50 protein-coding genes, 1 pseudogene and 1 riboswitch (1 of these 52 running past the window's edge) are annotated in these 56,807 nt (G+C 67.2%); of the genes and pseudogenes, 18 read left to right on the plus strand and 33 right to left on the minus strand.

Annotation, left to right across the window (positions count from 1 at the left end; translation table 11 throughout):
* Positions 1-416: 416 nt before the first annotated feature.
* Positions 417-1,628 (minus strand): tyrosine--tRNA ligase, encoded by a 1,212-nt coding sequence (tyrS, locus tag AB4059_RS06850; RefSeq protein ID WP_498977905.1) that lies wholly within the window; start codon positions 1,626-1,628, stop codon positions 417-419.
* Between the two features lie 183 nt (positions 1,629-1,811).
* On the opposite strand from tyrS, the gene AB4059_RS06855 reads away from it, so the two are divergent.
* Positions 1,812-3,233 (plus strand): peptidoglycan DD-metalloendopeptidase family protein, encoded by a 1,422-nt coding sequence (locus AB4059_RS06855; protein WP_498977906.1) that lies wholly within the window; start codon positions 1,812-1,814, stop codon positions 3,231-3,233.
* Between the two features lie 7 nt (positions 3,234-3,240).
* On the plus strand, positions 3,241-4,368 hold the full coding sequence (locus tag AB4059_RS06860; protein WP_498977908.1) for an anhydro-N-acetylmuramic acid kinase: 1,128 nt from the start codon (positions 3,241-3,243) through the stop codon (positions 4,366-4,368).
* Between the two features lie 11 nt (positions 4,369-4,379).
* Here AB4059_RS06860 and AB4059_RS06865 read toward each other — a convergent pair whose 3' ends face one another.
* From AB4059_RS06865 to AB4059_RS06875, 3 genes are all read right to left on the minus strand, one after another.
* Positions 4,380-4,676, minus strand: a complete 297-nt coding sequence (locus AB4059_RS06865) for a hypothetical protein (protein ID WP_498959186.1) — start codon at positions 4,674-4,676, stop codon at positions 4,380-4,382.
* A gap of 82 nt (positions 4,677-4,758) precedes the next feature.
* Positions 4,759-6,057, minus strand: coding sequence for an AmpG family muropeptide MFS transporter (locus tag AB4059_RS06870; protein WP_498977910.1), 1,299 nt, complete (start codon positions 6,055-6,057; stop codon positions 4,759-4,761).
* The gene (locus AB4059_RS06875; protein WP_498977912.1) at positions 6,054-6,827 is read right to left on the minus strand and encodes an exodeoxyribonuclease III; all 774 of its coding nucleotides are present in this window, start codon (positions 6,825-6,827) and stop codon (positions 6,054-6,056) included. The genes AB4059_RS06870 and AB4059_RS06875 overlap by 4 nt, the downstream gene beginning before the upstream one ends.
* Positions 6,828-6,945: 118 nt before the next feature.
* On the opposite strand from AB4059_RS06875, the gene pyrE reads away from it, so the two are divergent.
* Together pyrE and AB4059_RS06885 are read left to right on the plus strand one after the other, a co-directional pair.
* Positions 6,946-7,605: an orotate phosphoribosyltransferase gene (pyrE, locus tag AB4059_RS06880; protein ID WP_498977914.1), complete on the plus strand. Its 660-nt coding sequence runs from the start codon at positions 6,946-6,948 to the stop codon at positions 7,603-7,605.
* A 40-nt stretch (positions 7,606-7,645) separates the two neighbouring features.
* Complete coding sequence (locus AB4059_RS06885; protein WP_498977916.1) at positions 7,646-8,368, plus strand: hypothetical protein; 723 nt, start codon at positions 7,646-7,648, stop codon at positions 8,366-8,368.
* Positions 8,369-8,380: 12 nt separating this feature from the next.
* On the opposite strand, the gene AB4059_RS06890 is transcribed toward AB4059_RS06885, so the two are convergent.
* From AB4059_RS06890 to coaBC, 3 genes and pseudogenes are all read right to left on the minus strand, one after another.
* On the minus strand, positions 8,381-10,762 hold the full coding sequence (locus tag AB4059_RS06890; protein ID WP_498977918.1) for a phosphomannomutase/phosphoglucomutase: 2,382 nt from the start codon (positions 10,760-10,762) through the stop codon (positions 8,381-8,383).
* A gap of 17 nt (positions 10,763-10,779) precedes the next feature.
* Complete coding sequence (dut, locus tag AB4059_RS06895) at positions 10,780-11,241, minus strand: dUTP diphosphatase (protein WP_498977920.1); 462 nt, start codon at positions 11,239-11,241, stop codon at positions 10,780-10,782.
* Positions 11,238-12,466, minus strand: a pseudogene (coaBC, locus tag AB4059_RS06900) (bifunctional phosphopantothenoylcysteine decarboxylase/phosphopantothenate--cysteine ligase CoaBC). Before coaBC ends, dut begins: the two are co-directional and overlap by 4 nt.
* Positions 12,467-12,564: 98 nt before the next feature.
* Here coaBC and radC point away from each other — a divergent pair.
* Genes radC through AB4059_RS06920 form a run of 4 tightly spaced genes read left to right on the plus strand, consistent with a single transcriptional unit; the run spans position 12,565 to position 16,509 of the window.
* On the plus strand, positions 12,565-13,251 hold the full coding sequence (gene radC / locus AB4059_RS06905) for a RadC family protein (protein WP_498977922.1): 687 nt from the start codon (positions 12,565-12,567) through the stop codon (positions 13,249-13,251).
* A 36-nt stretch (positions 13,252-13,287) separates the two neighbouring features.
* On the plus strand, positions 13,288-14,976 hold the full coding sequence (gene argS / locus AB4059_RS06910; protein WP_498977924.1) for an arginine--tRNA ligase: 1,689 nt from the start codon (positions 13,288-13,290) through the stop codon (positions 14,974-14,976).
* The gene (locus AB4059_RS06915) at positions 14,976-15,737 is read left to right on the plus strand and encodes an SPOR domain-containing protein (protein ID WP_498977926.1); all 762 of its coding nucleotides are present in this window, start codon (positions 14,976-14,978) and stop codon (positions 15,735-15,737) included. Before argS ends, AB4059_RS06915 begins: the two co-directional genes overlap by 1 nt.
* 13 nt (positions 15,738-15,750) lie before the next feature.
* Positions 15,751-16,509 carry an SDR family NAD(P)-dependent oxidoreductase gene (locus AB4059_RS06920; protein ID WP_498977928.1) on the plus strand — a complete coding sequence of 253 codons (759 nt, stop codon included), beginning with the start codon at positions 15,751-15,753 and terminating at the stop codon, positions 16,507-16,509.
* On the opposite strand, the gene speA is transcribed toward AB4059_RS06920, so the two are convergent.
* The gene (gene speA, locus AB4059_RS06925; protein ID WP_498977930.1) at positions 16,506-18,392 is read right to left on the minus strand and encodes an arginine decarboxylase; all 1,887 of its coding nucleotides are present in this window, start codon (positions 18,390-18,392) and stop codon (positions 16,506-16,508) included. The two genes, AB4059_RS06920 and speA, sit on opposite strands and share 4 nt — an antisense overlap.
* Before the next feature lie 125 nt (positions 18,393-18,517).
* Between speA and speE the strand changes: the two genes are divergently transcribed.
* A complete protein-coding gene (speE, locus tag AB4059_RS06930; protein WP_498977932.1) occupies positions 18,518-19,369 on the plus strand; it encodes a polyamine aminopropyltransferase in 852 nt (283 codons plus the stop codon).
* Here the strand turns inward: speE and AB4059_RS06935 are convergent.
* A complete protein-coding gene (locus tag AB4059_RS06935; protein WP_498959198.1) occupies positions 19,366-19,704 on the minus strand; it encodes a P-II family nitrogen regulator in 339 nt (112 codons plus the stop codon). The two genes, speE and AB4059_RS06935, sit on opposite strands and share 4 nt — an antisense overlap.
* Positions 19,705-19,856: 152 nt before the next feature.
* Between AB4059_RS06935 and ubiK the strand changes: the two genes are divergently transcribed.
* The 3 genes from ubiK to AB4059_RS06950 all read left to right on the plus strand — a co-directional run bounded on the left by ubiK (position 19,857) and on the right by AB4059_RS06950 (position 22,111).
* On the plus strand, positions 19,857-20,120 hold the full coding sequence (ubiK, locus tag AB4059_RS06940) for a ubiquinone biosynthesis accessory factor UbiK (RefSeq protein WP_498979025.1): 264 nt from the start codon (positions 19,857-19,859) through the stop codon (positions 20,118-20,120).
* Between the two features lie 10 nt (positions 20,121-20,130).
* Entirely contained in the window at positions 20,131-21,639 is a 1,509-nt protein-coding gene (locus AB4059_RS06945; RefSeq protein ID WP_498977934.1) for a YifB family Mg chelatase-like AAA ATPase, read from the plus strand.
* A 64-nt stretch (positions 21,640-21,703) separates the two neighbouring features.
* On the plus strand, positions 21,704-22,111 hold the full coding sequence (locus tag AB4059_RS06950; protein ID WP_498977936.1) for a nuclear transport factor 2 family protein: 408 nt from the start codon (positions 21,704-21,706) through the stop codon (positions 22,109-22,111).
* 24 nt (positions 22,112-22,135) lie between these two features.
* On the opposite strand, the gene AB4059_RS06955 is transcribed toward AB4059_RS06950, so the two are convergent.
* From AB4059_RS06955 to AB4059_RS06965, 3 genes are all read right to left on the minus strand, one after another.
* Positions 22,136-23,002 carry a DUF5694 domain-containing protein gene (locus AB4059_RS06955; RefSeq protein WP_498977938.1) on the minus strand — a complete coding sequence of 289 codons (867 nt, stop codon included), beginning with the start codon at positions 23,000-23,002 and terminating at the stop codon, positions 22,136-22,138.
* 92 nt (positions 23,003-23,094) lie between these two features.
* Positions 23,095-24,111 (minus strand): ribonucleotide-diphosphate reductase subunit beta, encoded by a 1,017-nt coding sequence (locus tag AB4059_RS06960; protein WP_498977940.1) that lies wholly within the window; start codon positions 24,109-24,111, stop codon positions 23,095-23,097.
* Positions 24,108-26,510 (minus strand): ribonucleoside-diphosphate reductase subunit alpha, encoded by a 2,403-nt coding sequence (locus AB4059_RS06965; RefSeq protein ID WP_498977943.1) that lies wholly within the window; start codon positions 26,508-26,510, stop codon positions 24,108-24,110. Before AB4059_RS06965 ends, AB4059_RS06960 begins: the two co-directional genes overlap by 4 nt.
* 185 nt (positions 26,511-26,695) lie before the next feature.
* Positions 26,696-26,906, minus strand: a riboswitch (cobalamin riboswitch).
* A gap of 90 nt (positions 26,907-26,996) precedes the next feature.
* Between AB4059_RS06965 and AB4059_RS06970 the strand changes: the two genes are divergently transcribed.
* Entirely contained in the window at positions 26,997-28,736 is a 1,740-nt protein-coding gene (locus tag AB4059_RS06970) for a potassium/proton antiporter (protein ID WP_498977945.1), read from the plus strand.
* Here the strand turns inward: AB4059_RS06970 and AB4059_RS06975 are convergent.
* The gene (locus AB4059_RS06975; RefSeq protein WP_498977948.1) at positions 28,719-29,903 is read right to left on the minus strand and encodes a putative peptide maturation dehydrogenase; all 1,185 of its coding nucleotides are present in this window, start codon (positions 29,901-29,903) and stop codon (positions 28,719-28,721) included. The genes AB4059_RS06970 and AB4059_RS06975 overlap by 18 nt on opposite strands.
* A gap of 109 nt (positions 29,904-30,012) precedes the next feature.
* Here AB4059_RS06975 and AB4059_RS06980 point away from each other — a divergent pair, with 109 nt between their 5' ends.
* Positions 30,013-30,312: an NHLP-related RiPP peptide gene (locus AB4059_RS06980; RefSeq protein WP_498977951.1), complete on the plus strand. Its 300-nt coding sequence runs from the start codon at positions 30,013-30,015 to the stop codon at positions 30,310-30,312.
* Here the strand turns inward: AB4059_RS06980 and AB4059_RS06985 are convergent.
* The 4 genes from AB4059_RS06985 to aceB form a co-directional block, all read right to left on the minus strand.
* Positions 30,301-32,964, minus strand: coding sequence for a putative peptide modification system cyclase (locus AB4059_RS06985; protein WP_498977953.1), 2,664 nt, complete (start codon positions 32,962-32,964; stop codon positions 30,301-30,303). The two genes, AB4059_RS06980 and AB4059_RS06985, sit on opposite strands and share 12 nt — an antisense overlap.
* A 24-nt stretch (positions 32,965-32,988) precedes the next feature.
* Positions 32,989-34,014: a GGDEF domain-containing protein gene (locus tag AB4059_RS06990; RefSeq protein ID WP_498977955.1), complete on the minus strand. Its 1,026-nt coding sequence runs from the start codon at positions 34,012-34,014 to the stop codon at positions 32,989-32,991.
* Positions 34,015-34,162: 148 nt separating this feature from the next.
* On the minus strand, positions 34,163-35,470 hold the full coding sequence (gene aceA, locus AB4059_RS06995) for an isocitrate lyase (RefSeq protein ID WP_498977957.1): 1,308 nt from the start codon (positions 35,468-35,470) through the stop codon (positions 34,163-34,165).
* A gap of 30 nt (positions 35,471-35,500) precedes the next feature.
* A complete protein-coding gene (aceB, locus tag AB4059_RS07000) occupies positions 35,501-37,132 on the minus strand; it encodes a malate synthase A (protein WP_498977958.1) in 1,632 nt (543 codons plus the stop codon).
* Between the two features lie 109 nt (positions 37,133-37,241).
* Here aceB and AB4059_RS07005 point away from each other — a divergent pair, with 109 nt between their 5' ends.
* The gene (locus AB4059_RS07005) at positions 37,242-38,210 is read left to right on the plus strand and encodes a LysR family transcriptional regulator (protein ID WP_498977960.1); all 969 of its coding nucleotides are present in this window, start codon (positions 37,242-37,244) and stop codon (positions 38,208-38,210) included.
* 4 nt (positions 38,211-38,214) lie between these two features.
* On the opposite strand, the gene AB4059_RS07010 is transcribed toward AB4059_RS07005, so the two are convergent.
* The 15 genes from AB4059_RS07010 to AB4059_RS07080 form a co-directional block, all read right to left on the minus strand.
* Positions 38,215-39,621: a hypothetical protein gene (locus tag AB4059_RS07010; protein ID WP_498977962.1), complete on the minus strand. Its 1,407-nt coding sequence runs from the start codon at positions 39,619-39,621 to the stop codon at positions 38,215-38,217.
* Complete coding sequence (locus tag AB4059_RS07015; RefSeq protein ID WP_498977964.1) at positions 39,609-40,988, minus strand: glycosyltransferase; 1,380 nt, start codon at positions 40,986-40,988, stop codon at positions 39,609-39,611. Before AB4059_RS07015 ends, AB4059_RS07010 begins: the two co-directional genes overlap by 13 nt.
* On the minus strand, positions 40,942-41,970 hold the full coding sequence (locus AB4059_RS07020; RefSeq protein WP_498977966.1) for an NAD-dependent epimerase/dehydratase family protein: 1,029 nt from the start codon (positions 41,968-41,970) through the stop codon (positions 40,942-40,944). Before AB4059_RS07020 ends, AB4059_RS07015 begins: the two co-directional genes overlap by 47 nt.
* Before the next feature lie 124 nt (positions 41,971-42,094).
* Entirely contained in the window at positions 42,095-42,709 is a 615-nt protein-coding gene (locus AB4059_RS07025) for a lysophospholipid acyltransferase family protein (RefSeq protein WP_498977968.1), read from the minus strand.
* 17 nt (positions 42,710-42,726) lie between these two features.
* Complete coding sequence (arfB, locus tag AB4059_RS07030; RefSeq protein WP_498977970.1) at positions 42,727-43,152, minus strand: alternative ribosome rescue aminoacyl-tRNA hydrolase ArfB; 426 nt, start codon at positions 43,150-43,152, stop codon at positions 42,727-42,729.
* 12 nt (positions 43,153-43,164) lie between these two features.
* Positions 43,165-43,920 (minus strand): pseudouridine synthase, encoded by a 756-nt coding sequence (locus AB4059_RS07035; protein WP_498977972.1) that lies wholly within the window; start codon positions 43,918-43,920, stop codon positions 43,165-43,167.
* A complete protein-coding gene (locus AB4059_RS07040) occupies positions 43,904-44,158 on the minus strand; it encodes a DUF559 domain-containing protein (RefSeq protein ID WP_498977974.1) in 255 nt (84 codons plus the stop codon). The genes AB4059_RS07035 and AB4059_RS07040 overlap by 17 nt, the downstream gene beginning before the upstream one ends.
* A 114-nt stretch (positions 44,159-44,272) precedes the next feature.
* Positions 44,273-45,943: a ubiquinone biosynthesis regulatory protein kinase UbiB gene (gene ubiB / locus AB4059_RS07045; RefSeq protein ID WP_498977976.1), complete on the minus strand. Its 1,671-nt coding sequence runs from the start codon at positions 45,941-45,943 to the stop codon at positions 44,273-44,275.
* Entirely contained in the window at positions 45,940-46,590 is a 651-nt protein-coding gene (locus tag AB4059_RS07050) for a ubiquinone biosynthesis accessory factor UbiJ (protein ID WP_498977978.1), read from the minus strand. The genes ubiB and AB4059_RS07050 overlap by 4 nt, the downstream gene beginning before the upstream one ends.
* A gap of 9 nt (positions 46,591-46,599) precedes the next feature.
* Entirely contained in the window at positions 46,600-47,598 is a 999-nt protein-coding gene (gene oleD, locus AB4059_RS07055) for a 2-alkyl-3-oxoalkanoate reductase (protein ID WP_498977980.1), read from the minus strand.
* Positions 47,595-49,232 (minus strand): olefin beta-lactone synthetase, encoded by a 1,638-nt coding sequence (gene oleC, locus AB4059_RS07060; protein ID WP_498977982.1) that lies wholly within the window; start codon positions 49,230-49,232, stop codon positions 47,595-47,597. The genes oleD and oleC overlap by 4 nt, the downstream gene beginning before the upstream one ends.
* Positions 49,229-50,134: an alpha/beta fold hydrolase gene (locus AB4059_RS07065; RefSeq protein ID WP_498977984.1), complete on the minus strand. Its 906-nt coding sequence runs from the start codon at positions 50,132-50,134 to the stop codon at positions 49,229-49,231. Before AB4059_RS07065 ends, oleC begins: the two co-directional genes overlap by 4 nt.
* Positions 50,131-51,147: a 3-oxoacyl-ACP synthase III gene (locus AB4059_RS07070; RefSeq protein WP_498977986.1), complete on the minus strand. Its 1,017-nt coding sequence runs from the start codon at positions 51,145-51,147 to the stop codon at positions 50,131-50,133. The genes AB4059_RS07065 and AB4059_RS07070 overlap by 4 nt, the downstream gene beginning before the upstream one ends.
* A gap of 200 nt (positions 51,148-51,347) precedes the next feature.
* Positions 51,348-51,656, minus strand: coding sequence for a DUF4156 domain-containing protein (locus AB4059_RS07075; RefSeq protein ID WP_498977988.1), 309 nt, complete (start codon positions 51,654-51,656; stop codon positions 51,348-51,350).
* On the minus strand, positions 51,656-54,538 hold the full coding sequence (locus AB4059_RS07080; protein ID WP_498977990.1) for a M16 family metallopeptidase: 2,883 nt from the start codon (positions 54,536-54,538) through the stop codon (positions 51,656-51,658). Before AB4059_RS07080 ends, AB4059_RS07075 begins: the two co-directional genes overlap by 1 nt.
* A gap of 105 nt (positions 54,539-54,643) precedes the next feature.
* Here AB4059_RS07080 and AB4059_RS07085 point away from each other — a divergent pair, with 105 nt between their 5' ends.
* The 3 genes from AB4059_RS07085 to trmL all read left to right on the plus strand — a co-directional run bounded on the left by AB4059_RS07085 (position 54,644) and on the right by trmL (position 56,204).
* A complete protein-coding gene (locus tag AB4059_RS07085; RefSeq protein ID WP_498977992.1) occupies positions 54,644-55,351 on the plus strand; it encodes an SDR family oxidoreductase in 708 nt (235 codons plus the stop codon).
* Between the two features lie 135 nt (positions 55,352-55,486).
* Entirely contained in the window at positions 55,487-55,720 is a 234-nt protein-coding gene (locus AB4059_RS07090; protein WP_498977994.1) for a hypothetical protein, read from the plus strand.
* A gap of 19 nt (positions 55,721-55,739) precedes the next feature.
* On the plus strand, positions 55,740-56,204 hold the full coding sequence (gene trmL / locus AB4059_RS07095) for a tRNA (uridine(34)/cytosine(34)/5-carboxymethylaminomethyluridine(34)-2'-O)-methyltransferase TrmL (RefSeq protein WP_498977996.1): 465 nt from the start codon (positions 55,740-55,742) through the stop codon (positions 56,202-56,204).
* On the opposite strand, the gene otsA is transcribed toward trmL, so the two are convergent.
* On the minus strand, positions 56,201-56,807 hold the end of the coding sequence (gene otsA, locus AB4059_RS07100) for an alpha,alpha-trehalose-phosphate synthase (UDP-forming) (protein ID WP_498977998.1). The gene runs 773 nt beyond the window's last position; 607 of the gene's 1,380 nt are visible here — the last part of the coding sequence; its start codon lies off the right edge, out of view; it ends in the stop codon at positions 56,201-56,203. The two genes, trmL and otsA, sit on opposite strands and share 4 nt — an antisense overlap.

Consider the following 56,807-nt stretch of genomic DNA (forward strand, 5'->3'; position numbering starts at 1 on the left):
CTGGCTAAACAATTGCTTGTTTGCCATTTGAATTGACTTGTTGCTCTGTTACGAACGTCTGCAAGATGGACAACGTATCCACCCGCCAGACGCCCGCACAAGTCACCTGCGCACACTGTCAAAGATCGTCGGGAGCGGCCTCAGCGCCTTCTCCCTTCCCCCGCCGCACCGAAGTGCCCAAGGGAGCCGCACATCATACAGGCGATCCGAAGAACGTCAACACCTGATGAAGACAAATTTCGTGGAAGCGGGCGGCGATTCAGTGATGTCGTCGCTTGCGGCGAAACCGCTGCCGCACCCGCTCCCGGCGGGCCGCGCATTATGCCGATTCGGCGGAAAGGAGCAACTGTTTTTTCGATCGGATTTCGACATTCGATCCGATCCGATCAAATGCCGTGCGCGACCTCACCGAAATCTCAAGGCGCCGCGACCAACCTGACGCGCGCGAAATTGCGCTTGCCGATCGCCAGAACGCCTTCGAAACCCGGCCCGAAGGCCAGCGCTGCATCTTCGACGACCGCGCCATCCACGCGCACCGCGCGTTCCTTCAACTTGCGATTGGCTTCCGAATTACTGGGCGCAAGCCCCGCGGCGACGAGCAACTGCGCGATGCGCAAACCCTCCGCCGGCACCTGCACATCCTGCAGCGGCAATGACGCGACATCGCCTTCGCCACGCACCGCGGCATTCCAACCGGCGATCGCGATTTCCGCAGCCGCTTCGCCGTGGAATCGCGCGGTCAGTTCGCGCGCAAGCCGCAGCTTCACATCGCGCGGATTCAACGTTCCCGCCGCGACGTCGGCGTTCAGACGCACCGCCTGGACCGCATCGATCTCGAAACTGAGCAACTCGATCCACCGCCACATCAACGCATCGCCGATCTTCATCGTCTTGGTGACCATGTCGATCGCAGGCTCGTCGATGCCGATGTAGTTGCCCAGCGACTTGCTCATTTTCTGCACGCCATCGAGGCCTTCGAGCAGCGGCATCGTCAACACGATCTGCGGTGCCTGCCCGAAATGCTCCTGCAACCCGCGCCCCATCAGCAGATTGAATTTCTGGTCGGTGCCACCGAGCTCGACATCGGCCTTCAAGGCCACCGAGTCGTAGCCCTGCACGAGCGGATAGAGGAATTCGTGGATCGAGATCGATTGCTGCGCCGCGTAGCGCTTGGCGAAATCGTCGCGCTCCAGCATGCGCGCCACGGTGTGCTGCGCCGCGAGCTTGATCATGTCGGCCGCGCCCATCTGCCCGAACCACTCGCTGTTGAACCGCAGCTCGGTGCGCTCGCGATCCAGCACCTTGAACACCTGGTCGGCATAGGTACGCGCATTGGCTTCGACGTCTTCGCGCGTCAGCGGCTTGCGGGTGACGTTCTTGCCCGTGGGGTCGCCGATCATCCCGGTGAAGTCGCCGATCAGGAAGATCACCTGGTGCCCCAGGTCCTGGAACTGCCGCATCTTGTTGAGCAGGACCGTATGGCCCAGGTGCAAGTCGGGGGCAGTCGGGTCGAAACCGGCCTTGATGCGCAACGGACGGCCGGCCTTCAGCCGGGCCTCCAGCTCGTCGCGCTTGAGGATTTCGTCGGCGCCGCGGCCGATTTGTTCTAGGGCAGCCTGGATCGACACAAAGATGAACTCGATGAGGGTTGTTACGAATCCGTGACCCGGATCGTGAAGGTAGCGTTAAAGCGGGGTTAAAACAAAAACCCCATCCCACTCAAGGGTTTGACGCAGGTTTCTAGCGTGTCTATGGTAGCGCCGTTACGCGCAGCTCACGGCGCGCTAACTGGTTTTCGAAGGGGAAGCACCATGGGCAAATCCGGAATCGACAAGGCACGCCGCGCACGGCTCGACATCCTGCGCGAAGCGGCGCTGCACCGCCATGTCGCCGCGCGCCTGCCGGCCGGCTTCAGCGGCCGCTGGACCCGTCGCCAGTGGGCCCATGTCAGCCTGTTCGCCACGCTGGCCGTGCTGGTCGCCGCCATCGTCCCCGGTTTCTCCGATTCGCGCCACGCCGGCGGCCCGTCGCCGACGCAGGCCCGCACCACCCTCGCCCTGTCGCTGCCGCCGCTGTCCATGGCGCGGTTGCATGGCCAGGCCGGCGACAGCTGGCAGATCGTCCGCGTCGAACGCGGCCAGACCCTCGGCAGCCTGTTCGACGACATGGACGTGCCCGCGTCCACCATGCACCAGTTGCTCGAGCAGCCCGGCGCCAAGCAGGCGCTCACGCGCATGAAGCCGGGCACCGAGCTCGCCTTCGACCTGCCCGTCGGCGGCCAGCTGCGCGCGTTCCGCTACGACCGCGACGAAACCCATCGCGTCGAATACCGCATCGACGGCGACAAGGTCAGCGAGAAAGTCATCGAGCGCCCGACCGAATCGCGTACCGTCGTCATCAGCGGCAACGTCGGCAAGTCCCTGTTCCATTCGGCGCGCAAGCTCGGCCTGTCGGGCAGCGCGATCACCACGCTCACCGACGACATCTTCAAGTACGACATCGACTTCAACGAAGACGTCGCGTCCACCGACCGCTTCAGCGTCGTGGTCGAGCAGGTCTGGCGCGATGGCGAGCTGATCCGCACCGGCCCGGTGCAGGCCGCGACCTTCACCGTCGGCGGCAAGCTGCATTCGGGTTTCCGCTTCGAGCGCAACGGCAAGTCGGAATACTTCACCGCCGACGGCCGCCCGCTGAAGAAGAGCTTCATCCGCATGCCGATTCCGTATGCGCGCCTGACCTCAACCTTCGGTTCGCGGCGCCATCCGGTGCTCGGCACCGTGCGCCAGCACCAGGGCGTCGATTACGGCGCGTCCACCGGCACGCCGATCATGGCCGCGGGCGATGCGCGCGTGCAGTTCGCCGGCTGGAAGGGCGGTTACGGCCGCGCGGTGATCCTCGACCACGGCCGCGGTTACACCACGCTGTACGGCCACATGTCGCGCTTCGGCGACATCAAGGTCGGCCAGCGCATCCCGCAGGGCAAGGTGATCGGCTACGTCGGCATGACCGGCCTGGCCACCGGCCCGCACCTGCATTACGAATTCCGCATCAACGGCGTGCACCGCAATCCGCTCTCGGTGACGATGCCGCCCCCCGAACCGCTCAACGGCGCCGCGCTCGCGCAGTTCCGTGCGCAGACCTCCAATGCGCTGGCGCGCATCCAGAGCGTGGAGAAGGTGATCTACGCCGACGCCGGCGAAACGCCGAAGCCGGTCAAGAACAAGAAGGCCTGACGTTCGCGTGGAAACACGCGACGCACGTCCAACCGACGGTGAACTCCACCTCGGCCTGATCTCGGGAACGAGCGCCGATGGCATCGATGCCGCGCTCGTCCGCTTCGAAGGCGCCCACTGCAACCTGGTCCACGGCGAAACCTTTTCCTGGGATCCGCACTTGCGCGCGCGCCTGGTGGCGCTGGGCCAGGGCGGCGATGCGCGATCGCTCGACGAAATCGGCATGCTCGACGTGCAGGTCGCGCAAGCCTTCGCCGATGCCGCGTTGCGCTTGATCGAAGCTGCGCGCCTGACGCCGGGCGACGTGCGTTCGATCGGTTCGCACGGGCAGACGATCCGCCATCGCCCCGCGGCCGCGCATCCGTTCACCTGGCAAATCGGCGATGGCAATGTCATCGCCGAGCGCACGGGCATCGACACCGTCGCCGACTTCCGCCGCCGCGACCTCGCCGCCGGCGGCCAGGGTGCGCCGCTGGTGCCCGCCTTCCACGCAGCGCTCCTGCACGATGCGAATGAAGCGCGCGCCGTACTCAACCTCGGCGGCATCGCGAACTTCACCTTGCTGCCCGCGAAGGGCGAGGTGCGCGGCTTCGACACCGGTCCCGCCAACGCCTTGATGGACGCGTGGTGCGAACAACACCACGGCACGCCCTTCGATGCGCACGGCGCATTCGCCGCAAGCGGCCGCGTCGACGACGCGCTGCTCCAACGCCTGCTCGCCGAACCGTGGTTCACGCTGCCGCCGCCGAAAAGCAGCGGCCGCGAACACTTCCATCTCGACTGGGTCCGCACGCAACTGCGCGGCGGTGAAGCACCGGAAGACGTGCAGGCCACCTTGCTCGAACTCACCGCGCGCACGGTCGCCGATGCATTGCGCGCGTACCAGCCGGACACGCGTCGCGTGCTCGTCTGCGGCGGCGGCGTGCACAACCCGGTGTTGCTGGCGCGCATCGCCGCGCAGTTGCCGGGCGTGCGCGTGGAATCGACGGCCCTCTACGGGCTCGATCCGGATTTCGTCGAAGCGATGGCCTTCGCATGGCTCGCGCGCGAAACGCTGGCCGGGCGCCCCGGCAACGTGCCGGCGGTGACCGGCGCGCGCGGTCCGCGCGTGCTGGGTGTGCTCTACCCGCGCTGATCAGCCCGACGCTAGAGGTCTTCGACCCAGCGATCGAGGATGTGCGTCGGCGCCGGCGGTTCGGGCGCACGGCCGATCAGCCCGAAGCCCTGGTCGCTCGCCACGCCTTCCATCGCCGCGATCGCCTGTTCCAGCGCGGTCGATTCGCGATCGTTGAAGTGCACGTGCAGGCCTTGCTCGCAGGCCATCAGCCCGCGCTGCAGCAGGTTCTCGAGCGTGACGTGCATGCTCCAGCCGCGCGCATCGGCCAATCGCTTGATGCGATCGGCCATGTTCGGATCGATGTCGCGCAATACCAGGTCGGTCATGCGGCCTCCATCCAACCCCAACGTGAAACCGGGTGGCAACGGGCCGGATCATGCCCCGATGCCGTCACCCGGACAACGGGGCTCAGCGGTCGGTCGGGACGTCGATGTGGCGGAACCGGGGCCAGAGGTAGAGGAACAGCAGCGTGGCGGGCAGGACGGCCAGGGTCGCGATGATGAAGTACGTGCCGTAACTCGTGGCTTCCACGATGCCGCCCGCGAACACACCCAGCACCTTGCCCGGCAGGTTCACCATCGAGCTGAGCAGTGCGTATTGCGTGGCGGTGTGCTGCCTGTTCACCAGGGCCGAGAGGAAGGCGACCGCCGCGGTGCCGAGGAAGCCGAGCGTGATGTTCTCCGCCGAGATCACCAGCGTCAGCGCGGGAATGCTGCCCGGATGCCCGATCAACCACACGTACAACAGGTTGCACGAGGCGCACAGCACGATGGACGCGAGCAGCGGCTTGCGCACGCCCCAGCGCGCGATCGCCATGCCGCCGAGGAACACGCCGATGATCCCCATCCAGATGCCGTAGATCTTCGTGACCGCGCCGATCTGCGTCTTGGTGAACTCCAGCGACAGGTAGAACGGGCTCATGATGCCGCCGACGAGCGCCTGTTCCGGAATCTTGAACAACAGGATGAAGGCCAGCGTCAGCAGCGCGGTCTGCGCGCCGTAGCGGCGGAAGAAATCCACGAAGGGTTCGACGACGCTTTCGCGCATCGCTTCGTTCCAGTCCGCCGGGCGTTTGCGCAACACCTCCGGCTCGCGCGCAATCAGCGTGACCACCACCGGCAGCAACATCAGGGCCGCCAGCAACTGGTACACCGCGCTCCACGGCATGTGGTCGGCCATGAACAACGCGAATGCGCCGGTCACGATCAACGCGATGCGGTAACCGAGCGAATACGTCGCGACCAGCGCGCCCTGCACCGAGGGTTCGCCGATTTCGATGCGGTAGGCATCGACCGCGATGTCCTGCGTCGCGCCGGCGAACGCCACGATCAGCGTGAACACGACGAAGACGCCCAGCGATGCGGGCGTGGCCCATGCCATCCCGAGCAAGCCCGCGATGACGGCCAATTGCGCGAACAGCAACCACCCGCGGCGTTGCCCGAGCCGCACGAACAGCGGCAGGCGCCAATGGTCCAGCAGCGGCGCCCACAGGAATTTCAGCGCGTAGGTCATGCCCGCGCTGGCGATCACCGTGATCTCCTTGAGCACGATGTCGTTTTCCTTGAGCCAGTACGCCAGCGTGCCGGCGACCAGCAGGAACGGCAGGCCCGAGGCGAACCCGAAGAAGAACATCGTCCACGCCGCGGGTTGGGTGAACGCTTTCCAGACGGAGGGCTTCGCGGGCTTCGCGCCGGGCGCGGCACTCACAGTTTGTAATCCACGACGAACGGCGCGTGGTCGGAAAAACGCGGCGTCGGGTGGATCTCGCATCCCTTGAGCTTGTCGCGCAGGGAGGGCGTGCAGAACTGGTAGTCGATGCGCCACCCGACGTTCTTCGCGCGCGCCGCGCCGCGGTTGCTCCACCAGGTGTAGTCCTGGCCTTCGCTGTGCAGCGCGCGGTACGCATCGACCCAACCGGTGTCGTCGGCGCACATGCCGTTGAGCCAGTCGCGCTCGCGCGGCAGGCAGCCGGAGTTCTTCTGGTTCGACTTCCAGTTCTTGATGTCCAGCTCGCTGCGCACGATGTTCCAGTCGCCGCACAGCACGTAGTCGCGGCCGCTGTGCAGCCAGTGGTGGAGGATCGGCCGCAGCCATTCCATCACTTCGAACTTGAAGCCCTGCCGCAATTCGCCCGACGAGCCCGACGGGATGTAGAACGACACCACGCTCAGGTTGCCGAAACGGGCTTCGATGTAGCGGCCTTCGTCGTCGAACGGCGCCCAACCCAGGTTGGTGCGGACCTCGTCGGGTTGGCGCTTGCTGTAGATCGCCACGCCGCTGTAGCCCTTCTTCGTCGTCGCGTCGCGGAACCAGGCCTTGTAGCCCTTCGGCAGGAATTCGGGGCCGGAGACCTGGTGCTCCTGCGCCTTGGTTTCCTGCAGGCAGAGGACGTCGGCGCGCTGGTCGTTGAACCAGTCGAAGAACCCCTTGCCCGCCGCTGAGCGGACGCCGTTGGCGTTGAAGCTGACAATGCGCAAATCGCGAGATCCGTTCTCGGGTGCAGCGCCAAGCCTAGCCCATCCGCGCGCGCCGACGGACCCACCCCGCGCCGGGCCTTATCATTGCCTTCATCCGCCCAACGCCCGACGGCCCCACGTGACCGACCACCGCGCCCGCTTTCTCACACTCGCGCTGCGTGCGCAGGCCCTGCGCTTCGGCGCGTTCACGCTCAAGTCCGGCCGCGAAAGCCCGTACTTCTTCAACGCCGGCCGCTTCGATTCGGGCGCGGCGCTGGCCGAGGTGGCCACGTGCTACGCCGATGCGGTGGACGCCGCCGGCGTGGGGTTCGACGTCCTTTTCGGGCCGGCCTACAAAGGCATCCCGCTGGCGACCGCCCTGGCCTGCGAATACGCCCGCCGCGGCCGCGACCTGCCGCTGTCCTTCAACCGCAAGGAAGCCAAGGCGCATGGCGAGGGCGGCCTGCTGATCGGCGCACCGCTGGCCGGCAAACGCGTACTGATCATCGACGACGTGATCACCGCCGGCACCGCGATCCGCGAGGCGCTCGGCATCATCCGCGATGTCGGCGGCATCCCGGCCGGCATCGTGATCGCGCTCGACCGCCAGGAGCGCGCGAGCGAAGCGCATGCGCAGTCCGCCGCGCAGGCCGTGGCCGATGAACACGCCCTGCCGGTCGTGGCCGTGGCGACGCTGGCCGACCTGCTTGCGTTTGCCGGCGAAAGCGCCGACCTTGTGGACCACCGCGATGCCCTGCTCGCCTACCGCGCGCGTTACGGCATCGCCACCGCGCCGTAAGATGGCGCCCGGGGACGAACGCAGAACAGGGGCTGCGACCATGCCTTCCAGCAAGACGCTCACCACCGCCACGTTGTTGCTCGCGCCGCTGCTTGCGCTCGCGTTGCTGCCCACCGATGCGCACGCGCAACGGCGCGGCGCACCGCCGCCGAAGAACAAAAAACTCTATTGCTGGGAAGAAAACGGCGCGAAGGTCTGCGGCGATGCGCTGCCGGCCGAAGCCGCCGGCGTTCGCCGCACGGAGTTCAATGCTTCCGGCCGCCATACCGGCGATGTCGATCGCGCGATGACGCCCGAAGAACGCGCCGCTTACGAGGCCGGCATCGCCGCCGACAAGGCGCGCGCCGAAACCGAGGAAGCCCGCGCCCGTCGCGAAATGGCGATGGCCGAGTCGTACGAAACCGAAGACGACCTGCGCAAATCTTTCCAGGAGCGCATCGACCTGGTCGAGGAATCCTTGAAGGCCTCGGAGCTGGGCGTCATCGGTTTGCGCCAGAGCCTGGTCGCGCTGCTGCGGCAGGCGGGCGAGAACGAACTCGCCGGCAAGCCGGTCTCGCCGGTCGCGCGCACCAACATCCACACGCAGCATGCCGAACTGCGCCGCCGCGAGCGCCTGTTCGCGCAGCAGCGCGTGCAGCGCGCGAGCCTGGACGAAGAACTCGATTCGGTCCTGACGCGCTATCGCGAAATCAAGCAGGGCCAGCAGGCGAAGAAAGACGCCGCCGCTTCGCCCGCCGCGCAGCCGCCCGCGACGGGCGGCTGATCCGGCCAGGCTTCAGAACGGCAGCACGAGGTCCGGCCGCACCGCGAGCAGCTGTTCGCGGAAAGCGGCCTGGATGCGCGCAAGCGCTTCCTTGTTGTCGCCGTCGAAACGCATCACCAGCACCGGCGTGGTGTTCGACGCACGCACCAGGCCCCAGCCATCCGGCCAATCGGCGCGCAGGCCGTCGATCGACGACAGGCGCCCGCCTTCGAACTTCGCCTTCGCCTTGAACAGGTCGACGAACGAATGCGGATCGTCGTTCGGCGCGGGCACCTTGATCTCGGGCGTCGACACGCCATCGGGCAACGCGTCGAGCACTTCGCTCGGCGAGGTGCTGCGGCTGGCGAGGATCTCGAGCAGGCGCGCGGCGGCGTAGATGCCGTCGTCGAACCCGAACCAGCGTTCCTTGAAGAAGAAGTGGCCGCTCATCTCGCCCGCGAGCTCGGCGTCGGTCTCGCGCATCTTGGCCTTGATCAGCGAATGGCCGGTCTTCCACATCAGCGGGCTGCCGCCATGGCGCAGGATCTGGCCCGGCAGGCGACCGGTGCACTTCACGTCGTAGACGATGACCGCGCCGGGGTTGCGTTCGAGCACGTCGGCCGCGAACAGCATCAGCAGGCGATCGGGGAAGATGTTGTGCCCGTCCTTGGTCACCACGCCGAGGCGGTCACCGTCGCCGTCGAAGGCCACGCCGATGTCGGCGCCCAGGCGCTTGACCATCTTCACGAGGTCTTCGAGGTTGTGCGCCTCGCTCGGATCGGGATGGTGGTTGGGGAAGGTGCCGTCGACTTCGCAGTACAGCGGCGTGACTTCCGCGCCGATGGCGGACAGGACCTGCGGCGCGATCGCGCCGGCGACGCCGTTGCCCGCGTCGACGACCACCTTCAGGCGGCGGTCGAGCTGCACGTCGGCGGAAATGCGGTCGATGTATTCCTTCGAGACGTCGCGCTGCTGCACGTTGCCCGGCGTGGGCGCTTCGTGCAGGCGATCCTCGGCGATGCGCGCGTACAGATCTTCGATCGCCTTGCCCGACAGCGTTTCGCCGCCGACGACGATCTTGAACCCGTTGTAGTCCGGCGGATTGTGGCTGCCGGTGACCGCGACGCAGCACCCGGTGCGCAGTTGGTAGGCCGCGAAATACACGACCGGCGTCGCCGCCAGGCCGATGTCGACCACGTTACGGCCGGTCTTGCGCAGGCCGCGAACGAGACCGTCGATCATGTCGGGGCCCGACAGGCGGCCGTCGCGGCCGACGATGATGTCGTGCAGGCCGCGCTCGGTCATCAGCGAACCGATCGCTTGGCCGATCAATTCGGCGACGCTCGTGTCGAGCGTCTTCCCGACGATGCCGCGGATGTCGTACGCGCGGAAGATCGACTTGTCGATGAGCACGCGGCCGGCGGGCGCCGGCGCGGTGGGTTCGGCGATGCGCGGCGCGATGGCTTCCTCCGGCGCCGTCACCGGGGCGATGACGACCGGCGCGGCCACCGGCGCCGCGGCGGGCGCACCGGACTGCATCTGCGCCAGCGTGGGTGCGTCGGCCTGGTGTTCGTCTTCGACCGCGACCGTGGGCTTGCGAGCGGCACGCAGCGCGAGCCAGCCGAACACCGCGAACAGCAGCGCCGCGATCCAGCACGGCAACGCGCCGAGCCCGAACGGCGCCTTGCCGGCATCCGGCAGGCCGGCGGCGATGCGCCAGCTCGTGCCCTTCACCGGGGTGGCGAGTACTTCGGCGCCGTTGGCGAGTTCCTTGTCGCCGTGCTCGGCGACGCTGTAGCTCCCCTGGCGCAGCGCGAGGTAACTGTCGTCGTCGACGGAAGCGCGCGTGATCGGGCCAGCCGCGCGATCCAGCGGCAGGCGCACATACGCGACGCCGACACGCACCGGCCCGTTGTGCGCGGGCGCGGCGACGGCCAGGCGCGGGCCGCCGCCGTCGCGGACGATCGCGGCGACCGCCTTGTTCTCCGCGATCGCCGTCTCGGCGGCGCCGAGCTTGCCGTAACCCAGCTTGGGCAACGCGCCGTATTGCGATTCGAACCCGTCGGCGAAAATCTCGGCCGACTCCGCGCCCGCCCATCCCTGCTTCAGCGCGGCGGCGGCGCCGGGAAGGTTGCCCTGCGCAAGCGCGGCCTGCACGGCGGGGGTCTTCAGGCGCGTATCGAGTTCGGCCAATTGTTTCGTGACCGACGCGGAAATCTCCCGGGCGGCGAAGTCGCGCGCCTGGGTCAGCGTCGACGCGCGGTTTTCGGCGCGGAATTGCACCCACCCGCTCCACGCCAGCCACAATGCGACCAGGCCGCAAAGCACGGCCACGACCGGCATGAACGGCTTGAGCGCGCCGCCCGGAATGCCGAGTTTGCTCTTCGCCGGTGCGGCGCTGTCTTGTTCCGTCATTCCTGAAAATCCCCCGGTTAACGCACGCCGGTATGGCCGAAGCCACCGCTGCCGCGCGCGCTTTCTTCGAAAGTATCCACTACCTGCAACGTCGCGCGCACGATCGGCAACACCACCAGTTGCGCGATCCGGTCGCCCGGCGAAATCGTGAAGGCCTCGCGGCCCCGGTTCCAGGTGCTGATCATCAGCGGGCCCTGGTAGTCGGCGTCGATCAGGCCGGTGCCGTTGCCCAGCACGATCCCGTGCCGGTGGCCCAGCCCCGAGCGCGGCAGGATCACCGCGCAGAGCGTGGGATCGGCCAGGTGGATCGCCAACCCCGAGGGAATCAGCGCCGTCTCTCCCGCTTCCAGCAGCAACGGGGCCTCCAGCGCCGCGCGCAAATCCAGGCCCGCGCTGTGTTCGGTCGCGTAGGCCGGCATCGGCCATTCGTCGCCGAAGCGTGGGTCCAGCACCTTCACTTCGAGCACCTTGTGCGTCATGCGGGCAATCGCTCCTCCACCAGATCCAGCAGGGCATCGGCGAGCGCAATCTTCGGCGCGGGGCCGAGCGTGCGTTCGCCGAGGGTTCCGTTCGTGTCGCGCCAGTAGATCGACAGCGCATTGTCGTCGCTCTCGAATCCGCTGCCGGCCTGGCCGACGCGGTTGGCGGCGATGAGGTCGATGCGCTTGGCGTCGAGTTTGCCTTGTGCGTATGTGGCGAGCGCGTCTGTTTCGGCGGCGAAGCCGACAACCATGCGCGGGCGGCGCGGATCGCGCGCGACGTCGGCGAGGATGTCGGGGGTGCGCACCAGCCGCAGCGTCAGCACGTCTTCGCCGGGGCGTTTCTTGATTTTCGAAGGCGCCAGGTGTTCGGGCGTGAAATCCGCGACGGCGGCCGCGCCCACGTAGAGATCCGCCGGAAGCGCGTCGAGCACGGCCGCATGCATCTGCGCGGCCGAACGCACGTCGATGCGCGCCACGCCTTCGGGCGTGGGCAGATGCACGGGACCTGCGACGAGCACGGTGTGCGCGCCGCGTCGCGCGGCCGCGGCGGCGATGGCGAATCCCATCTTCCCGCTGCTGCGGTTGCCGAGGAACCGGACCGGATCCAGGTCCTCGTAGGTCGGTCCCGCGCTGACGACGACGCGGAGGCCGGCAAGGCTCAAGCGGTCGCCCTCGCGAGCGCGGCGACGATGTCCAGCGGCTCGACCATGCGGCCGGGGCCGGATTCGCCTTCGGCCAGCGGGCCTTCGGCGGGCCCGACGATGTGGGCGCCGCGTTCGCGCAGCAGCGCGACATTCGCTTGCGTCGCCGCGTGCAGCCACATGCGGTGGTTCATCGCCGGGCACAGCGTGATCGGCGCGGTCGTGGCCAGGCACAGCGTGCTGACCAGGTCGTCGGCGAATCCGTGCGCAAGTTTGGCGAGCGTGTTGGCGGTGGCGGGGGCGACGAGGATGGCGTCGGCCCAGCGCGCGAGTTCGATGTGGCCCATGGCCTGTTCGGCGGCGGCGTCCCAAAGCGAGGTGCGCACGGGCAGGCCCGACAAGGCCTGGAAGGTCTGGGCGCCGACGAAGCGCTGGGCGTTCTCGGTCATCGCGACCTGTACGGTCGCGCCAGCGTCGCGCAGGCGGCGGACGAGGTCGGCGGCCTTGTACGCGGCGATGCCGCCGCAGACGCAGAGCAGCACCTTCCGGCCATGCAGGGCGGCGACGGGTTCGGCCTTCATCGGTCGGAAAACCCCCACGGCGGAATAGGCATCCAGCTTACCCGAACCCCTCCATTCCCCCGATACACCCCCGCCCGCCCGCACGACACGCTGTGGCCATGCGCATCCGCGACTGGCCCTCCCTCGAACGCCCCCGCGAAAAACTCGCCGCCCACGGCGCCCGTGTCCTGTCGGACGCCGAGTTGCTCGCCATCTTCATCGGCTCGGGCCTGCGCGGCCAGGACGCCGTGACCACGGCGCGCCACCTGCTGAATACGCAGGGCTCGCTGCGCGCCCTGCTCGACCATCCGCTGCCCCTGATGGAACAGCTCAAAGGCATCGGCCGCGCGCGTGCATGCCTGCTGCTTGCCGCGCTGGAGCTCGGCCACCGCCACTACGCCACCACGCTCGAGCCCGGCGATCCCATGTCCGGGCCGGGCGTGGTCGGCGAGTTCTTCCACCGGCGGTTGCGCGATCACCGCGCAGAAGTCTTCGCCGTGATGTTCCTCGATACGCGGCTGCGGATGATCGCCTTCGAGGAACTCTTCCACGGCACCGTGGACCAGGCGGACATCTACCCGCGCGAGATCGCCAAGCGCGCGCTCGCCCTCAATGCCGCGGCCGTGGTGGTCGGCCACAACCACCCCAGCGGCACGCCCGAGCCGAGCAACGACGATCGCAAGACCACCCTGGAGATGCGCAACTCGCTGCGGCTGCTCGGCATCCGCCTGCTCGACCACGTGATCGTCGGCGAAGGCCCGCCCCTGTCGATGGCCGCACGAGGGCTCTTCTCATGCGTGCCGTAGACTATGCGGCCGTCGTTTCGGCCTTCGGCAACCGTCGTGAAAGCTTCCATCAACGCCCTCGTCGACCAGGGCATCGCCGCGCTGCGCAGCGCCGGCACGCTCCCGCAGGATCTCGACATCCCGGCCTTCGTGGTCGAGCGTCCGAACCAGCGCGCGCACGGCGATTTCTCCACCAACGCCGCGATGGTCCTGGCCAAGGCCGCGCGCACCAACCCGCGCGCGCTCGCGCAGGCCCTGGTGGCCGCGTTGCCTGCCTCCGACGATGTCGCCAAGGTCGAAATCGCCGGCCCGGGCTTCATCAACTTCCACTTGGCGCCGGCCGCCTACGGGCGCGAGTTGCGCGAGGTCATCGCGCGCGGTTCGGCCTACGGCCACAACACCAGCGGTGCTGGCCGCACGGTCGGCGTGGAATATGTATCCGCCAATCCGACGGGCCCGCTGCACGTCGGCCACGGCCGCGCGGCGGCGATCGGCGATTGCATCGCGCGCGTGCTGGCCGCCAACGGTTGGCGCGTGATGCGCGAGTTCTACTACAACGACGCCGGCGCGCAGATCGACAACCTCGCCAAGTCGGTGCAGGCGCGCGCGCTCGGCAAGACGCCGGACGATCCGTCGTGGCCGGAGGATGGCTACCGCGGCGAATACATCGTCGATGTCGCCAACGCCTACCTGCGCGGGGACACGGTCGAGTTCGAAGACCACATCGTCCATGCCGCGAAGGATCCGAACGACCTGGACGCCGTCCGCCAGTTCGCCGTCGCCTGGTTGCGCCGCGAACAGAACGCCGACCTCGCCGCCTACGGCGTGTCCTTCGACGTCTATTTCCTGGAATCCTCGCTCTACACGCAGGGCAAGGTGGAGGAAACCGTTCGCGAGCTGGTCGCCCACGGCCACACCTACGAGGAAGGCGGCGCGCTGTGGCTGCGTACGACCGACTTCGGCGACGACAAAGACCGCGTCATGCGGAAGTCGGATGGCACCTACACCTACTTCCTGCCGGACGTCGCCTATCACCGCTCCAAATGGCAGCGGGGGTACGAGCGCGCGATCACCGAGCTGGGCGCGGACCACCACGGTTCGCTGGCGCGCGTGGTCGCCGGCCTGCAGGCGCTGGATTGCGGCATTCCGAAGAACTGGCCGGAGTACGTGCTGCACCAGATGGTCACCGTCATGCGCGGCGGCCAGGAAGTGAAGCTCTCCAAGCGCGCGGGCAGCTACCTCACGCTGCGCGACCTGATCGAGGAAGCCGGGCGCGATGCCACGCGCTGGTTCCTGATCGCGCGCAAGCCCGATTCGCAGCTCACCTTCGACATCGACCTGGCGCGTTCGCAAAGCAACGACAACCCCGTCTTCTACGTGCAGTACGCCCACGCCCGCGTATGCAGCCTGCTGCGCCAGGCCGCGGAGAAGGGCTTCACCGTCGATCTGTCGAACGGCTTGCGCCACGTGGACACGCTGTCCGATGAACAGGCGCAGGCCTTGCTGGTCGAGCTCTCGCGCTTCCCGGAAGTCGTCGAAGCGGCCGCGGTGACGCTCGAGCCGCACGCCGTCGCGCAATACCTGCGTGAATTGGCGAATGCCTTCCATGTCTGGTACCACGCGCAGCCCATCCTGGTGGATGATGCGAACCAGCGCGACGCGCGTCTTGCGCTGAGCGTCGGCACCGGCCAGGTGCTGAAGAACGGTTTGGATTTGCTGGGCGTATCGGCCCCGGAGAAGATGTGATGGCGGCACGACGCGGGAAGTCGCAGGCGAAGCGCAACGGGGGCGATTCCAACCCCGCCTGGATCTGGTTGTTCGCGGGCCTGGCGCTCGGCATCGCGCTGATCGTCGGCGTGCCCAAGTTGTGGCCGAAGGGCGACGGCGACGGTTTCTTCCGTCCGAAACCCAATCCCGATGCGCAGCCCAAGTCCACGGTCAGCGCCGACGAGGACGATGCGATCGTCCCGGAGCCCGCGCCTGCGGCGGCCAAGGCCGACAAGCCGAAGGAAACGCAGTACGACTTCTACACGCTGCTGCCGTCCAACGAAGTGCCGCTCTCCGACGCCGAACTGGCGGAAACCGAGCGCGCCGAAGCCGCGCGCGGCGCCGCCGCCGAAAAGCAGCAGGCCGCCGCGAACCCCGATGCCGCCGACATCGCGCACCCGGTGGTCGCGACCAACGCCGTGGTGACCAATGCCGGCGCCGCGTCCAACACGCAGGCGCCGACCGCGACCGCCGCATCGGCCGCCAAGTCCGAACCCAAGGACGACGGCACGCGCTACCTGCTGCAGGCCGGCGCGTTCCAGGCCAGCGGCGATGCCGAAGCGGTGAAGGCGAAGATCGCGATGCTGGGGCTCAGCGCGCGCGTGGAATCGGCGCAGATGGCCGACAAGACCGTCTATCGCGTGCGCATGGGGCCGTACGGCAGCGCGTCCGAACTCGCCGACGCCAAGCGCCGCCTCAGCGGCGGCGGCTTGCCGGCGATGGCGATCAAGGCGCGTTGATCGCGCGCCCCCGATGACGACCACGCCCCGCACCGCGTTCATCACCGGCGCCACTTCCGGTTTCGGCGCCGCGGCCGCGAAGCGCTTCGTCGCCGGCGGCTGGAATGTCGTCGCCACCGGCCGACGCGCCGACCGCCTGCAGTCGCTCGTCGACGCCCTCGGCGCCGATCGCGTGCATCCGGCCGTCTTCGATGTGCGCGACGAAGCCGCGATGCGCGCCGCACTCGACGCCATCCCGGCGCACTTCAACACCATCGACCTGCTGGTGAACAACGCCGGCCTCGCGCAGGGCACCTTGCCCGCGCAGAAAGCCGACCTCTCCGATTGGCAGACGATGATCGACACCAACGTGCGCGCGCTTGTCGTGCTCACGCACGCGTTGTTGCCGTCGCTGATCGAACGCAAGGGCGCGATCGTCAACGTCAGCTCGACGGCCGCGACCTATCCGTATGCCGGCGGCAACGTCTACGGCGGCACGAAGGCCTTCGTTTCGCAATTCTCGCTCGGCCTGCGCGCCGACCTGCATGGCACCGGCGTGCGCGTCACCGCGCTGGAGCCGGGCATGGCCGAAACCGAATTCACCCTCGTGCGCACGCACGGCGACCAGGCCGCGTCGGATGCGCTCTACAAGGGCGCGCACCCGATGACCGCCGAAGACATCGCCGAAACATTGTGGTGGGTGGCGAACCTGCCGCCCCACCTCAACGTCAATCGCCTGGAAATGATGCCGACGCGGCAATCCTTCGCCGGCTTCCAGATCGCCCGGGACTAAACCGGTTCGTCGCTCAGGTAGGTGTACGCCGTGAGTCCGGCTTCGAGCGCATCCTTCAACCGCGCGCTCTCTTCCGCCGGCAACCCCGCGTCATCCACCTTCTTCGCATACGCCTCGCGCAGCGCATCGAGCTTGTACCCGACGTAATCCAGCATCACGTCCGTCGTGTCGCCACGACGCTGCTGGGTCATCGCGTACCCGTCGCCGTCCAGATGCACTTCGACCGCATCGGTATCGCCGAACAGGTTGTGGATGTCGCCGAGGATTTCCTGGTACGCGCCCACGAGGAAGAAGCCCAGGCGATAGATCTCGCCGTGCCGCAAGGGATGCAGCGGCAGCGAGCTGTCGAGCCCTTCGTTTTCCACGTAGGTGTCGATCTTGCCGTCCGAGTCGCAGGTCATGTCCGCGATCACGCCGCGACGCGCGGGCGCTTCGTCGAGGCGCTCGATCGGCACGATCGGGAACACCTGGTCGATCGCCCACACATCGGGCATCGATTCGAACACGCTGAAATTCACGAAATACTTGTCGACCAGGCGCTCGTTCAACTCATCGAGCAGGTCGCGGTGCGAACGCTCGCCGACATCCAGGCGCGCGCGCACGGCATGGGCGATCGCGTAGAACAGATCGTCGATGCGCGCCCGATGGGTCAGGTCGATCTGCCCGAGCGCGTACAGCGACAAACCTTCGCCATGATGGTGCTGCGCGTCGTGGAAGAGTTCCACCGCTGGGCGCTGGTCGAGTTCGTCGTGCAACTCGCGCAGGTGACGGATCACCGCCGGTTCGTCGTCGTGCGGCGGCGGCACGCGGCCTTCGGGCGCTTCCTCGACTTCCGCGACGTTCGCCACGAGCACCGCATGGTGCGCCGTCATCGCGCGCCCGCATTCGGTGACGATGCGCGGCTGCGGCAGCGCGTGCGCTTCGCAGGCTTCGGCCAGCGGCTGCACGATGTTGTTCGCGTACTGGCTCACGCCGTAGTTGATCGAGCAATAGCTGCGCGAACGCGTGCCTTCGTAATCGATGCCCAGCCCGCCACCGACGTCCATGTACTGCACCTGCGCGCCGAGCTTGGACAGCTCGACGAAGTAACGCACCGCCTCGCGCATGCCGTTGGCGATGTCGCGGACGTTGGAAATCTGCGAACCCATGTGGAAATGCAGCAGGCCGAGGCAGTCGCCGAAGCCGCTGTCGCGCAGCGTCTTCCACAGATCGAGCACCTGCCGCGGCGAGAGGCCGAACTTCGCCTTGTCGCCACCGCTGTTCTGCCACTTGCCCGCGCCGAGCGAAGCCAGCCGCATGCGCACGCCGATGCCCGGGCGCACGTCGAGGGCCTTGGCTTCCTCGATGATCAGCTTCAGCTCGCTGGGCTTCTCGACCACGATGTAGGTCTGCAGCCCGAGCTTGCGGCCGATGAGCGCGAGACGGATGTACTCGCGGTCCTTGTAACCGTTGCAGACGATGAGCCCGCCGGGCCGGCTCATCGCGAGCACCGCCATCAGCTCGGGCTTGCTGCCGGCTTCCAGGCCGAAGCCTTCGCCGCGATGCGAGGCGAGCGTGCCCGCCACGCCGGCGTGCTGGTTGACCTTGATCGGATAGACCGCCGTGTAGCCGCCCTTGTAGTCCCAATCGGCCTGCGCCTGCGCGAAGGCCGCCTGCAACTTGCGCAGGCGGTCGCCGAGGATGTCCGGGAAGCGCACCAGCAAGGGCAGCTTGGCGCCGTTGGCCTTGGCCTGGTCGACCACTTCGGACAGCGCGATCGCCGGGCCCTGCCCACCGCGCGGCAACACCGTGACGCGCCCGGCGCCATCGACATCGAAATACCCCTCCGACCAATGCGGGATGGAGTAGGTCTTGCGGGCCTGGTCGACGGACCATGCGCTCATCGGCGGATTACCTCGGTCTGGGGGAACAAAACGGGCGCGAAGTATAGGCCCCGCGGGCCGAACGCACCGCCAAAACGGCCGACGCCCTACAATGCGCGCCCCCACGCCCCAGCCGGACCGCCGCGATGACCGAACCCACCTGGATGTACGAGAACTTCGAACCCGCCGGTTCGGCCATCGGTTACCGCATCACGCGCAAGCTGGACGAAGTGCAGTCGCCCTTCCAGAAGATCGAAATCTTCGAGAGCACCGACTGGGGCAACGTGATGCTGATCGACGGCGCGATGATGCTCACCACGCGCGACAACTTCCTCTACCACGAGATGATGTCGCATCCGGCGTTGTTCACGCATGCCAATCCCAAGCGCGTGGTCATCATCGGCGGCGGCGATTGCGGCACGCTGCGCGAAGTGCTCAAGCACCCGGGCGTCGAATCGGCCACGCAATGCGACATCGACGAGCAGGTCACGCGCATGGCGGAGAAGTGGTTCCCCGAGCTGTGCGATTCCAACAACGACAAGCGCGCCGAACTGCTGTTCGACGACGGCATCGCCTACATGGCCAATTGCCCGGCGGGCAGCGTGGACATCGTGATCGTGGATTCGACCGATCCGGTCGGCCCGGCCGAAGGCCTGTTCAACAAGGCCTTCTACGCCTCGTGCTTCCGCGCGCTGAAGGACGACGGCATCCTCGTGCAGCAATCCGAGTCGCCGCTGGTGCTGCTGGAGCTGATCAAGGAAATGCGCGGCGAAATGGGCAAGGCCGGCTTCACGACCTTCAAGACGCTGCCCTTCCCGCAGCCGTGCTACCCGACCGGCTGGTGGAGCTGCACGCTGGCGCGCAAGTCCGGTGGATTCGATTACCGCGCGGTGGATGCGCGCGCGAAAACCTTCAAGACTAAGTACTACACGGCCGACGTCCACCAGGGCGCGATGGCGTCGATTCCGTTCGTGGCCGAGGCCCTGGGCGACGCTTAAAGCGCGTCGCCGTCCAGCTCGCCGGTGCGGATGCGCACCACCTTGTCGAGATCCCAGACGAAGATCTTGCCGTCGCCGATCTTGCCCGTGCCGGCGGCCTGCATGATCGCTTCGACCACCGCGTCGACCTGGTCGTCGGACACGGCGACCTCGAGCTTGATCTTGGGCAGGAAGTCGACGACGTATTCGGCGCCGCGATACAACTCGGTGTGGCCTTTCTGGCGCCCGAAGCCCTTGACCTCGGTCGCGGTGATCCCCGCCACGCCCGCCTCGGACAGCGCCTCGCGTACGTCGTCCAGCTTGAAAGGCTTGATGATCGCCATGACCATCTTCATCACATCGTCTCCATGTCGCGTGCCCGCAGCATAACCGCGCCGGGACCGGCTGTAGGAAAATACCCACGGCCCGCCGCTTCTTTTCCTGATGGCGGCCGGCCCGGAAGTTGGACAAGCTCGCGTAGCCCGAGGACTTGAGGACAATGAGCGCCATGATCGACCTGGATAAACTCGACGACCTCGCGCGGCGCCTCAGCAGCCTCGTCCCCCCCGCCCTGCGCGAGGGACGCGACGAGCTGCAGGAGAACTTCAAATCCGTCCTGCAGACCGGCTTGTCCAAGCTCGACCTCGTCACCCGCGAGGAATTCGAAGTGCAGCGCACCGTGTTGCTGCGTACGCGCGAGAAGCTGGACGAACTCCAGCGCACCGTCGCCGATCTCGAAGCGCAGCTGGATTCGCCGGCGCCGCGCCACTAGCGGGTTGCCCATGGGTTTGTCGCTCGTGCACACGCGTGCACGCGTCGGCGTGCGCGCGCCTGCCGTTCGCGTGGAAGTGCATGTCGGCGGTGGCCTGCCGTCGCTGACGGTCGTCGGCCTGCCGCATGCGGGCGTGCGGGAAGCCAAGGATCGCGTGCGCGCCGCGCTGCAGTGTTCGCAATTCACCTTTCCCGACGGGCGCATCACCGTCAACCTCGCGCCGGCGGACCTGCCCAAGCGCGGCGGACGATTCGATTTGCCGATCGCGCTCGGGATCCTGGCCGCGAGCGGGCAGTTGTCGAACGAGGCCTTGCGCGACGTCGAGTTCCTCGGCGAACTCGGGCTCACAGGGGAACTGCGCGGCGTCGACGGCGTCTTGCCGGCCGCGATCGAGGCGGCACAGGCGAATCGACGCCTGATCGTGCCGCAGGACAACGGCGGCGAAGCAGCCCTCGTTGCGTCGGCGGATGTCCGCGTTGCGCGCACCTTGCTGGAGGTCTGCGCATTGCTGGCCGGCGAGAAATCCTTGCCGCGCGCCGAAGCGGTCGCCGTCGTCGAACGCCACGCGCCGGATCTGCGCGACGTGCGCGGGCAATGGCGTGCGCGGCGTGCATTGGAGATTGCGGCCGCGGGCCAGCATCACCTGTTGTTCGTCGGCACGCCCGGCTGTGGGAAGACGCTGCTCGCCTCGCGCCTGCCGGGGCTGTTGCCCGAAGCGAGCGAGGTCGAAGCGCTCGAGTCCGCGGCGGTCGCTTCGATCAGCGGCCGCGGCGTCGACGTCGCGCGCTGGCGCCTGCGTCCGTTCCGCGCGCCGCACCACACCACCAGCGCGGCCGCGCTGATCGGCGGCGGCCCCGATGCGCGGCCGGGCGAAGTCTCGCTCGCGCACAACGGCGTGTTGTTCCTCGATGAGTTGCCCGAGTGGGGCCGCCACACGCTGCAAGTGCTGCGCGAACCACTCGAGTCGGGGTCGGTCGTCGTTTCCCGCGCGGCCTCCCGCGCGGAGTATCCGGCGCGTTTCCAACTCGTCGCTGCAATGAATCCCTGCCCCTGCGGCTGGGCCGGCGATCCGAGCGGCAAGTGCCGTTGCCTGCCCGAGGCCATCGACCGATATCGCGCACGCGTGTCCGGTCCGCTGCTCGATCGCATCGACCTGCACGTCGACGTACCGCGCGTCCCACCCGACGCCCTGCGCGAGGAGGCGCCGGAAGGCGAACCGAGCGAACCGGTGCGCGCCCGCGTCGTCGCCGCCCGCGCGCGACAACTCGCGCGCGCCGGTCTTCCCAACGCCTTGCTGGATCAGTCGGCGACGAACGCGACCTGCCGCCTCGCGCCGCAGGACCGCGCCTTGCTGGAACGCGCGATGGTCGCCTTCGACCTTTCCGCGCGATCGCTGCATCGCATCCTGCGCGTGGCGCGGACCATCGCCGACCTCGACGACAGTGAACACATCGTCACGCCGCACCTGTCCGAAGCGATCGGCTACCGCACCCTGGACCGTGGCGCGCCGGTCACCTGAGTTTCACTCCGTCCGAAGGTTGCCGCTGCTACACCTTCGCGCTCCCGCGATCGAGAACCGTGCCATGCCAGAGACCGACCAGGACCTGATCGCACTGGAAAAACGCTTCTGGCAATCGATGGTCGACCGGGATACGGACGTCGCCCTGGGCCTGTTGGCCGAGCCGGCGCTGATGGTCTCCAGCCACGGCGCGATGCAGTTCGACCATGCCGGCTATCGCAAGATGGCCGAAGACCCGCGCCACGCGCTCAAGGCCTTCGACTTGTCGAACACGCGGGTGCTCCGCCCGTCCGACGACGTGGCCATCGTCACCTACGAAGTCGACCAGACCACGACGATGTCCGATCGCGAAGAACGCGTGCGCATGTCCGACTCCAGCACCTGGGTGCGCCGCGACGGCAAATGGCTGTGCGCGATCCACACCGAGTCGGCGATGACCGAAGCTCCGGTGAAGGAAATGCGCGGCCACTGACGCAGCCGCGCACCTGCGTCGCCGTCACTTGGCCGGCGCGTCTTCCTTCAACCAGCGCTGCGTGTCCTGCACGCGATACTTGCCCGAATCGGTGGCGAGCTGGCGCAACCAATTGCCGTGGCCTGCGCCGTACAGCACCAGCACGCGGTCGCCCGGTTCGGTGCGGCGCACGATGTTGTTGAATATGGTCAGGTTGCGGCCGTACCAGAGCATGTCCCAGTTCGCGCCGATCGGGTCGTCGGCCGTGCCGTAGAGGCCGATGCGGAAATACGCCTGCGCGTTCGCGCGCAACCATTCGGGCGAGTTGAGGCGCACGAGCATGTCGCCGATCGTGCCGTTGTCCAGGACGCGCTGGTCTTCGTCGTTCACCGCCTTGCCGATGGCGTCGTCCTGCGCGCGTTGCGCCTGCTGGCCATGGCGTTCGATCGCCTTGGGCCAGTCGATGCTCGCCTCATCCTTGATCGGCCCCATGTCGTTCCAGTCGACGGCGATCACGCCCTTCAACTTCTGGTCGCAGGCGATGCGGAAGCCGAGCTGCTCGGTTTCGTTGCGCGTCAGCGGGCGCTTGCCATGGCACGACTCGGCGAAGGTCTGGTCCAGCGTGTCCTGCTTGGTGGTCTCGGCTTCGACCATGATCTTCGTCGGCTTGAAGCGCGCGATGAGGCGCGCGACGTCCGCGATCTCGCGCTGGCGCTTGGCGCTGAGCACGTCGTCGGCGCGCGTGTTGTGCACGTCGCGGCCCGGGTTGTTCATGTGGAAGCTGCCGACGAACAGGAAGTCGGCGTCGGGTTGCGGGTCGGTCGCCGGCGCGGGCGCCGCGAGGCAGGCGGCGGAGGCGACCAGGGCGGCAGCGGCCAGCGCCAATGCAAAACGTCGGTTCACAGCACGCATCGATCGATTTCCTTTCTTCCGGGGCGGGGGGCTCTGGGGTCCGATGCGCGGGCGCCCGCCAGGGTTTACACACCTGACAGGCGCCCCGTGACTCAGAACGCGTGGTCGAACGCCACCTCGCCCTGCACGCCGACCTGGTAGGCCGAGACCCGCCGCTCGAAGAAGTTCGTGACTTCCTGCACATCCTGCAGGTCCATGAAGGGGAAGGGATTGCGCGAGCGCCAGTGCGGCGGCATCCCGAGTTGCGCGAGGCGCTGGTCGGCGCAGTACTGCAGGTATTCGCGCATGTCGCGGATCGACAGGCCCGCGACGCCGCCCGACAAGGTGTCTTCGGCGAAGGCGACTTCGCACTCCACGGCCTCTTCCATCATCGCGACGACCTGCGCGCGGAAGTCGGCATCGATCAACTCCGGCTCTTCCTCGCGCGCCGTGCGGAACACATCGAAGGCGAAGGCCATGTGCCCGCTTTCGTCGCGGAACACCCAGTTGGTGCCCGCCGCCAGGCCGTGCAGCAAACCGCGCGAGCGAAGGTAGTACACGTAGGCGAACGCGCCGAAGAAGAACAGGCCTTCGATGCAGCCGGCGAAGCACGCAAGATTCAACAGGAACTGGCGCCGCTGTTCCCGCGTCTCCACGCGCTGCAGGCTGCGGATCGACTCCATCCATTTGAAGCAGAACGCGGCCTTGCGCTGGATCGACGGAATGTTGTCGACCGCCGCGAAGGCGCGCGCACGTTCGGCCGGATCCGGCAGATAGGTGTCGAGCAGCGTGAGATAGAACTGCACATGCAGCGCTTCCTCGTACAGCTGGCGCGAGAGGAACATGCGCGCTTCGGGTGCGTTGATGTGCTGGTAGAGATTGATCACGAGGTTGTTGGCGACGATCGAATCGCCCGTGGCGAAGAAGGCCACCAGGCGTTCGACCAGATGGCGCTCCGCCGGCCCGATCTTGTGCCGCAGGTCGTTGAGGTCGAGCGAGAAGTCGACCTCCTCCACCGTCCAGGTGTTGCGCACCGCGTTGCGGTACATCTCGTAGAAATGCGGATAGCGCATCGGGCGCAAGGTGAGCTCGAAACCGGGATCGAGCAGCAGGGGACGGGCGGCACTCATTGGCAGGCCTCGCAGGATTCGGGATTTTCGAGCGAGCAGGCGATGGCTTCGACCGGCGTCGGCGCCGCGCCGACCGTCGTCTTCTGGATCTTCGTCGCCGGACGCGAGCGCAGGTAATACGTCGTCTTGATGCCCTGCTTCCATGCGTGCATGTACATCGACGACAGCGCGCCGATCGCCGGGCTTTCCATGAACAGGTTCAGCGACGCGGATTGATCGATGTACGCGCCGCGCGCGGCGGCCATGTCGATCAGCGCGCGCATCGGCAGTTCCCACGCGGTCCGGTAGATATCGCGCAAGGCTTCGGGAATCTCCGCGATGCTCTGGATCGACCCTTCCGCGCGCTTGATCGCATCGCGCAGTTCCGGCGTCCACAGGCCGAGCTTCTTCAACTCTTCGGCGAGGTAGCGATTGACCTGCAGGAAGTCGCCCGACAGCGTTTCGCGCTTGAACAGGTTGCTCACCTGCGGCTCGACGCATTCGTAGCAACCGGCGATGGAGGCGATGGTCGCCGTCGGCGCGATCGCGACGAGCAGGGAGTTGCGCAGGCCGTGCGTCCTGATGCGTTCGCGCAAGGCGTCCCAACGGTCGCTGGCTTCGGGCACGACATTCCAGGCATCGAACTGCAACTCGCCGACCGACGCACGCGTATCGGCGAACGACGGATGCATGCCCCGCTCCACCGCCAGTTCGCACGAGGTATCGAGCGCGTGGAAGTAGATCGTCTCGGCGATCTTCGTCGACATCGCGCGCGCCGCCTCGCCGTCGAAGGGCAAGCGCAGCGCGAAGAACACATCCTGCAGGCCCATGCAGCCCAGGCCCACCGGGCGCCAACGCAGGTTGCCGCGGCGCGCGGTTTCGATCGGGTAGAAGTTCAGGTCGATCACGCGATCGAGCTGGCGCACGGCCAACCGCACGGTTTCGGCGAGCTTGTCGAAATCGAAGCCGATCTCGGGATCGACGTGCCGCGCCAGGTTGATCGAGCCCAGGTTGCACACCGCCGTTTCTTCGGCGGAGGTGACTTCCAGGATTTCCGTGCACAGGTTCGACAAATGGATGACGTTCTGCGGCCGCAGCGTCTGGTTGCTCGCGCGGTTGCACTTGTCCTTGAAGGTCATCCAGCCATTGCCGGTCTGCGCGAGCGAACGCATCATCCGCGCGTACAACTCGCGGGCGCGGATCGTGCGCGTCGCCTTGCCCTGCGTTTCGGCCTGTTCGTAAGCACGTTCGAACGCATCGCCATACAGGTCGACGAACTCCGGCACCACGCGCGGATCGAACAGCGACCAGTCCGCATCCGCCTCCACGCGCCGCATGAACAGGTCCGGCACCCAATTGGCGATATTGAGATTGTGCGTGCGGCGCGCTTCGTCGCCGGTGTTGTCGCGCAGCTCGAGGAATTCCTCGACATCGGCGTGCCACGGCTCGAGATACACGCAGGCCGCGCCCTTGCGCTTGCCGCCTTGGTTCACGGCGGCGACGGATGCATCCAACGTCTTGAGCCACGGCACGATGCCGTTGGAATGCCCGTTGGTCGACTTGATCAGCGAACCGCGCGAACGCACGCGCGTGAAGCTCACGCCGATGCCGCCGCTGAATTTCGACAATTGCGCGATGTCGCCATAGCGTTGGTAGATCGACTCCAGCGAGTCCTGTGGGGAATCGAGCAGGAAGCACGAGGACAACTGCTCGTGGTTGGTGCCGCTGTTGAACAGCGTCGGCGACGAGGGCAGGTAATCCAGGTGCGCCATCGCGCGATACAGCGCGAGCGCGCCGGGCACGTCTTCGCCGAGCGCGCAGGCGATGCGCAGGAAGAATTGCTGCGGTGTTTCGATCGCTTTGCGCGTGCGCGGATGGCGCAACAAGTAACGGTCGTACAGCGTGCGCAGGCCGAAATAGTCGAAGCCCTGGTCGAGCAACGGGTCGATGGCGTCGTTGAGTTTGCGCGCATTGGCCTGCACGAATTCCAGCAGGCGGTCGTTGATCAGGCCCACTTCGTGCCCGCGCGCGATGGATTGCGAGAACGCGTGGATTTCCTGGCCCGCGACTTCCTTGGCGATCACCGCCGACAGCAGGCGCGCGGCCAGGCGCCCGTATTCGGGTTCTTCGGCGGTGAGCAGCGCGGCGGTGCGGATGGAGAGTTCGTCGAGCTCGCGCGTGGTCGCGCCGTCGTAGAGGCCGGAGATCGTGCGCGTGGCCACGCGCATCGGTTCCACCGAATGCAGGCCTTCGGCCGCGCGCGTCACCGCACGCACGATCTTGTTGAGGTCGACGGCTTCGGACGCACCGTTGCGCTTGGTGACGCGCATGGTGGTGGCGGTGGGCGGCGGCGTGAGATCGAATGCGGGTGCGACGGCGGCGGGCGCGACGGCCGATTCGGCGAGCGTGTCGTGTGACATGGGTGGCTCCGTGATGGCGCACCGGTGCCGATCGCTCCCTCGGCGATCGACAGTCGGACTCGGAACCACACGATGGGAAGGCGGCGTCGCAGCGATCGAGACACGCGCGCGAAAAAACGCGGCGGCCGGCCCCTGCGTCACCAGCCATCTCCCCCCGGAGATTCCGCGGCCGGCACCGCGCGGCGTGCATCGCGCGGTTGTCGGCAGGTCTTCGGGCTCGTGGACACGGTGCGCATGGAGCCGCACCACCTACTCGTCGCCGCTTCCCGGGGCCACCGCCCCAGTGCGTGCGCGACTTCGTTTCCACCTACCGCTGCGGGGCAGCGCCGGAGTTGGACCGGCTTCCCTTTTCATCCGCGAACCTTCGCCCGCGGAACCGACGACCACAAGATATCGCGCTTGGCGAGGTTGTCAATCGACGATGTTGGGGTCCGGCGGCAAGCGACCGCGACCGCTACACTCGTCGCCAGCCGACAAGGAGTCCGCTTGGAGCACCTGCACGCCATCGACCTGCGCCTGCTTTTCGGCGCGCTCCTCATCCTGGCGGGCATCGCTTCGTCGTTGCTCGCGCGCCGGTTCGGTGCCCCCTTGCTGCTGGTGTTCCTGTTGCTCGGCCTGGTGCTCGGCGAAGACGGGCCGGGCGGCATCAAGTATTCGGACCTGGGCTTCACGTATCTGGTCGGCTCGCTCGCGCTTGCGGTGATCCTGTTCGATGGCGGCCTGCGCACGCGCGCGGCGCAGGTGCGCGGCAGCGTGGTGCCCTCGGTGGTGCTCGCGACCGCCGGCGTGGTGATCACCGCCGCGCTCACCGCCGTCGCCGCGGTGTATCTGTTGCATCTGCCGTGGTTGGAAGCCTTGCTGCTCGGCGTCGTCGTGTCTTCGACCGACGCGGCCGCGGTGTTCTTCCTGTTGCGCGCGGGCGGCCTGCATCTCGAACGCCGCGTCAACGCAACGCTCGAACTCGAATCGGGCAGCAACGATCCGATGGCGGTCTTCCTCACGCTCGCGATGACGACGTGGATCGCCGGCACCGGCACGCACGATCCCTGGATGCTCTCGCTGCAACTGGGATGGGCAATCGCCGCGGGCCTGGTCGCCGGTTATCTCGGCGGGCGCCTGATGGTGTGGACGCTCAACACCTTCGAACTTCCACCGGGCCTGCATCCTTGGCTCGCGCTCGCCGGCGCGGTCGCGTTGTTCTCGATCACCAACCTGTTCCGCGGCAGTGGTTATCTCGCGGTGTACCTGGCGGGCATCGTCGTCGCCAACCGCCCGATGCGCGCGCGCAACGAAGTGCTGTCCGTGCAGGATGCGGCCACGTGGTTCGCGCAGTTGGTGATGTTCCTGTTGCTCGGCCTGCTGGCAACGCCGCACAAGTTGTTCGAAGTGTTGTGGCCCGCGCTCGGCGTCGCCGCCTTCCTGATGTTCGTTGCGCGGCCGGCCGCGGTGGTCGCGTGCCTGGCGCCCTTCGGGTATCGCCGGCAGGAAATCGCCTTCATTGCGTGGACGGGCTTGCGCGGCGCGGTCGGCATCTTCCTCGCATCGATTCCGCTGCTCGCAGGTTTGCCGAACGCGACGATCTATTTCAACGTCGCCTTCGTGGTCGTGTTCGTCTCGTTGATCGTGCAGGGCTGGTCGCTGGGACGCGCGGCGCACCGGTTCGAAGTCGCCGTACCGCGCGCGGACCCGAATACGCGCCGCATCCAGCTCGACCTCCCCGGCCAGCTCGAATACGACATGGTCGGCTATCGCATCGCCGCGGGAAGCGCCGTGCTGCGCGGCGCCGCCCTGCCCGGCCGCGTGCGCCTGGCGATGGTCGTGCGCGAAGGCCGCGTGCTGTTGCCCGACGACGCAGGCACCCTGCTCGCGAACGACTACGCGTACGTGCTCGCACCCACGGGCCAGGCACCGCGCCTGGATTGGCTGTTCGCCGAAGGCCGCGATGCACGCGCCGCCGAGCAGGACCTGTTCGGCAGCTTCACCTTGCCCGGCGATGCGCCGCTCGGCGAAATCGCATCGTTCTATGGTTTGCAGATCCCGGCGCGCTTCAGCGACGCAACCGCGGCGCAGTTGTTCGATGAACGCTTCGACGAGCAACCGCAGGTCGGCGACAAGCTTGCGCTCGGGAAAGCGGTGCTGGTCGTGCGCGCGTTGAAGGATGAGCGCGTGGCGAAGGTGGGGTTGAAGTTCGCGGGGGTTGGGGAGCGGTTACTCGGCGGGCGGTGATTCGCGCGGCCAGGCCTTGCGGTTCGGATCCAGCTCCGCGGTCGTCATCGCTTCGGCACGCAGACCGAATCCGCACACCGCCAACGGGCCTTCGATGTAGTGCACCAGCCCGAAGGCCTCTTCGATCTGGACTTCGTTGATCGCGGCTGTGATGCAGGCGCCCAGGCCGAGCTCGATCGCGCTGAGAAACAGCGTCTGCGACAAATGTCCGACATCGAGGATCGTCACCCGATAGGCCTTCGGGTGATTGCGGTATTTCCAGAAGTTGCGCTCGAACCGCGGCGCGAGCACGACGAGCACGTGCGCATCGGCGAACCATTGCTGCCCGCCCACCGCGTGCGACGCCAGTTGCGCGAGATCCTCGACAGGCGGCAGTGGTTGCAGCGCGTGGTCGCCCGGGCGGTAGTGATACAGGCCCGGCGCGATGCCCTCGACGTTCTGCACGATCAGATAGGCCTCGGTCGGATGCATCGCGCCGCCCGATGGGCTCGTGCGCTTGATGACCGAGAAGTCGTCGGTGGCCTGCACTTGCCCACGCGCGCCGAAGACGCGTTCGAGCACGTTGGCGAACTGCGCCTGTGGCAATGCGCGGGTCGTGTCGAAGTTGCGGCAGGTACTGCGCAGATCGAGGAGTTCGTCGAAGGCGGTGGGCGCGGCGCGCGCCAATGCGATGCGCGCCTCGGGCGGTCCGCGATCATGGAAGGTCGGCGGTGGCGGCCCGTACGCGGCGCGCAGGCCGGATGCGGTATCCACGCCCGCGTCGGCGATCTCCTGGACCGTGTCGATCCCCGACCAACGCGACGCTGCGTGCGACACTGCGGACAGCCCATGCCAATGCTGTTCCCGGAAGCGTGCGTCACCTTCGCGATGCGCCGCATCGCGTGGATCGTCGGTGACGACCAGGCCCTTCGCGATCAACACGTCGACGACCCCTGCCCCATGCGCGCCGATGAGTTCGGCGATTTCGACCCATTTTTCCGAACCGATGCCACCGACGACCTGCGCGAAGTCCGCGTCGATTTCCACCGGTTGCGGAAGGTGCGGCGCGTGCGCAAACCACTGCAAGGCCCGCACGACGCCCGTGCCGCCGCGCAGCAGATCGTCGAACTCGAAGAGCGCCACGTTCCTCGGCTCGAGCCACAGCACACCGCAACGCCTTGCCCGCATGTCCGCTCCCCGATCGAAGCTGGGACCTTAGGGTTGAGGGCCGGTGCTTGCAACCAACACCATTTGAACGTTAGGTTTCCGGGGTTTCCATCACACTGGGGAGTGCGATATGGCGGGCAAGGGACCAAAGCTGGACCACAAGACGGCGCACAAGCTGCTGGACAAGCTGTCGAAGGACGACGATTTCCGGACGCTGTTCGAAAGCAGCCCGCACGAAGCGCTGACGCAATTGGGATGGCAGCCCGAGGCGACCGCCGAACGCACGGGCCTGGCCGCGGGGACCAGCGCGTGCCTGGCCTCGTCGGTGACGCTCGCGTCGAAGGACACGATCGCGGCCGATCGCGACGCGCTCGTCGATTCGCTCGCGATGCCCTTCCAGTTCAAGCCGCCGGCGGGGCTACTCGCGTAACAAGCTTGCACGCGCGGCTTCCCGCCGCGCGTGCAGGGCGCGTGGCAGGCCTTCGGGTCGCCACGCCTTGTCGAAGGCAGCCAGTTCGCCTTCCGCTCGCTTCTTCTGCCCATGGCTGGCGAGCAACGACGCCGCTTCCAGCGGGGCCAATCGCGTTTCCGCGATCGTCAACGGATCCAGCATGCCGCCCGTACTCGGTTCGGCGAAGGCACGCCCGCGATGCGTGGCGACCCAATGCCATTCGGCGACTGCGCCTTGCCACTGGCCCGCATCGGTGAGCGCGCGCGCGTTCGCAACATGGACCATCTGCAGCGCGTCGGGCCGGCGCGCGATGGGCGAAAGACGCGCGATCGCCGATGCCGATTTGCCGGCCATGCGGTCCTGTTCGGCCAGCAGCACGTCCCATGTTTGTTCCGCGAGGGGATAGCCGGCGACCTTGCTGCGTTCGCCGAGCGCAGCGATGGCTTTGGACAGTACCGCGGCATGACCGGAGCGCGCCGCCAGCCAACCCATCGCGAGGCGTTGGTTGGTGCTCGCCATCGGGTAAGTCTCGTCGAGCTTGGCGCTGTTTGCGTTCACCCAATCCAGGCGACGCGCGAGCGTGTCGGCCGACGCACTCCCTTCCGTAACCAGGTCGATGCCGGCGGCATAGAGCTGCCACATGGTGTCGGCCCAATACGGATCTTCCTTTCCGGACACTTTCAAAGCGCGGTCGAGCGCTTCCCGCGCGTCGGCGAACTCGCCGCGATCGATCCGCGAGATGAAGCGCCATTCCAGCGATTCGAGGTCCTGGTTCATGAGCGAGGTGCCGCCCCGCGCGCCGAACACCTTGTCGGCATCGGCGATGCGGCCCTGCGCCTGCAGGGCCTTCGCACGGAACATGGCCGCGCCGCGTAACCCCATGCCTTGCGCGCGATCGAACGCGGCGATCGCGCCGCGCAAATCTTCCTGGCCAAGCAACAGGATGCCTTGCAGGTAGAAGGCCGATGCGGCCATCGCGCTCTGGCGCGCAGTCGCGGCGCGAGCGGCCGGCAAGGCCTGTTCGAAGCGGTTGGCCATCATCCAGCTGTCCTGCGCGTAGCCGAATTGCGCGGACAAGTAATCGGGGTACATCTGCGTCAGCTGCTCCCAGCGCGCGAGCAGCGGCTCGGTGGGACCGAAGCGCGCGATCTGCGTCTGGAGCGCCAGCGTTTCGCGCGGTGTCAATCGATCCTTCATCTGCGAGGCGGCGATCAACGCCTCCTTGCCTTCCTTCAGTTTGCCCTGGGCAACGAGGACACCACCCACGCCCATGCGCGCGAGCGCGAAATCCGGGTCCAGTTCGAGGGCGCGGCGGTAAAACCCCAGCCCCCCCACCATGTCGCCGTTGTCCACCTTTTCCAGCCCGAGCGCGTAGGCCTTGAGCGCGTCGAGGTTGGCGGTGCTCGCCTGCGGGAGCGGTTGCGAATCGCGTTGGATGCTTGCGATCGCTTCGCCGAGATTCTCGCGCAACTGGCCGGTCACCTCGTCGATCGACGCCAACGCCGATGCAGCGCCGGTGCCATCCGAAGTTTCGGAATAGACGGTGGTCTGCGTGCGCGGATCGATGACTTCCGCGCTGACGCGCACGCGCCCGCCGACTTCGGACACGGTCGGCAGGATTACCGCGCGGGCGCCGTCGCGGATCGCGATTTCCGATGCGATCTCACGGTCCAGCGTCGTGCCCGGCGTGCGCTTCATCAACGCCAACGTGTCGCGCACCTTGAGGTCGCTCAGCACGTTGACGTAACGCGATTGCTCCAGGCTGATGCGGAAGGCCTGTTCGAGCGATTCGTCGAGTACCGGCTGGCCAGTGAGATTCCGCAAATCCCCAACCACCACCCAATCGCGTTCGTTGAACGCAATCGCGGGCGTCGGGCGCGTCAGGAACCACGCGCCCGTTGCGATGCCCGCGACGAGGAACAATTCCGCGGCAAGCGCCGTCGGACGACGCCACACGGGAATGTCGCGCCACGCCTTGCCGCCGTTCTGCTTGGGCGCGCGCAGCGGTGCGTAACCCGGTTCGCCGACTTCGAAGACTTCCTGGCCATCGGGCACGCCCTTGAAGCGCCAGCGACCGTGCGATTTCCAGATCAGGTGTTCGCTGCGTTCGCCGAGTTCGCGCGCGGCGCGGCGTGCGAGCGGTTCGGCGGTCGCCGACAACAGGATCTGCCCGGGGCGCGCGAGCGTCATCAGGCGGCCGGCGAGCGGTTTGGCGAGGCCTTCGACTTCCAGCGGTTTCGCACCGGCCTGCACCGCGGCTTCGCTGTTCTGCCACGTCAGCACTTCGCCGACATGCAGGCCCGCGCGCGCTTGCAGGAGCAATTTGCGGTCGCGTACTTCGGGGCGGTCGCCGAGTTCGCGCAGACCGCGCGCGTAGTCGAGTGCGAAACCCAAACCATCGACCGGGCGTTCGAACAACAACAGCAACCCGTCGCTGCGATCGATCAAACGGCCGCGCCAGCGTTGCTGCAGTTCCAGCACGAGGCGATCGTGCGCACGGAACAGCGCCGCGGCCGGCGTGTCACCGAGGCGTTCGACGAGCAACGTGGAATCGCACAGATCGGTCAACAGCAGGGTACGAACCTGCGGGCTGCTCGCCGGATCGAAGCCGGCCTGCGCGAAGTCATTCATGCACGATCCCTTGCATCGTCGCGCCTAGGCAGGCGCGAGCGCGTCGTCCTGCCATTCCACGCGGTTGCCGCCCAAACGCTTGGCGCGGTAGAGCGCCGCATCGGCCAGCGCGTACCAGTCGTCCCATTCGGTGTCCGGAGACACCAGGCAGGCGCCGACGCTCAGGGTGGCGATCGCCGGCGGCGAAGGCTGCATTTCGTGCAAGGCGTGCGCGGTGGTCGTGATGAACTCGGCCACGCGCATCACGTCGTCGCGATGCTCGCCCTTGATCATCAGGCAGAACTCGTCGCCGCCCAGGCGGCAGGCGATGTCGTCGGGACCGGCGGCCGACCGCAGGATGTTGGCGACGCCCTGCAGCACGCGGTCGCCGACCAGGTGGCCGTGGTCGTCGTTGATGTTCTTGAAGCGGTCGCAGTCGATCAGCAGCAGGCCGCGGCCGGGCTGCTCGTCGGTGCGGCGGCGCTGTTGCAGGTGCAGATGGAAGCCGCGGCGGTTGGCCAGGCCCGTGAGTTCATCCGTTCGGGTGAGTTCTTCGGTCTGCGTCAGGCGGTGCGTGGTCGCGCGCAGGGTGTCCAGCGCGGTCTGCAGGTCGAGGTTGCGGCGGCGCAGGCGGCCGATGAGGCTTTGCTCGTTCAGCACCACGCGCATGATGGCGCGGCGCAGGAAATGGGCGAGCAGGCGCGGGTCGCGATCGACCAGGGTTTCGAATTCCTGTTGGCGCAATTCGACCAACATGCCCGGGCTGGACACGGTGGCGTCCGCACTGCGCGCATGGTCGCCGATCAGCAGGCCGAGTTCGCCGAAGAACTCGCGCTGCCCCAGGCGCTTTGCGACCAGGTCGTCGCCGAAGTCCAGGTCGACCGAGCCTTGCGAGATGACGTACATGGTCGTGCCGAGGTCACCACGGCGAAACAATTTTTCGCCAGGCTCGACGCGACGCTGCTGCCCGATTTGCGCGAACAGCGCGTACTCCTCCGCAGTCAGGGACGCGGCGGGTTCCAGAACTTCAATGTCGGCTCGGCGCCGTCGAGGCGCGCGGTCGCGATTCACACTTCGATCCCCCGACGTGACCGGCGGCCGAGGATACCACCTGAATGAGTTCATCTCCTGAGGTACGGATTGGGGCGGCCTGTCCGGCCGCCGCCAACCCCGGTCACCCCGCTACAGTCGATAGCGGATTCAAGAACCGTGCAGCTTGTCACGCCGCAGCGGCGGGGCTCACCTTCTGGAACTGCTCTTCCTCGGTCGAACCCTTCAGGGCGACGGTCGAGCTCTGGGCGCCCTGGATGGTCTGCGTCACCGCGTCGAAGTAACCGGTGCCGACCTCACGTTGATGTTTGACCGCCGTGAAGCCCTTGTCGGCGGCGGCGAACTCGGCCTCCTGCAATTCGACGAACGCGCTCATCTGGCGGCGCGCGTAGCCGTGCGCCAGGTTGAACATCGAATAGTTGAGTGCGTGGAAACCGGCGAGCGTGATGAACTGGAACTTGTAGCCGTAGCTCGCCAGCTCCTTCTGGAATTTCGCGATGGTCGCGTCGTCCAGGTGCTGCTTCCAGTTGAACGAGGGCGAGCAGTTGTAGGCGAGCAGCTTGCCCGGGAACTTGGCGTGGATCGCTTCGGCGAAGGCCTTGGCGAACTTCAGGTCGGGCTTGCCGGTTTCGCACCACACCAGGTCCGCGTAGGGCGCGTAGGCCAGGCCGCGCGAGACCGCCTGGTCCAGGCCCTTGCGCGTTTTGTAGAACCCTTCGACGGTGCGCTCGCCAGTGATGAAGTCGCGATCGTTGTCGTCGACGTCGCTGGTGACCAGGTCGGCGGCTTCTGCGTCGGTGCGCGCGACGATCAGCGAGGGAACGCCGAGCACGTCGCTGGCCAGGCGCGCGGCGACGAGCTTTTCGACCGCTTCGCGCGTGGGCACCAGCACCTTGCCGCCCATGTGGCCGCACTTCTTGACCGACGCCAGTTGGTCTTCGAAATGCACTGCGGCGGCGCCGGCTTCGATCATCGCCTTCATCAGTTCGAAGGCGTTGAGCACGCCGCCGAAACCGGCTTCGGCGTCGGCGACGATGGGCTGCAGGAAATCGATGGCGTCATCGCCTTCGGCGTGGTGCAGCTGGTCGGCGCGCAGCAGCGTGTTGTTGATGCGCTTGACCACCTGCGGCACGGAGTTGGCGGGATACAGCGATTGATCCGGATACATCTCGCCGGCGAGGTTGGCGTCGGCCGCGACCTGCCAGCCCGACAGATAGATCGCCTTCAACCCGGCCTTGACCTGCTGCATCGCCTGGTTGCCGGTGAGCGCGCCGAGCGCGTTGACGAAGTCTTCGGTCTGCAGGTAACGCCACAGCTTCTCGGCGCCCAGGCGCGCGAGGGAATGCTCGATCGGTACCGTACCGCGCAGGCGCACGACGTCGTCGGCGGTGTAAGGGCGCTCGATGCCGGCCCAACGCGGGTTGTTGGTCCAGTCCAGGCGCAATTGTTCGGCAGTCGGAAGGGGGTTCGTCTTCATCGTGGTGCTCCTTGTCGTGTGACCCGACGGTCAGTCGATCCGTGCGTAGGCCGGAAGGGTGAGGAAGTCTTCGAGCGTGTCTGCTTGCGTGAGTGTTTCGAGAAGTTCGATCGCTTCGTTGATGCGCGTGCCGCCGGGGAGCTGCATGCGGTCGGCGAACTTGCTGGGCAGGCCGATCAGCGCGCGTTCGAGCAGCGCGAAATCGATCGGCGAGCCGTCGTCCAAGTGCACGGGCGGGTCGCTGTGCAGCCATTGCCAGAGTTGGGTGCGGGAGATCTCGGCGGTCGCGGCGTCTTCCATCAGCCAATGGATCGGGACGCAGCCGTTGCCCTCGAGCCACGCGGCGAGGTAGCGCACGCAGACTTCCACGTTGTTTTCGAAGCCTGCGCGGCTGATCGTGCCCAACGGCGGCTTGAGCAGGATCTCGCGCAGCTCGACATCGGTTTTCCCGCGCACGTCGTTGCGCAGCACGAACTGTTGGTGCGCGCCGAGCATCCATGTATCGAAGACTTCGCGCGCCAGCGGAATGAGGGCCGGATGCGCGACCCACGTGCCGTCGTGGCCGGCGCCGACTTCGCGCACTTTGTCGGCGCGCACGCGTTCCATCGCCCGCGCATTGGCGGCTTCATCGCCCGAAATCGGGATCTGCGCCGCCATGCCGCCCATCGCGTGCGCGCCGCGGCGGTGGCAGGTGTGGATGAGCAGTTCCGAATAGGTCTTGAGGAAAGGCTGCGTCATCGTGACCTGCGCGCGTTCGGGCAACACGCGATCGCGATGGCGGCGGAAGGTCTTGAGATAGGAAAAGATGTAATCCCAGCGGCCGCAGTTGAGCCCGACGATGCGCGTGCGCAGTGCGTGCAGGATCTCGTCCATCTCGAACACGGCCGGCAGCGTTTCGATCAGCACCGTGACTTTCATCTGGCCCTGCGCCAGGCCGAGCGTGCGTTCGATGTGCGCGAGCACGTCTTCCCACAGCGCGGCTTCTTCCATCGCCTGCAGCTTGGGCAGGTAGAAGTACGGGCCGCGGTCCTTCGCGGCGAGCGCCTTGGCATTGTGGAAGGCGAACAGGCCGAGGTCGAAGAGCGAGGCGGAGATCGGAACGCCGTCGACGAGCAGATGTTTTTCGTGCAGGTGCCAGCCACGCGGGCGGACGATCAGCACCGCTTGTTCGGCGAAGGATTTGAGGACGTAGTGCTTGCTGCCGTCCGGCGCCATCCAGTCGAGCGTGCCGACCACCGCCTTGCCCAGCGCGCGCTGCCCGGTGAGCAGGTTGTCCCAGGTGGGCGCGGTCGAATCCTCGAAGTCGGCCATGTAGCAGTTCGCGCCGGAGTTCAGCGCGTTGATGACCATCTTCGGATCGGTGGGGCCGGTGATCTCGACGCGGCGGTCGAGCAGCGCCTTCGGCAGTTCGGCCACGCGCCAGTCGCCGGCGCGCAGGTGCGCGGTGTCGGTGCGGAAGTCGGGAAGCGCGCCGGCGTCGAAGGCGGCCTGGCGGAGTTGGCGTGCGGCGAGGCGTTCCTGCCGCCGTGCTTCGAAGCTGCGATGGAGTTGCGCGAGAAAGGCGAGCGCCGCGGGCGTGAGCAGTTGCTCCTGTCCCGGGAGCGTGCGGGTGAGGGTGACACCCGGCATAAGGCTGTCCTGGTCCTGCAGTACTGCCGACATGGTCTGTCCTTGGGTCAACCGAGGACTCGACCGTACGAGCCAGTACTGTATTGGACAAAACAGTTATCGCAATGCTATTGATAAGCCACGCTTATATGAAGGTGGCGTCATGGGGAAATCGAAGACGCAAGGCCCGGATTTCGAGGCGGTCGCCCCCCGTTTCGCCTACAAGGCGGACCGGCTGAAGCCCCTGCGGGCCTTTTGCCAGACCGCGCGCCTGGGCTCAGTCTCTCGCGCGGCCGAGGCGCTCTATGTCTCGCAACCGGCCATTACCCTCCAGTTGCAGGCGCTCGAGCGCGAACTGGGGGTCAAGCTCTTCGACCGCGTCGGCCGCCGCCTCACCCCGAGCCGCGAAGGCCAGGTGCTCTACGAACTGGCCAAACCCCTGGTCGAAGGCATCGACGGGCTCGATGCCGTTTTCCATGACAAGGTCCAGGGCCTCGACGCGGGTGATCTCAACGTTGCCGCGGGGTCCTCGACGATCCTCTATCTCTTGCCCGGCATCGTCGAAGCCTTCCGCCAGCGGCGGTCCGACGTTCGCCTGACCCTGCACAACGTCACCGGCGCCGGCGGTCTGGACCTGCTGCGCACCGACGCGGTCGACCTCGCCGTGGGTTCGATGCTCGATGTGCCGGCCGACCTGCGCTACATGCCGGTGTATCGCTTCGAGCCGATGCTGATCACGCCGCTGGATCATCCGCTCGCGCACAAGGCGGACCTGAAGCTCGAGGATCTCTCACCCTACGGCTTGATCCTGCCACCGAAGCGGCTCACGACCTATCGCCTGGTCGACCTGGTGTTCCAGCAGAACCGCGTGCCCTACACCGTCGCGCTCGAAGTCGGCGGCTGGGAAGTGATCAAGCAATACGTCGCGATGGGCCTGGGCATCAGCATCGTCACCGCGATCTGCCTGACCGAAAGCGATCGCACGCGGCTCGCGGCGCGTTCGCTCGCGCAGTATTTCCCGTCGCGCAGTTACGGCGTGGTGGTGCGCAAGGGCAAGTTCCTGTCGCCACAGGCGCGCGCCTTCATCGAGCTGATCCAGCCCGACCAGTCGATCGATCACTCCGAACGCTGAGCCCTCAGGGGCAACGGTCTGCGCGGAATTCGCAGAAGCGGTAGCGCATCTGCAAGCCCATCGAATGCCCGGTGTATTGGCCGAATTCGTTGAGGCGCTCGCTGTAGGCGGCCGTGGCGAGCAACTGCCAATGTCCGAACAGGCCCAGGCTCAGCGTCGCGTTGGCATCGGTCGCGCGCTTCCACCCATCGAAGGATTCGTCGCGCTGCACGCCCACCGCGGCCGACACCTGCAACGCGACTTCTTCGCCGAATGCGAAGTAGCCCGACACCACCGGTGCGAAGCGACGATAGTCTTCCGGGCTGTAGTAGCCCGTCCCCGGGTTCGTCGAATAACCGAGCCACTGCGCCTGCAGGCCGACGTCGATCCACGCCGCCTCGCTGCGATACACCGCGTGGCGCCAGTCGGCATCGATGCCACGGTGATTGTTGCCGTCGCTGAAAGCATCGGCGGCCAGCCGCGCGGTGATCGTGTCGCGCATCGTGGGCGTCGATGTGAGGTCGACGACGACGCCATTGCGCATCACGCCGTTGGACAGCGCGCGCGGCGAGTAGGCCACGCGATCGCGCTCGGCGGCGACGCCGTAGGTGAACGCGTCACTCGCACGATGGGTGAACGCGATGCGGCCGATCGTCGCGCCGTCGCTGGTGCCGTCGGCGAAGTCCAGTTCGGAGCGGCCGCCTCGCAGGTCGAGCGCGAAGTCCGACGACGGCGACAGACGCACGCCGGCGAACAGGCGGCGCTCGTCGATCGAATCGCCACCGCGCAAGGAAGCGAACGGGCTGCCTACGGGCGATTCGTGCGTGCGATTCGTTGCGTCGAAAGAAAGCCGTACCGCATCGCTGACGCGCAGATTGGATTCCATCGTCGCCGTGCGGATTTCGATGTCGTCCGAATCCGAGTACACCGAAAGCGGCGCGCCCACGTAGGAATACAGCGGCAGGCGCACGGCCTTCGCGAGCGCGAGGGTGTCTTTCGAATCCGGTTGCAGGGCTTGCACGGTCGCCAATGCATCGAGCGCGCGCTCGGGGCGTTCGCCGATGCGTTCGGCCAGGGCCTGGGTCCACGCGATGCCGTACGCATCGGTCGGCGCCGCAGTCTCCACGGGCACGTTGCCGAGCGCGGCGACTTGCACCGGCGCCGTCGACGCTCGCGCCTGTTCGTACAAGGGCCTGTTGAGCGCGAGCGCGTCATTGCGGCGACCGGCCCAGGCCTGGATGCGTGCACGCAGCGCGCGCGCCTCCGCATCGTCCACGCCAGACGCATCCAACGCTTCGATGGCGCCGGCATAGTCGCCCCGCCACGCGAGCCGCCGCACCGCATCCAGCGCGGAATCCTGCGCACTCGCGGGCAGCGCCGTCGCCAGCCCCAGTGCGAGCGCGATCGCGCTTGCGAGCCTCACTTGCGCCATTTTCGATTCCCCGTGATCCACAAGTCCGTCGCGAAGCGCGCCATCGTGACGGTGTCGGCGAGCATCAGGAAGTAGCGCAAGGGCGTGACCAGCACGCCCTTGGCCGCGATCTCCAGACGTTGTCCCTTGGCGACGATCGCGAGCACCGTCAGCGACACCACCATCTCGGCGATCACGGTCACCGCCAGCGGTTCCCACATCTGAAGCGCGAGCATGATGATCAGTGCGGCCGGAAAGCCGACCTTCTCGATCGAGCCCAGGAACAAGGCCCAACCGATCGGGCGTCCGTATTGTTTCGTCGTCTTGTCGCCGAAGGGCTGGCGGTACTGCTCCTTGATGACGCGCAGTTCTTCCACGCCCGATTCCCTGTCGCGCCGACGCTTGCGCCAGGTCTTGAACACGCGGAAGGGCGTGCGCACCAGGCTGTCGAAGTAGAAGCAGCTTTGCAGGAAGGACGAGGACCACAGGTACACCTGCCGCGGAAGGCGCTGCACTTCCGGCTCCTCCGAACGCGCGAGCACATCCTGCAACTGGATGTTCCGATACCCCTCGTTGTTGAGCGCGAAGCCGATGAAGATGTCTTCGGAATTGGTGAGGTCGTCGCCGAACAGCGGCTCGTAACGGTCGAACAAATCGGCGATGTACTTGCGGCGATACGCCACCGCGCAGCCCACCGGATTGGTGATGCTGCCGAAGAACACCATCTGGCCCTTGTAGACGAAGCGCTGCAGGAACAGGTACAGGCATTCGCGATACGAATTCGTGATCCACCACCACAGGCCGTGCAGGCGCCCGCGCCGGGCGTGCGGGTCGTCCCACGTCGGCGCGCCGTGCCAGCGCTGGAATTCGGGTGTCTGCGCGAGCGCATGCCGGTTCTTCGGCCGCATCGGCAGGATGTTGCCGCAGGCGCTGGCGATGCCCACGCCCTGGTAGAGCTCCTGCACGCAGCGTTCGATGTAGTTGGTCGATTCCAGGAACGTGTCGCCGTCGAGGATGAACTCCACGTCGCTGTCGAACTCGCGCGCCTGGCGCTTGATCGTCGGCGTCTTGCCGATCGAACTGGCGCGTTCGATGACGGTGAGGTCCAGCCCGGCTGCGGCGGCGTATTCGCGCGCGCGCGGCACCGTCGCGTCGCGGCCGCCGTCATCGACGAGGATGATGTGGCGCGGGCGCATCGTCTGCCGGGCGATCGAAGCCAGGCAATGGATGATGTTGTCTTCTTCCTTGAAGGCCGGGATGACGACGTCGACGACCGCGCCACGCCAGTCCTGCGCCGGCGTGGGGATCGTCTTGTCGGGCCCGCGCAGCAGCCCGACGATGCTAAGCAGCGCGTTCGGACTCAGTACGAACCAAGGCGCGGTAGCCATCGCATCCCTCTTCCAGTTTGGCGCGTTCGATGGCGATCAAATCGTCGATCGTGCGTTCGAGCGTGTATTCGTGCTGGAACCCGGTCATCGCGCGCAGGCGCGACAGGCTCGGTCGCCGGCGGCGGATGTCTTCGAAATCCTCGCCGTAGGCTTCGCGCAAGGGCACGTGCTGGATGTGCGAACGGCTGCCCGCGCGCTCGATCACCAGTTGCGCTAGTTCCAGGATGCTGATTTCGCGGTCGTTGCCCACGTTGGCCAGCAAGGTATTGCGGCCCGCGAAGTTGGCGAGCGCGTCAAGCGCAACGACCGTATCGCGCGCATCGCAGAATGACCGCGTCTGCGTGCCGCCGCCGAACACGGTGATCGGTTCGTTGCGCACGGCCTGCGCCACGAAACGCGGCACGACCATGCCGTAACGCCCGACCTGGCGCGGCCCCACGGTATTGAAGAAGCGCGCGATCACGGCCGGAATGCCGAAACGCTGTGCGTACGACAGACCCAGGGCTTCATCGGCGATCTTGCTGACCGAATAACCCCAGCGCGTGCCCGCACGCGTGCTGACCGACAGATCCTGGTCTTCGCACAGGATGTCTTCGTCGTTGTGGCCGTAGACCTCGGAGCTGGAGGCCAGCACGACCTGCGGTTTCCAACCGCCCGAATGCGCGGCCCGCAACAGGCGTTCGCAACCGGCGATGTTGGTAGCCAGCACCTTGGTCGGCTCGGCGAGGACGCGATAAACGCCGACGACGGCCGCGAGGTGATACACGCGATCGGCCCAACCGACGACGCGTTCGAGCTTGTCCCACGTGAGGATGTCGGCTTCGTCGAAGCGGAAGCGCGGGTTGTCTTCGTGCGCCGCGACATTGCCGCGCACCCCGGTCGACAGATCGTCGACCACATGGACCTGGTCGCCCCGCTGCAGATGGAGATCGACCAGGTGCGAGCCGATGAAGCCCGCCCCACCCGTGATGAGGATATGCATGCAAGTCCTCCCCCTGAAAGGACGTTGCGACCGCTGTCTGTATGGCGCCCGAAGTGTGACCCCGTGCACGAAACATACGCATCAAATGTGCCAATCCGGCCACCAGCGGTCGGAAAGTCGCGGCTCAGGGGGTGCCGTGATGCTTGCCCTGCCACGGGCGATACCACGCGCGGATGCGCTGGATGTCGCCGTGCATGTCGTCGGTCAGCTCGAACATCGGGCCGATGCCGATGATCCGGTCGGGGTAGTGGAAATACGCGGGGACCACGGGCACGTTCGCCCGCTTCGCGATTTTCCAGAAGCCCGGCTTCCAGCGTTCGACCGGTTTGCGCGTGCCTTCCGGCGCGAGGCCGAACCAGAACTTCCCGGCTTGGTCGATAAGTGACGCAGCCTGTTCGACCACGCCCTGCGCAGCGCTCCGGTTGACCGCGATGACGCCCAGGCGGCGGAGGATCGGCCCCATCGGCCACCAGAACAACTGGTGCTTCCCGAGGATGCGGATGTCCAGGCCGAGCGCGAGCTTGGCGGCGAACCCCCAGACCCCGTCCCAATTGGAGGAGTGCGGTGCGCCGATGAGGACCGCCTTGGGCACGTCCGGAAACGCGCCGACCATGCGCCAGCCGCCGAGACGGAGCAGCGTGCGCCCGCACCAGCGCGTGAATCGATTGGGCTTCACCCGCGGCACGGACGGCGGCAACGCCAGCACGTGCCCGGGTGGCTCCGAATGAGGTGGCGACATTCCTTGTTCCTGCGCTGTCAGTCGTCCCAGGTGCGGCGCGCACCACGCGAGGACTTGATCGTACTGCGCCCGCGCTTGTCGTCCAGCCTCCGCTGTTTCGCGGCGCGGGACGGTTTGGTCGCCACGCGCTTCTTCGGCACGTGCAACCCGCTGGCGATGAAGGCCGCGAGCCGCTCGCGCGCGTCCTCGCGATTGCGGTCCTGCGTGCGGAAACGCTGCGCGCTGAGGACCAGGACACCCTCGAGGGTCAGGCGGCGATCGCGCTTGGCGAGCAGGCGCGCGCGCAGCGGTTCGGGCAAGGAAGGCGAGTTGGCGATGTCGAACCGCAGTTCGACCGCGGTGGCGACCTTGTTGACGTTCTGCCCGCCCGGGCCCGACGAACGCACGAAGCGTTCGACGAGTTCTTCGTCTGGGAGTTCGAGACCGGGCGCGATTTCCAACATGCGGCGACTGTATCAGGCGTCGGTGGCGTGGCCGAAGAGGGAAAGCGCCTTGGTGAATTCCGCGTCGAAGGGCGCGCGCACGTCGATGCGCGCACCCGTCGCGGGATGATCGAAGGCCAGCCGACGCGCGTGCAGCAGCATGCGGTGGATGCCGAGCATGCGGAACGCGCGATTGTGCCGGCCATCGCCGTGGCTGGTGTCGCCGATCAGGTGATGCGAGACGTGCTTGAGGTGCCGGCGGATCTGCCGGAAACGACCCGTCAGCGGATGCGCGCGCAGCAGCGCATAGCGCGAGGTCGGGAAATGCGCGGAGGGAAATTCGAGTTCGCAGGTGGCGATGCGTTCGAACGCGGTGGTCGCGGGTTTCTTCAGCGGCTTGCCGGGGCCGCCGTCCAGCGGATGGTCGATGGTGAAGCGCTCGTCGGTCGGCCAACCACGGCAGACGGCGATGTAATCCTTCTCCACGTCGCGCGCCATGAGCGTCTTGCCGAGCGCGGACGCGGTGTCGCGATCGAAGGCGAGCAGCAGGCACCCGCTGGTCGCACGGTCGAGGCGATGGACCAGGAAGATGGGCTTGCCGAACTGCTCGCGCAGGCGATCGGCGGCGAAGTCGGTTTCGCCGCGGGCGAGCGCGGAGTCGTGGACCATCAGGCCGGCGGGTTTGTCGACGACGGCGAGTTGGTCGTCGACGTAGATCGCCTGGAGTGCTCCCTCCCCTGCGAAGGCAGGGGAGGGCCGGGGAGGGGTTGCGTCATCGAGCGCGTTCATTGCACACCTTGAGAATCACACCAAGCACCCCGTCCCGGCATTGCAACAACTCGTTGTTCCAAAACCGCAAGACGCGATAACCGTTGGTCTCCATGCGCCGTGTGCGCAGGGCGTCGTAATCGCGTTCTTCCGAATGCTGGCTGCCGAGGCGACGGCCGCGAAGGTGGCGCCACAGTTTTCGTTCGCAAAGGGTTGCGTTGTTGCGGAGTTTGCGCGCATTGATCCAGATGGGCTGCATTGCTGCAGCTTCGCGCTGCGGGGGTCGGTTGTCTGTCGGGGAATGACTGAAGTGACGCGCTGAAGTCTGACGCGACCCCTCCCCAACCCTCCCCTGCCTTCGCAGGGGAGGGAGCTATTTCCGTCGCGGCCAGGCGGCCAACAACGCCCAGGCGCCGCCGAGCGCGGCGATCCACACCGCCGCAGGCACGCCCACGATGCGCGGGCCGCCGGCTTCCAGGCCGTACAGCACCGCGGCGACGACCAGCAGACCGGTGCCGAGGATCGCGGAGATCGTGCGGCGTTGTGCGCCGCGGATCATCTGCGTGAGATCGCGCACGTCCTGCGAGCGCATCTGTAGCGAGTGTTGGCCCTGCACCTGCTGCGTCAGCCATGCGTGCAGCAGACGCGGCATTTCCGGCGCGCGCGTCACCATCTCGGGCAGGCGCTTGCGGAATTCGGCCATCAGCTGTTGCGGGCTGTAGCGATCGACGAGGATTTTTTCGAGCACCGGGCGCGCGACGGCCCAGATGTCGATGGTCGGGTCGAGCTGGCGCCCGACGCCTTCGATGTTCAGCAGCGTCTTCTGCAGCAGGATCAACTGCGGTTGCAGGGTGAGTTCGTAACGCTGCGCGGTGCGGAACAACTTGAGCAGCACTTCGGCGAGCGAGATCTCCGACAAGGGCCGCGTGAAATACGGTTCGCACACGGCGCGCGCGGCGGCTTCGAGTTCGTCGATGCGGATGTGCGAGGGCATCCAGCCGGCCTGCACGTGCAATTCGGCGATACGGCGATAGTCGCGGTTGAAGATCGCCATGAAATTTTCCGCGAGGTAGTACTGATCCTCGCTGGACAGCTGGCCCATGATGCCGAAGTCGAGCGCGATGAAACTCGGATCGCTCTTGCGGTGGGCATCGACCCAGATGTTGCCGGCGTGCGCGTCGGCGTGGAAGAAGTTGTCGCGGAAGACTTGCTGGTAGAACACGCGCACGCCCTTCGCGGCGAGGGCCTTGCGGTCGATGCCGGCGGCGTCGAGCGCGGCGATGTCGTCGCTCGGGATGCCGCGCACGCGTTCCATCGTCAGCGCGCGCTGCGCGGTGTGCGACCAGATCGGCTCGGGGACGTAGAGATCGTTCGATCCCAACCAGTTGCGACGCAGCACCGAGGCATTCGCCGCTTCGCGCTGCAGGTCGAGTTCGGCCGCCAGCGTGTTCTCGATCTCGGCGACGATTTCGCGCGGGCGAATCTTGTCGGCGGACGGATGCGTGCGGTCGACCAGCGCGGCGATCGACTTGAGCAGCGAGATGTCCGCGTTGATCTGCTTCTCGATGTCGGGCCGCAAGACCTTGACCACGACCTCGCGCGGCGGCGCATCGCCGACGGCGTGCAGCGTCGCCGGATGTACCTGCGCGATCGACGCCGACGCCAGCGGCGTGGTGTCGAAGCTCGCGAAGGCTACGTCGATCTGGCGTCCAAGCGCTTGTTCGACCAGCGCGCGCGCCGTGTTGCCGTCGAAGGGCGCCACGCGATCCTGCAGCAGCGTGAGTTCTTCGGCGACGTCGGGCGGCACGAGGTCGCGTCGTGTCGAAAGGATCTGCCCGAACTTGACGAAGATCGGCCCCAGTTCCTGCAGCGCCAGGCGCAGGCGCGCGCCGCGCGATTGCGCGGCGATCTCGCGCGAGGCGCTCGGCACGAACGGCCGCATCAGGCGCAGCCAGCGTTCGGCCGGCGTGTCGTCGAGCAGATCGTCGAGCCGATAGCGCAGCAGCACGCGACCGATGCGCGCGGCGCGCAGGACCGGCGTCATGCGAGCCCTCCGCGCTTTTGCAGGCGGTGCACGCGCGCCGCAAGGCGTTCGACGTCGTCGCGCAGGTTGTCGACATCGTCGAGGAAAGCGTGCAGCTCGGCCTTGGCGACGATGTCGCGCGACTCTTCCGTGAAATATTCGGCGGCGCTGCCGGCGACGCTCTTGCCCGCGGCCTTCGCTTCGCGCAACGCGGCGGCGACGCCCTTGGCCACCTGCACGCCGAGGATTTCGCCGAACACGGCGACGAAGGGTTGCTGCCAATCCGGATCGAAGCGTTCGGCCATGCGCTGCAATCGGCGCGCGAGGTCCGCGTCGCCCGAGACGCGCACGCGACCGACGGGCGGTGCGTCGTCGCGCTTGAAGAACGGCAGTTGGGCCAGCAAGCCGCCGAGCGTGCCGCGCACGCCGAGGTCGGGTTCGCGCGCCGTGTCGGCCGGACCGACGACCAGGCGATCGCCTTCCACGCGTATCTCGGCCGCCAGCGCGGGCGATTCCACCGCCAGCTGGATGCGGCGGCCGTCCAGCGGCCCGAGCGCGGCACGCGTGTCGGGGTCGAGCGCAAGCGCGCGATTGAGCGCGGCTTGAAGCGCGCGCCCGGCATGCTGGCGCCAGTTGAAGGACGGGCCGTCGGTGGTCGAGGCGTTCATGCCCCGATTCTAGCGGACACGCATGTGGGCTTCGGCGAGGAAGCGCAATCCGTCGATGATCGTGACCTTGGGGACGTAGCCGAAATCGCGCGTGGCCGGGCCCATGTCGTACCAATGCGCCGTGGCGAGTTGCTCGGCCAAAAACCGCGTGAGCGGCGGCTCGCCGCCCAGGGGCAGCACCGTCCACGCCGCCTCGCACACCGCGCCGATCGCGTAGGCCGTGCGGAAGGACAGATGCTTTTCCACCGCGGGCGCGCCCACCGCGCGCAGCAGCGCGTTCACCAGCTTGGCGGCCTCCATGGGCTCGCCGTTGCTGATGAAGTAAGCGCGGCCGGCGCACGCGGCCCCCGGCACGAGGTGGTGGAAGGCATCGACATGCGCCTGCGCGGCGTTGTCGATGTAGGTGGTGTCGATCAGGTTCTGGCCACTCCCGACGATGCGCAACCGCCCCGCGCGCGCGCGATCGGCCAGGCGCGGGACCAACTGGTTGTCGCCGGGGCCCCAGATCAGGCGCGGGCGCAACGCGATGGTCGCCAGTTGTGCATCGTTGGCCGCGAGCACTTCCTGTTCCGCGATGGTTTTCGTCGTTGCGTAAGCGGCCTTGAACTGCGTGCCATAGGGCACGGTGTCCGCGGTGCCGCCTTCGACCGGATGCGTCGCGCGATGCGTGACGCTCGGCGTGGAGGTGTACACCAGGCGCGCGATGCCATGCGTGCGACATGCATCGAGCACATTGCGCGTGCCCAGCACGTTCGCGCGGAAGTAGTCCTCGTACGGGCCCCACGCACCGGCCTTGGCGGCGTTGTGGAAGATCGCGCCGACGCCTTGCGCGGCGTTCACCAATACATCGCGATCGGCGAGGTCGCCCTGCACCTGGCGCACGCCGAGCGCATCGAGCTCCGGATAACGACCGCGATTGAAGCTGGCGACGTCGAACCCGCGTTCGACGAGGTTGCGGCACAACGCCTGCCCGAGGAAGCCGCCACCGCCGGTGACCAGGACTTTCATGTGCGTCCCTTCAATTCGCCCGCTGCCCACGCGGCAAGCTTCTCACGACCGATCTTGGCGTTGTGGCGGATGTCGACGGGAAAGCCGGGGTGGCGCAGGAAGTGGCGGATCTTCGCGGTGTGGACATGGCCTTCGGCGATATGGCGGAGTTCGTCCTGCAGGTCGGCCACGTTGTGCCCGGGGCCGGCAAGCGTTTCGAAGCACAGCACCGGCGTTTGCGCGCCCTTGGGGCCCACGCCGACCAGCGCGGTCCGGAGGGTCGCCGAATTGAAGATCGGCTCGACCTGTTCGGTGCACAGGGTCGTTGTTTCATCGACGACGACGCGCTGCGTCTTGCGCCCGCAGAACCACAGCCGCCCTTCCCCGTCGATCCAGCCCAGGTCGCCCATGCGGTGGACGATGCGTTCGCCGTTCGCGGTCGTCTCGCGGATCTTCGAAAGCTTCGTCGCCGCATCGCGACGGAAATACGTGTCGGTCGCCGTCGGACCGGCGACGGTGATTTCGCCGATCTGGCCGGGCTGCAGGAGCAGCGCATCGGACCACTGTTCGATCGCGTCGTCGTCGATGCGGATGATGCGGACTTCGTTCGGCGGTACGGGCCGGCCGATGCAAGTGCCTGCGCCGCGTTCGGTCGCTTCGCGCGTGGCCTGCAGTTCGCGGCCTTCGATCACGCTGACGGGCAGGCATTCGGTGGCGCCGTAGGGCGTCCACAGTTGCGCATCGTCGGGCAGCAGTTCGCGCATGCGGGCAACGACGTCGGCGGGCACCGGCGCGCCGGCGGACAACACGCGCTTCACCGTCGGCAAGTGCGCGCCATGTCGCGCGAGCACGCCGACCAGCGCGGGCGAACCGAACAGCTGCGTCACGCCGAAGCGTTCGATCGCCTGCAGCAAACGCTTCGGATCGGCCTTCGCCGGCCGCGTGGGATCCATGTCGGGAATGATCGACGTGACGCCCAGCGCAGGATCGAACAAGGCGAAGGGCGGGAACGTCGGCAGATCGACACCACCGGCTTCCAGCCCGAACGCATCGCGCAACATGCCCACCTGCGCGACGAAATGCCGATGGCGATACACCACGCCCTTCGGCAGTCCGGTCGAGCCGCTGGTGAAGAGGATCGCGGCGACGTCGTCGGGTTGCGTGTCGGCGAGTTGCGGGCCGGCGTTCGCGCCGTCGCGTTCGACCTGCGCGAGCGTCGCATCGGCGAGGATCGCGCGTCGCCCGGTCGTGATCCGGATGTACGCACTCGGCGCCCAGCGCAGCAGCACGCGCGCGAATTGCGCGAGCGGAATGCCGATGAAGGCATCGGGTGCCGCTTCGTCCAGGCATTGTTTCAGCGCGCGCCGGTCGATGCCCGGGTCGACGAGGACCGGCACGGCGCCGGCCTTGAACAACGCGAACATCAGCAGGAAGAATTCCGGCGTCGGCCGCACCATCACGACGGTGCGCGTGCCGCGCACGATGCCGCGGTGTGCCAGGCCGGCGGCGATCGCGTCGCTGCGGCGGTCGAGTTCGGCGTAGGTGATCGCCACCTCGTAACGTCCATCGCGGCCCGGGCAACGCATCGCCACCTGCGCGCCGCGCTCGCGTGCGAGCACGGGCAGCGACGCGGCGATGTTGCAGGCGGCGCTCACGTCAGCGGATGCGCATCGAGGAAGGTGCGGATCTCCGGCACCAGGACCTCGTGTTTGTCCTCGAGCACGTAATGATTGGCGTCGTCGAACGCGTGGACTTCGGCATTCGGCCAGGCGCGCGTGAACGCACCGAGGCAGTGCTTGTCGAACACGAAATCGCGCAGGCCCCAGCCGATGAAGGCCGGACGATGCGCGAAGGACGGCAGCGCGCGGCCGCCGGCGGACACCAGGTCCCACGCCGGATCGCCTTCGCGCAGCGGAATGTCCTGCACGAAGCGCAACGTCGCGATGCGATGGTCCCAGGTGTCGTAGGGCGCGACATACGCGCGGCGCACGTCGGCGGGCATGCGGCGGTCGACGCCGACATACGAGGCGATGCCCGAAAACGCATTGAGCCCGCGGATCGCGAACGCGCCGAGCTTCGAATCGCGCCCGAACGAAAGCTGCCACGGCATCGGCTTGGCTTCGGGCAGCGTGAACATCGCGGTGTTGAGCACCACCCAGCGCTTCACCCGCAGCGGATGGCGCATCGCCCAACCCATGCCGATCATGCCGCCCCAGTCGTGGACGGCGAGCGTCACCGGCCCGTCGATGTGCAGCTTCGCCAGCAAGCGCTCCAGATCGTCCACGCGGGATTGCAGCGTGTAGCGATACGCCGCGTCGCCGGGCTTGTCGGACAGGCCCATGCCGACGTGGTCGGGCACGATGCAGCGATAGCGGTCGCGCAGGCCGAGCACGAGATGGCGCCAGTAGTAACTCCACGACGGGTTGCCGTGGAGCATGACCACGACTTCGCCGTCGCGTGGGCCTTCGTCCAGGTACGACAGCGCGATGCCGTCGCGGATTTCGATCCGCTTCGGTTCGAACGGGTAATCGGGGAAGGGCTCGCCGCCCCGCTTCACCAGACGACTTCTGCCATCGAGCAATTCAGGCCCGAACCGATGCCGAGCAGCGCGATGCGGCTGCCCTTCTTCAGGCGGCCCATCTCGCGAAGCTTGGACAACACGATCGGCACCGAGGCCGGGCCGATGTTGCCGTGCTCGTTGAAGATGGTGAGCACCTTGGTCGGGTTGATGCCGAAGGCCTTCACGAAGGCAGCCGTGTGCACCTGGCTGACCTGGTGGATGACGAACTCGTCCATCTCCTCGGCGACCCACCCCAGCGCGATCTTCGCCGCCGCCCACGTCTTCTGCGCGAGCTTGAGGCCTTCGATCAGCAGCATGCGGGTGTCGGTGACCATGCGATCGAGGTTGCCGCGGCACAGCTTGTTCCACTCGGTGGCCGCGCGCGTGACGCCGCCCTTGTAGCGCGGGGCGCCCGGGACGAGTTCGGCGCGCGCGAGTACCATCGCGGCGGCGCCGGAGCCCAGCGTCAGCGTCGCGAGTTCGTTCTTGAATTCTTCTTCGGTCGTTTCGACACGCAGCAGGCGCTCGACGGTCTTCTCGTAGGCCAGGTCGGCGGTTTCGCCATCGACGACCAGCGCGTAATCGATCTCGCCGCGTTCGATCATGCGGCTGGCGATGTCCATGCCATTGAGGAAGGCCAGGCACGCATTGGCCACGTCGAAGTTCTGGCACATGTCGGACAGGCCGAGGTTGCCGCTGACGATCGAGGCGGTCGACGGTTCCAGGTAGTCGCGGCTCACCGACGTGTTGACCAGCAGGCCGACCTTGTTGGGGTCGATGCCGGCGTCGGCCAGGGCCTTCACCGCGGCGAGCGTCGCCGCATCGGACGCCTGCATGCCTTCATCCCACAGGCGGCGCGCATGGATGCCCGCGACGTCCTTCAGCACGTCGGTCTTGATGCCGAGGCGATCGAGCGTGGGCTTGAGGCGAGCGTTGATTTCGTCCGAGCTCAATCGACGCGGCGCGTCGACGTGGGCGAGGCCGGCGATGGCGACGTGTTGGAACAACATGGGCGATGCCTTGCAGGTCGGAAGCGGGGCTTTGGAACTTCGCGCCACGTACGGCGGCGTACTGCCGGTGCGCGGAGCCCGTCAGGATACCGGCTTCACCGCCGCTGCACACGGTTTCGGGGGGTCCCCGGGCCGGGATCGACCCGGGGATTCATGAAGTTGAGCGGTTCAGCCGGTTTACAGGGCGTTTTCACGCCCCGTCAGTGGCATTTCCACGCGGCGTAACGCTGGCTGCCATCGGCCGGGGGGCCAAGGGCCTGCACCGTGTCCGCGCCCAGGCCGGGCGCTTCGTTGCGGGCCAGGGTTTCCAGTTCGTCCTGCACGCGCAAGGCATTGCGGTCGTAGAAGGCGACACTGTCCTTCACCGACACCTCGACCTCGCCCCGCTTCTCGCAGCCCGCGGGAATGCCCTGCACCACTTTCACCGCGCTCGCGCCGGGGGCCATCTTCACCCACGTGCACGCGGTCAGCGTGCACGCCAGTGCGAGCAGGATCACCGTGCCGCGCATCACTTCTTCGCCGCCGGGGCCGGGCTGGCGGCGCCGCCGACCGGCTTGCCGTCGGCATCGACCACCGACACCGCGCCGATGTTCAACGCGCGCACCGGCTTCTCGATCTTCGACAGATCACCGACGACGACATAGGTCAGTGCGTTCGGATCGATCGCCTTCGCCGCCTGCGCGACCTGCGCGGCGTTGAGGCCCTCGACTTCCTTCATGCGCTGCACGACGTAATCGTCCGGACGGTCGTAACGCACGATGCCGCCGATGGTCGACATCACCGCGCCGGCCGTTTCGTAGGAACCGGGCATCCCGCGGATCTCGGTGTTCTGGATGCGCGTGACTTCTTCGGCCTTCGGCGGCGCCTTGCCGTCGGCGTACTCGGTGATCTCGCGGCGCAGTTCGGCGAGCGATTCGGCCGTCTTGTCGATCTGCACCGGCGCGAAGGCCATCCACGGGCGCTGGCCCAGGGCGTTGGACGCCATGCTGTACGCGCCGTAGGCCCAGTGCTTGTCTTCGCGCAGGTTCATGTTCAGGCGCGAGGAGAACTCGCCGCCGAGCACGCTGTTGGCGAAGTCGAGCTTCACCGCGCCGGCATCCTTGCTCGAGGGAATCACCTGGCCGACATACAAGTTGGCCTGCACGGCGCCGGGCTGATCGATCAGGAACACGCGCGGCTGCTTCGGCAATGCGACCTGCGGCGGCGCGGCCAGCTTCGGCGCCGCGCCGTCGACCTTCCAGTCGCCGAACTTCTTCTCCAGCATCGGCGTGATTTCGGCCAGCGTGGTGTCGCCGACGATCACGAGCGTCGCGTTGTCCGGACGCACCCACGCATGGTGGAAGGCGACCAGGTCATCGCGCGTCAGCGAGCCGATCGAGGCTTCGGTGCCGGTGCCGCTGAAGGGAATCGCGTAGGGATGGTTGTCGCCGTACAGCAGCGGCGGCAACACGCGCATCGCCGCGCCCTGCGGCTTGGCCTTCTCCTGCTTGATGCCCGCGATCCACGAGGCGCGCACGCGATCGATTTCCTTCTGGTCGAAGCGCGGGTTGCGCAGCATCGTCGCGAACAGGTCGAGCGAAGGATCGAGCTTTTCCTTCAGCGCAGACAGATACGCCGTCGCGCCATCGAGCGAGGCCGACGCACCGAGGTTCGCACCGAGCGCTTCGGCGCGATTGCCGAACGCCAGCGCGTCCATGTCGCCCGCGCCTTCGTCGAGCATGCCCATCGCGAAGCCCGAGGTGCCGAGCTTCTTGCCCTGGTCGGACGCGTAGCCGCCGCCGAACATGTAGCTCATCTGCACGACCGGGATGTCGTGGCGTTCGGCGAGGATCACCTTCGTGCCGTTGCTCAGCGTCGCGCGCTGCAGCGCCGGGAACTTGAGCGACGGGAAGTCGTCGGTGATCGGCACGCCCTTGCTGCGGTCGACGTTGCTGGCTGTGGTCTTGTACTTCGGATCGGCCTTGGGCAGCACGAAGGGCGCGGGCGTCCCCGCCGGATCTTCGGGAAGATCCTTGCGGGCACCGGGCTGCACGACGAGCACGTGGTCGCCCTGTGCGAGCCAGTCCTTGCCGGCCTTCTGGATGTCGGCGACCGACGCGGTCTCGATGGTCTTCAGGCTGTCGCGGAAGCAACCGGGGTTGCCGGTGTAGATCGCGCATTCGGCGAGCGCGTCGGCCTTGCCGCCGAAACCGCCGATGCGTTCGATGCCGCGCACGAAGCCGGCCTTGAACACGGTGCGGGCCTGTTCCAGTTCCGCGGCCGTCGGGCCTTGTGCGATCAGGCGCTTGAGTTCTTCGTCGATGGCGGCCTCGACCTTCGCTTCGTCCACGCCCTGCTTCACGTCGGCCTGGATGAGGAAGTTCGATCCCAGCTGCGAGGCGTCGACGTAGGCCGACACGCTGTCGACGGTCTTGTCGTCGAACAGCAAACGCTTGTCCAGGCGCGAGGACTTGCTGCCGCCGAGCACCTGCGCGAGCAACTGCAGGCGATCGACATCCGGCGCACCGTACTGCGCGACGTTCCAGACGCGATAGATGCGCGTCTGCGGCACCTTGTCTTCCATCGTCGCGCGCGTGGTCTGCGTGCGGCGGGCCGGATCGATCTTCGGCTGCGCCATCGTCGGGCTGGCCGGGATGTCGCCGAAGAATTCGGCGGCCTTCTGCTTCGCGGTGGCCAGGTCGATGTCGCCGGCGAGCACGAGCACGGCGTTGTTCGGGCCGTACCAGGTGCGGAACCAGTTCTTGACGTCCTCGAGCTTGGCGGCGTCGAGATCGTTCATCGAACCGATCGTCGTGTGGTGGTACGGGTGGCCGGCCGGATACATCGTCTTCTGCAGCACTTCCCAGACCTGGCCGTAGGGCTGGTTCTGGCCCTGGCGCTTTTCGTTCTGCACCACGCCGCGCTGCTCGTCGAGCGTGGCCTGGTCGATCGCACCGAGCAGGTGGCCCATGCGGTCGGATTCCATCCACAGCGCGGTGTCGAGCGCGGTGGTGGGGACGTTCTCGAAATAGTTGGTGCGGTCGGTGTTCGTCGTGCCGTTGAGGTCGGTGGCGCCGACGGTTTCCAGCGGCGGGAAGAAATCGCCCTTGTGGTTTTCCGAGCCGTTGAACATCAGGTGCTCGAACAGGTGCGCGAAACCGCTGCGGCCCGAAGGCTCGTCCTTGCTGCCGACGTGGTACCACAGGTTCACCGCGACGATCGGCGCCTTGCGATCGGTATGCACGATCACGCGCAGGCCATTGGGCAGCGTGAAGGTCTCGTACGGGATGTCGACAGTGGACGCGGCGGGCGTCTTCGCCTGCACGGGCGCGGGCGCGAAGGCCGCGCCACCGAGGGCGACGGACAATGCGAGGGCAAGGGCGCCGGTGGCGAAGGGTCGGGTCGGGGTCATGCGATGAGGCTCCTGGGTCGCAATGGCGATCTGTACGACCTTCGATCCTAGCCCGGGCCCGCCGCCGATACACTAGGTAAGACGGCACACCCGACAAGGACGCGCATGGCCACGCCAGCCCACAGCCTCGTCACCGGCGCCAATCGCGGCCTCGGCCTCGCATTGGTGTGCGGCTTGCTCGCACGCGGCCACCGCGTGGTCGCCACCGCGCGCCACCCCGGCAAGGCCACCGCACTGAATACGCTGACCGGCGAATATCCCGGTCGATTGCATGTGCTTCCGCTCGATGTCGCATCGGAAAAGTCGCGCGACGAACTCGCGCGCGAGTTGCCGCTCGTGCTCGAGGACGCGCGCCTGGACTTGGTGGTGAACAACGCCGGCGTGCTCCACAGCGGCGAACGCTGGGGGAAATTGCACGCCGACATCCTGGAAGACAGCCTGCGCATCAATGCGATCGGGCCCTTGCTGCTCGTGCAGGCGATCGAACATTGGCTCGCCGATGGCGCGAGCATCGCGAACATCTCCACGCAGATGGCATCGCTGGGTACGCGCAACGAATTCCGTTCGCCGAGTTATTCGATGAGCAAGGTCGCGCAGAACATGGCGACGGTGCAGCTGGCGCTCGCGTTGAAGCCGCGCGGCATCAAGGTCGTCGCCCTCAGCCCCGGCTGGGTGCGCACCGACATGGGCGGCGCGGGTGGCGAACTGACGCCGGAAGACTCGGCGGCCGGTTTGCTGGAAACGATCGCCGGTTTGAAGCCCGCCGACAGCGGCCGGTTCCTCGACTGGCGCGGACAGCCGATGGCCTGGTGAAGGGCGCGGACGTCCGCGGACACCGCTGTCGCCTGCGGCAATCGCTTTCGAATCAACACGTTAACCATTGGCATGCCTCGTGCATCCATTGGTGTATCCGGACACAGACGTCCGACGATTCGAAAGGAGTTCGCCATGTCCCTCACCACGCAGCTCAAGCGCGGCCTGCTCGCCCTCCCCGTCGCCGCCTTGCTGATCCTCATCGGCGCAATCACGCCGGCCGGTGCCGCCGCCCCGTCGGACGACTGCCTGGCCGCCGCCGCGGCGAAGCAGGAACTGGTGGCACCGCGTCGCGTCGATTTCCACTCGATGCTGCCGGGTGCGCTGCATGTGCTGCGGAAGGTCGAGATGCCTGCGATCAAGGGTTGATCCGTCGCACAATGCGCGGATGTTCGATGTCGTCCTCTTCCAGCCCGAGATCCCACCCAACACCGGCAACGTGATCCGCCTGTGCGCCAACACCGGCGCACGCCTGCATCTGGTTCGCCCGCTCGGCTTCACGCTCGAAGACGCACAACTGCGCCGCGCGGGCCTGGACTATCACGAGTACGCAAAGCTCCAGGTCCACGATTCGCTCGACGATGCGTTGGCGATGATCCAACCCAAGCGCCTGTTCGCATTGAGTACGCGCGGTCGCGTGCGATTCGATACGCCGCAATACGGCGAAGGCGATGCCTTCCTCTTCGGCCCCGAGACGCGCGGCCTGCCCGAAGACGTGCTCGCGCAGGTGCCCGAAGCGCAACGCCTGCGCCTGCCGATGCGGCCCGACAATCGCAGCCTGAATCTTTCCAACGCGGTGGCCGTCGTCGTGTTCGAAGCGTGGCGCCAGCAGGGATTCGCGGGCGGCGCCTAGCTCACCAGCGCTTCGAGGAACTTGTGGCGCCACAGCGTGATGTCGTGGCGACGCAGGCGTTTGTGCAACGCGTTCCAGCGTTCCTTGCGTTCGCTCGCCGGCATCGCGTGCGCCTGCGCCAATGCATCGGCCACGCCATCCAGGTCGTAAGGATTCACGAGCAGCGCTTCCTTCATCTCCGCCGCGGCGCCGGCGAAGCGCGACAGCACGAGCACGCCGGGCGATTGCGGATCCTGCGAGGCGACGAACTCCTTCGCGACCAGGTTCATGCCGTCGCGCAATGGCGTGACCACGCCGATCTCGGCGCTGCGATAGAAGCCCGTCAACACGCCGTGTGAGAAGTCGCGATTGACGTAGCGCACCGGCGTCCAGTCCGGCGCGGCGTGGCGCCCGTTGATGTGGCCGGCGAGCCCTTCCAGTTCGCGGCGCAGGGCCTGGTATTCCGGCACTTCGCTGCGCGACACCGGCGCCAGCTGCAGGAACGTGATCTGCCCGTGGATTTCCGGATAGCGATCCAGGAAACGTTCGAACGCGCGGAAGCGATCGGGCAGGCCCTTGGAATAATCGAGCCGATCCACGCCGATGGCGAGCACGCGGCTGCCG

It is taken from the genome of Lysobacter sp. 2RAF19, assembly GCF_052115395.1.
Classification (GTDB): Bacteria; Pseudomonadota; Gammaproteobacteria; order Xanthomonadales; family Xanthomonadaceae; genus Noviluteimonas.

Coding starts and splice junctions, on each gene's coding strand:
- AB4059_RS06945 (WP_498977934.1), top strand. CDS start 20,131: ATGGGTTTGTCGCTCGTGCACACGCGTGCACGCGTCGGCGTGCGCGCG.
- speE (WP_498977932.1), top strand. CDS start 18,518: ATGACCGAACCCACCTGGATGTACGAGAACTTCGAACCCGCCGGTTCG.
- AB4059_RS06975 (WP_498977948.1), bottom strand. CDS start 29,903: ATGCGGGCAAGGCGTTGCGGTGTGCTGTGGCTCGAGCCGAGGAACGTG.
- AB4059_RS06935 (WP_498959198.1), bottom strand. CDS start 19,704: ATGAAGATGGTCATGGCGATCATCAAGCCTTTCAAGCTGGACGACGTA.
- dut (WP_498977920.1), bottom strand. CDS start 11,241: ATGACGCACAAGGTGCTCGAAGTGAAGGTGCTGGACCCACGCTTCGGC.
- AB4059_RS06890 (WP_498977918.1), bottom strand. CDS start 10,762: ATGACGGAACAAGACAGCGCCGCACCGGCGAAGAGCAAACTCGGCATT.
- AB4059_RS06915 (WP_498977926.1), top strand. CDS start 14,976: ATGGCGGCACGACGCGGGAAGTCGCAGGCGAAGCGCAACGGGGGCGAT.
- AB4059_RS07040 (WP_498977974.1), bottom strand. CDS start 44,158: ATGCAGCCCATCTGGATCAATGCGCGCAAACTCCGCAACAACGCAACC.
- aceA (WP_498977957.1), bottom strand. CDS start 35,470: ATGAAGACGAACCCCCTTCCGACTGCCGAACAATTGCGCCTGGACTGG.
- AB4059_RS06955 (WP_498977938.1), bottom strand. CDS start 23,002: ATGCGTGCTGTGAACCGACGTTTTGCATTGGCGCTGGCCGCTGCCGCC.
- ubiK (WP_498979025.1), top strand. CDS start 19,857: ATGATCGACCTGGATAAACTCGACGACCTCGCGCGGCGCCTCAGCAGC.
- AB4059_RS06950 (WP_498977936.1), top strand. CDS start 21,704: ATGCCAGAGACCGACCAGGACCTGATCGCACTGGAAAAACGCTTCTGG.
- AB4059_RS07020 (WP_498977966.1), bottom strand. CDS start 41,970: ATGCATATCCTCATCACGGGTGGGGCGGGCTTCATCGGCTCGCACCTG.
- AB4059_RS06980 (WP_498977951.1), top strand. CDS start 30,013: ATGGCGGGCAAGGGACCAAAGCTGGACCACAAGACGGCGCACAAGCTG.
- AB4059_RS07090 (WP_498977994.1), top strand. CDS start 55,487: ATGTCCCTCACCACGCAGCTCAAGCGCGGCCTGCTCGCCCTCCCCGTC.
- AB4059_RS06960 (WP_498977940.1), bottom strand. CDS start 24,111: ATGAGTGCCGCCCGTCCCCTGCTGCTCGATCCCGGTTTCGAGCTCACC.
- AB4059_RS06855 (WP_498977906.1), top strand. CDS start 1,812: ATGGGCAAATCCGGAATCGACAAGGCACGCCGCGCACGGCTCGACATC.
- trmL (WP_498977996.1), top strand. CDS start 55,740: ATGTTCGATGTCGTCCTCTTCCAGCCCGAGATCCCACCCAACACCGGC.
- ubiB (WP_498977976.1), bottom strand. CDS start 45,943: ATGACGCCGGTCCTGCGCGCCGCGCGCATCGGTCGCGTGCTGCTGCGC.
- AB4059_RS07015 (WP_498977964.1), bottom strand. CDS start 40,988: ATGGCTACCGCGCCTTGGTTCGTACTGAGTCCGAACGCGCTGCTTAGC.
- speA (WP_498977930.1), bottom strand. CDS start 18,392: ATGAGCGCATGGTCCGTCGACCAGGCCCGCAAGACCTACTCCATCCCG.
- radC (WP_498977922.1), top strand. CDS start 12,565: ATGCGCATCCGCGACTGGCCCTCCCTCGAACGCCCCCGCGAAAAACTC.
- AB4059_RS06885 (WP_498977916.1), top strand. CDS start 7,646: ATGCCTTCCAGCAAGACGCTCACCACCGCCACGTTGTTGCTCGCGCCG.
- AB4059_RS06865 (WP_498959186.1), bottom strand. CDS start 4,676: ATGACCGACCTGGTATTGCGCGACATCGATCCGAACATGGCCGATCGC.
- AB4059_RS06920 (WP_498977928.1), top strand. CDS start 15,751: ATGACGACCACGCCCCGCACCGCGTTCATCACCGGCGCCACTTCCGGT.
- AB4059_RS07080 (WP_498977990.1), bottom strand. CDS start 54,538: ATGACCCCGACCCGACCCTTCGCCACCGGCGCCCTTGCCCTCGCATTG.
- arfB (WP_498977970.1), bottom strand. CDS start 43,152: ATGTTGGAAATCGCGCCCGGTCTCGAACTCCCAGACGAAGAACTCGTC.
- aceB (WP_498977958.1), bottom strand. CDS start 37,132: ATGTCGGCAGTACTGCAGGACCAGGACAGCCTTATGCCGGGTGTCACC.
- AB4059_RS07050 (WP_498977978.1), bottom strand. CDS start 46,590: ATGAACGCCTCGACCACCGACGGCCCGTCCTTCAACTGGCGCCAGCAT.
- AB4059_RS07070 (WP_498977986.1), bottom strand. CDS start 51,147: ATGTTGTTCCAACACGTCGCCATCGCCGGCCTCGCCCACGTCGACGCG.
- AB4059_RS06965 (WP_498977943.1), bottom strand. CDS start 26,510: ATGTCACACGACACGCTCGCCGAATCGGCCGTCGCGCCCGCCGCCGTC.
- AB4059_RS07035 (WP_498977972.1), bottom strand. CDS start 43,920: ATGAACGCGCTCGATGACGCAACCCCTCCCCGGCCCTCCCCTGCCTTC.
- AB4059_RS07005 (WP_498977960.1), top strand. CDS start 37,242: ATGGGGAAATCGAAGACGCAAGGCCCGGATTTCGAGGCGGTCGCCCCC.
- AB4059_RS06985 (WP_498977953.1), bottom strand. CDS start 32,964: ATGAATGACTTCGCGCAGGCCGGCTTCGATCCGGCGAGCAGCCCGCAG.
- AB4059_RS07075 (WP_498977988.1), bottom strand. CDS start 51,656: ATGCGCGGCACGGTGATCCTGCTCGCACTGGCGTGCACGCTGACCGCG.
- AB4059_RS07010 (WP_498977962.1), bottom strand. CDS start 39,621: ATGGCGCAAGTGAGGCTCGCAAGCGCGATCGCGCTCGCACTGGGGCTG.
- oleD (WP_498977980.1), bottom strand. CDS start 47,598: ATGAAAGTCCTGGTCACCGGCGGTGGCGGCTTCCTCGGGCAGGCGTTG.
- AB4059_RS07025 (WP_498977968.1), bottom strand. CDS start 42,709: ATGTCGCCACCTCATTCGGAGCCACCCGGGCACGTGCTGGCGTTGCCG.
- AB4059_RS07085 (WP_498977992.1), top strand. CDS start 54,644: ATGGCCACGCCAGCCCACAGCCTCGTCACCGGCGCCAATCGCGGCCTC.